The organism is Curtobacterium sp. VKM Ac-2922 (assembly GCF_022815645.1).
GTDB lineage: Bacteria > Actinomycetota > Actinomycetes > Actinomycetales > Microbacteriaceae > Curtobacterium.
Genome location: NZ_JALGRO010000012.1, coordinates 1 through 57,671, shown reverse-complemented (window position 1 = coordinate 57,671; position 57,671 = coordinate 1). Strand labels below are relative to the sequence as shown.

At 70.7% G+C, this 57,671-nt stretch carries 49 protein-coding genes; 43 read left to right on the top strand and 6 right to left on the bottom strand.

The window, feature by feature from the left end:
• Positions 1-11 precede the first annotated feature (11 nt).
• From MT346_RS14215 to MT346_RS14195, 5 genes are all read left to right on the top strand, one after another.
• Complete coding sequence (locus MT346_RS14215; protein ID WP_279397085.1) at positions 12-1,046, top strand: iron chelate uptake ABC transporter family permease subunit; 1,035 nt, start codon at positions 12-14, stop codon at positions 1,044-1,046.
• Positions 1,043-2,035 (top strand): iron chelate uptake ABC transporter family permease subunit, encoded by a 993-nt coding sequence (locus MT346_RS14210; RefSeq protein ID WP_243563741.1) that lies wholly within the window; start codon positions 1,043-1,045, stop codon positions 2,033-2,035. The genes MT346_RS14215 and MT346_RS14210 overlap by 4 nt, the downstream gene beginning before the upstream one ends.
• Before the next feature lie 463 nt (positions 2,036-2,498).
• On the top strand, positions 2,499-2,978 hold the full coding sequence (locus MT346_RS14205; protein ID WP_243563740.1) for an FHA domain-containing protein: 480 nt from the start codon (positions 2,499-2,501) through the stop codon (positions 2,976-2,978).
• The gene (locus MT346_RS14200; protein WP_243563739.1) at positions 2,978-3,682 is read left to right on the top strand and encodes a MerR family transcriptional regulator; all 705 of its coding nucleotides are present in this window, start codon (positions 2,978-2,980) and stop codon (positions 3,680-3,682) included. The genes MT346_RS14205 and MT346_RS14200 overlap by 1 nt, the downstream gene beginning before the upstream one ends.
• 219 nt (positions 3,683-3,901) lie before the next feature.
• Positions 3,902-4,462, top strand: a complete 561-nt coding sequence (locus tag MT346_RS14195; protein ID WP_243563738.1) for a MerR family transcriptional regulator — start codon at positions 3,902-3,904, stop codon at positions 4,460-4,462.
• Between the two features lie 479 nt (positions 4,463-4,941).
• Here MT346_RS14195 and MT346_RS14190 read toward each other — a convergent pair whose 3' ends face one another.
• A complete protein-coding gene (locus tag MT346_RS14190) occupies positions 4,942-5,754 on the bottom strand; it encodes a ParA family protein (protein ID WP_243563737.1) in 813 nt (270 codons plus the stop codon).
• A gap of 60 nt (positions 5,755-5,814) precedes the next feature.
• On the opposite strand from MT346_RS14190, the gene MT346_RS14185 reads away from it, so the two are divergent.
• The 3 genes from MT346_RS14185 (at position 5,815) to MT346_RS18165 (ending at position 9,994) form a co-directional block, all read left to right on the top strand.
• Positions 5,815-9,225, top strand: coding sequence for a pyruvate carboxylase (locus tag MT346_RS14185; protein ID WP_243563736.1), 3,411 nt, complete (start codon positions 5,815-5,817; stop codon positions 9,223-9,225).
• Between the two features lies 1 nt (position 9,226).
• Positions 9,227-9,730 (top strand): peptide deformylase, encoded by a 504-nt coding sequence (locus MT346_RS14180; protein WP_243563735.1) that lies wholly within the window; start codon positions 9,227-9,229, stop codon positions 9,728-9,730.
• Between the two features lie 129 nt (positions 9,731-9,859).
• On the top strand, positions 9,860-9,994 hold the full coding sequence (locus MT346_RS18165; protein WP_279397084.1) for a hypothetical protein: 135 nt from the start codon (positions 9,860-9,862) through the stop codon (positions 9,992-9,994).
• A gap of 95 nt (positions 9,995-10,089) precedes the next feature.
• On the opposite strand, the gene MT346_RS14175 is transcribed toward MT346_RS18165, so the two are convergent.
• Positions 10,090-11,991: a long-chain fatty acid--CoA ligase gene (locus MT346_RS14175; RefSeq protein ID WP_243563734.1), complete on the bottom strand. Its 1,902-nt coding sequence runs from the start codon at positions 11,989-11,991 to the stop codon at positions 10,090-10,092.
• Positions 11,992-12,113: 122 nt separating this feature from the next.
• Here MT346_RS14175 and MT346_RS14170 point away from each other — a divergent pair, with 122 nt between their 5' ends.
• The 3 genes from MT346_RS14170 to MT346_RS14160 all read left to right on the top strand — a co-directional run bounded on the left by MT346_RS14170 (position 12,114) and on the right by MT346_RS14160 (position 15,275).
• Positions 12,114-13,067: an ROK family glucokinase gene (locus tag MT346_RS14170; RefSeq protein WP_243563733.1), complete on the top strand. Its 954-nt coding sequence runs from the start codon at positions 12,114-12,116 to the stop codon at positions 13,065-13,067.
• 35 nt (positions 13,068-13,102) lie between these two features.
• Positions 13,103-13,828, top strand: coding sequence for a 1-acyl-sn-glycerol-3-phosphate acyltransferase (locus tag MT346_RS14165; protein WP_243563732.1), 726 nt, complete (start codon positions 13,103-13,105; stop codon positions 13,826-13,828).
• Positions 13,829-13,889: 61 nt separating this feature from the next.
• Positions 13,890-15,275, top strand: coding sequence for a class II 3-deoxy-7-phosphoheptulonate synthase (locus tag MT346_RS14160; protein WP_243563731.1), 1,386 nt, complete (start codon positions 13,890-13,892; stop codon positions 15,273-15,275).
• Between the two features lie 73 nt (positions 15,276-15,348).
• On the opposite strand, the gene pknB is transcribed toward MT346_RS14160, so the two are convergent.
• Positions 15,349-17,367 carry a Stk1 family PASTA domain-containing Ser/Thr kinase gene (pknB, locus tag MT346_RS14155; protein WP_243563730.1) on the bottom strand — a complete coding sequence of 673 codons (2,019 nt, stop codon included), beginning with the start codon at positions 17,365-17,367 and terminating at the stop codon, positions 15,349-15,351.
• Between the two features lie 147 nt (positions 17,368-17,514).
• Positions 17,515-18,762, bottom strand: a complete 1,248-nt coding sequence (locus MT346_RS14150; RefSeq protein WP_243563729.1) for a LysM peptidoglycan-binding domain-containing protein — start codon at positions 18,760-18,762, stop codon at positions 17,515-17,517.
• A gap of 174 nt (positions 18,763-18,936) precedes the next feature.
• Between MT346_RS14150 and MT346_RS14145 the strand changes: the two genes are divergently transcribed.
• Entirely contained in the window at positions 18,937-19,293 is a 357-nt protein-coding gene (locus tag MT346_RS14145) for an Rv2175c family DNA-binding protein (protein WP_243563728.1), read from the top strand.
• A gap of 193 nt (positions 19,294-19,486) precedes the next feature.
• On the opposite strand, the gene MT346_RS14140 is transcribed toward MT346_RS14145, so the two are convergent.
• Positions 19,487-20,605 (bottom strand): polyprenyl synthetase family protein, encoded by a 1,119-nt coding sequence (locus tag MT346_RS14140; protein ID WP_374202531.1) that lies wholly within the window; start codon positions 20,603-20,605, stop codon positions 19,487-19,489.
• An 83-nt stretch (positions 20,606-20,688) separates the two neighbouring features.
• Between MT346_RS14140 and MT346_RS14135 the strand changes: the two genes are divergently transcribed.
• The 25 genes from MT346_RS14135 to MT346_RS14015 all read left to right on the top strand — a co-directional run bounded on the left by MT346_RS14135 (position 20,689) and on the right by MT346_RS14015 (position 49,550).
• Positions 20,689-21,075: a DUF3040 domain-containing protein gene (locus tag MT346_RS14135; RefSeq protein ID WP_243563725.1), complete on the top strand. Its 387-nt coding sequence runs from the start codon at positions 20,689-20,691 to the stop codon at positions 21,073-21,075.
• 410 nt (positions 21,076-21,485) lie between these two features.
• Positions 21,486-21,917 (top strand): division/cell wall cluster transcriptional repressor MraZ, encoded by a 432-nt coding sequence (gene mraZ / locus MT346_RS14130; protein WP_056125468.1) that lies wholly within the window; start codon positions 21,486-21,488, stop codon positions 21,915-21,917.
• 105 nt (positions 21,918-22,022) lie between these two features.
• Entirely contained in the window at positions 22,023-22,994 is a 972-nt protein-coding gene (rsmH, locus tag MT346_RS14125) for a 16S rRNA (cytosine(1402)-N(4))-methyltransferase RsmH (RefSeq protein ID WP_243563724.1), read from the top strand.
• A gap of 1 nt (position 22,995) precedes the next feature.
• Positions 22,996-23,706, top strand: coding sequence for a hypothetical protein (locus tag MT346_RS14120; protein WP_243563723.1), 711 nt, complete (start codon positions 22,996-22,998; stop codon positions 23,704-23,706).
• A gap of 60 nt (positions 23,707-23,766) precedes the next feature.
• The gene (locus tag MT346_RS14115) at positions 23,767-25,536 is read left to right on the top strand and encodes a penicillin-binding protein 2 (RefSeq protein WP_243563722.1); all 1,770 of its coding nucleotides are present in this window, start codon (positions 23,767-23,769) and stop codon (positions 25,534-25,536) included.
• 35 nt (positions 25,537-25,571) lie between these two features.
• Positions 25,572-27,203, top strand: a complete 1,632-nt coding sequence (locus MT346_RS14110) for a Mur ligase family protein (RefSeq protein WP_243563721.1) — start codon at positions 25,572-25,574, stop codon at positions 27,201-27,203.
• Positions 27,200-28,708, top strand: coding sequence for a UDP-N-acetylmuramoyl-tripeptide--D-alanyl-D-alanine ligase (murF, locus tag MT346_RS14105; RefSeq protein ID WP_243563720.1), 1,509 nt, complete (start codon positions 27,200-27,202; stop codon positions 28,706-28,708). The genes MT346_RS14110 and murF overlap by 4 nt, the downstream gene beginning before the upstream one ends.
• Positions 28,705-29,808, top strand: coding sequence for a phospho-N-acetylmuramoyl-pentapeptide-transferase (gene mraY, locus MT346_RS14100; RefSeq protein WP_243563719.1), 1,104 nt, complete (start codon positions 28,705-28,707; stop codon positions 29,806-29,808). Before murF ends, mraY begins: the two co-directional genes overlap by 4 nt.
• Entirely contained in the window at positions 29,801-31,345 is a 1,545-nt protein-coding gene (gene murD / locus MT346_RS14095) for a UDP-N-acetylmuramoyl-L-alanine--D-glutamate ligase (RefSeq protein ID WP_243563717.1), read from the top strand. The genes mraY and murD overlap by 8 nt, the downstream gene beginning before the upstream one ends.
• The gene (gene ftsW / locus MT346_RS14090; protein ID WP_243563716.1) at positions 31,311-32,627 is read left to right on the top strand and encodes a putative lipid II flippase FtsW; all 1,317 of its coding nucleotides are present in this window, start codon (positions 31,311-31,313) and stop codon (positions 32,625-32,627) included. The genes murD and ftsW overlap by 35 nt, the downstream gene beginning before the upstream one ends.
• Entirely contained in the window at positions 32,624-33,757 is a 1,134-nt protein-coding gene (locus tag MT346_RS14085; protein ID WP_243563715.1) for a glycosyltransferase, read from the top strand. Before ftsW ends, MT346_RS14085 begins: the two co-directional genes overlap by 4 nt.
• Positions 33,754-35,193, top strand: coding sequence for a UDP-N-acetylmuramate--L-alanine ligase (gene murC, locus MT346_RS14080; protein ID WP_243563714.1), 1,440 nt, complete (start codon positions 33,754-33,756; stop codon positions 35,191-35,193). Before MT346_RS14085 ends, murC begins: the two co-directional genes overlap by 4 nt.
• Positions 35,190-36,434, top strand: coding sequence for an FtsQ-type POTRA domain-containing protein (locus MT346_RS18460; RefSeq protein ID WP_243563713.1), 1,245 nt, complete (start codon positions 35,190-35,192; stop codon positions 36,432-36,434). The genes murC and MT346_RS18460 overlap by 4 nt, the downstream gene beginning before the upstream one ends.
• 340 nt (positions 36,435-36,774) lie before the next feature.
• Entirely contained in the window at positions 36,775-37,938 is a 1,164-nt protein-coding gene (gene ftsZ / locus MT346_RS14070) for a cell division protein FtsZ (protein ID WP_243563712.1), read from the top strand.
• A gap of 13 nt (positions 37,939-37,951) precedes the next feature.
• Positions 37,952-38,677: a YggS family pyridoxal phosphate-dependent enzyme gene (locus MT346_RS14065; protein ID WP_243563711.1), complete on the top strand. Its 726-nt coding sequence runs from the start codon at positions 37,952-37,954 to the stop codon at positions 38,675-38,677.
• A 61-nt stretch (positions 38,678-38,738) separates the two neighbouring features.
• Positions 38,739-39,305, top strand: coding sequence for a cell division protein SepF (locus MT346_RS14060; protein WP_243563710.1), 567 nt, complete (start codon positions 38,739-38,741; stop codon positions 39,303-39,305).
• 107 nt (positions 39,306-39,412) lie between these two features.
• The gene (locus MT346_RS14055; protein WP_243563709.1) at positions 39,413-39,709 is read left to right on the top strand and encodes a YggT family protein; all 297 of its coding nucleotides are present in this window, start codon (positions 39,413-39,415) and stop codon (positions 39,707-39,709) included.
• Positions 39,710-39,907: 198 nt separating this feature from the next.
• Positions 39,908-40,600 carry a DivIVA domain-containing protein gene (locus tag MT346_RS14050; RefSeq protein WP_243563708.1) on the top strand — a complete coding sequence of 231 codons (693 nt, stop codon included), beginning with the start codon at positions 39,908-39,910 and terminating at the stop codon, positions 40,598-40,600.
• A 1-nt stretch (position 40,601) separates the two neighbouring features.
• Positions 40,602-41,297: a signal peptidase II gene (gene lspA, locus MT346_RS14045; RefSeq protein ID WP_243563707.1), complete on the top strand. Its 696-nt coding sequence runs from the start codon at positions 40,602-40,604 to the stop codon at positions 41,295-41,297.
• Entirely contained in the window at positions 41,294-42,223 is a 930-nt protein-coding gene (locus MT346_RS14040) for an RluA family pseudouridine synthase (protein WP_243563706.1), read from the top strand. The genes lspA and MT346_RS14040 overlap by 4 nt, the downstream gene beginning before the upstream one ends.
• A gap of 144 nt (positions 42,224-42,367) precedes the next feature.
• A complete protein-coding gene (gene dnaE, locus MT346_RS14035; RefSeq protein WP_243563841.1) occupies positions 42,368-45,850 on the top strand; it encodes a DNA polymerase III subunit alpha in 3,483 nt (1,160 codons plus the stop codon).
• Between the two features lie 3 nt (positions 45,851-45,853).
• The gene (locus MT346_RS14030) at positions 45,854-46,672 is read left to right on the top strand and encodes a hypothetical protein (RefSeq protein WP_243563705.1); all 819 of its coding nucleotides are present in this window, start codon (positions 45,854-45,856) and stop codon (positions 46,670-46,672) included.
• Entirely contained in the window at positions 46,669-47,976 is a 1,308-nt protein-coding gene (hisD, locus tag MT346_RS14025) for a histidinol dehydrogenase (protein ID WP_243563704.1), read from the top strand. Before MT346_RS14030 ends, hisD begins: the two co-directional genes overlap by 4 nt.
• 12 nt (positions 47,977-47,988) lie before the next feature.
• Positions 47,989-48,477, top strand: coding sequence for a transcriptional regulator NrdR (nrdR, locus tag MT346_RS14020; protein ID WP_243563703.1), 489 nt, complete (start codon positions 47,989-47,991; stop codon positions 48,475-48,477).
• Complete coding sequence (locus tag MT346_RS14015) at positions 48,474-49,550, top strand: quinone-dependent dihydroorotate dehydrogenase (RefSeq protein WP_308221906.1); 1,077 nt, start codon at positions 48,474-48,476, stop codon at positions 49,548-49,550. The genes nrdR and MT346_RS14015 overlap by 4 nt, the downstream gene beginning before the upstream one ends.
• A gap of 499 nt (positions 49,551-50,049) precedes the next feature.
• On the opposite strand, the gene MT346_RS14010 is transcribed toward MT346_RS14015, so the two are convergent.
• The gene (locus MT346_RS14010) at positions 50,050-50,625 is read right to left on the bottom strand and encodes a DUF3043 domain-containing protein (protein WP_243563702.1); all 576 of its coding nucleotides are present in this window, start codon (positions 50,623-50,625) and stop codon (positions 50,050-50,052) included.
• Positions 50,626-50,697: 72 nt separating this feature from the next.
• Here MT346_RS14010 and MT346_RS14005 point away from each other — a divergent pair, with 72 nt between their 5' ends.
• The 6 genes from MT346_RS14005 (at position 50,698) to MT346_RS13980 (ending at position 57,613) form a co-directional block, all read left to right on the top strand.
• Positions 50,698-52,158 carry a dipeptidase gene (locus MT346_RS14005; RefSeq protein ID WP_243563701.1) on the top strand — a complete coding sequence of 487 codons (1,461 nt, stop codon included), beginning with the start codon at positions 50,698-50,700 and terminating at the stop codon, positions 52,156-52,158.
• Positions 52,159-52,330: 172 nt separating this feature from the next.
• On the top strand, positions 52,331-52,726 hold the full coding sequence (erpA, locus tag MT346_RS14000) for an iron-sulfur cluster insertion protein ErpA (protein ID WP_243563700.1): 396 nt from the start codon (positions 52,331-52,333) through the stop codon (positions 52,724-52,726).
• A 300-nt stretch (positions 52,727-53,026) separates the two neighbouring features.
• Positions 53,027-53,926 carry a cytochrome c oxidase subunit II gene (coxB, locus tag MT346_RS13995; RefSeq protein ID WP_243563699.1) on the top strand — a complete coding sequence of 300 codons (900 nt, stop codon included), beginning with the start codon at positions 53,027-53,029 and terminating at the stop codon, positions 53,924-53,926.
• Between the two features lie 11 nt (positions 53,927-53,937).
• Entirely contained in the window at positions 53,938-55,674 is a 1,737-nt protein-coding gene (ctaD, locus tag MT346_RS13990; RefSeq protein WP_243563698.1) for a cytochrome c oxidase subunit I, read from the top strand.
• A gap of 4 nt (positions 55,675-55,678) precedes the next feature.
• Positions 55,679-56,095: a cytochrome c oxidase subunit 4 gene (locus tag MT346_RS13985; RefSeq protein WP_243563697.1), complete on the top strand. Its 417-nt coding sequence runs from the start codon at positions 55,679-55,681 to the stop codon at positions 56,093-56,095.
• Positions 56,096-56,239: 144 nt separating this feature from the next.
• Positions 56,240-57,613: a glucose-6-phosphate dehydrogenase gene (locus MT346_RS13980; protein WP_243563696.1), complete on the top strand. Its 1,374-nt coding sequence runs from the start codon at positions 56,240-56,242 to the stop codon at positions 57,611-57,613.
• Positions 57,614-57,671: the final 58 nt, after the last annotated feature.

The window sequence follows — 57,671 nt, the reverse complement described above, 5'->3', positions numbered from 1 at the left end:
CCTCACCCCTCATGCGTTCCCCGTCGCCTGCGCCACCGGCGCCCAGTTCCGTGCCACGACTCGTCGGCGCGACCGTCCTCGCGGTCGTCGTCCTCGGGGTCGCGGTGGCGTTGAGCATCGCGTTCGGGTCACGGCCGATCCCGCTCGGCACGGTGTTCGACGCAGTCCTGCACCCCGGCCGGAACGACGAGGTCGGGCTCATCGTCATCGGCAACCGCATCCCGCGCACCGTCGTCGGGTTGCTCGCCGGGGCGGCCCTCGGCGTCGCCGGAGCCGTCATGCAGGGCGTGACGCGGAACCCGCTCGCCGACCCGAGCATCCTCGGCATCAACTCGGGCGCAGCCCTGGCCGTGGTCACCGGCATCGCGGTGTTCGGCATCAGCGGGACCGCCGCCTACCTGCCCTTCGCGTTCGCCGGCGCCGGGCTGGCGGCGCTGCTGGTCTACGGCATCGCTGCCGTCGCCCGGCGCGGGCTCACCCCCGTCGGGCTCGCCCTGTCCGGAGCGGTCGTCGCCGCGGCCCTGGCCTCGGTCACGACCGCGGTCCTCGTGACGAGCCAGAGCCTGCTCGACCAGCTGCGCTTCTGGCAGGTCGGCGCGCTGGCGGGCGGTGACCTGGGCACCGCCGGCGTCGTCACCGTCCCGGTGCTCGTCGGGCTCGTCCTGGCGATCGCACTCGGTCGCTCGCTCAACACGCTGGCACTCGGGGACGAGCTCGCGGCCTCGCTCGGGCAGCGGGTCGTGCTGGTCCGCGCCGTCGGGGGACTCGTCACCGTGCTGCTCGCCGGGTCGGCCGTCGCCGCTGCGGGGCCCATCGCCTTCATCGGCCTGGCGGTGCCCCATGCCGTCCGTCGCCTGAGCGGCCCCGACAACCGCTGGACGATCCTGCTGTCGGCGGTCGTCGCACCGGCGCTGCTGCTCGTCGCCGACGTCATCGGCCGGGTCGTGGCGTACCCGGGGGAGCTGCAGGTCGGCATCGTGACCGCGCTCCTCGGCGCGCCGGTGTTCATCGCGCTCGTGCGGTCCAAGGCGGTGCGCGGACTGTGAGGACGCGCACGGTCGGCGTCCGGCGAGAACTCGTGGTGCTCGGAGCGCTGCTCGTGGTGCTCGTCGCGCTGGTCCTGGTCGGACTGGGCGTCGGCGAGATCCCGCTCGCGCCCACCCAGGTCGTCGCGGCGCTGGTGGGACACGGCGACACGGTGTCGGACTTCGTGATCGGCCAGCTCCGCGGTCCCCGGACCCTGGCGGCACTGCTGGTCGGTGCGTGCCTGGGCGTCGCGGGGGCGATCGTGCAGAGCGTGGTCCGCAACCCGATCGCGAGCCCGGACGTCATCGGCATCACCTCGGGCGCCAGCGCGTCCGGACTGACGGCCATCGTGCTGTTCGGGGCGTCCGGCACCAGCCTGTTCGCGACCGTCGTCGTCGGTGCGCTCGTGGTCTCGGCCGTGATCGCCGCACTCGCCTGGCGTCGCGGCATCACCGGCAACCGGGTCGTCCTGGTCGGCATCGGTGTCGCGGCGATGTGCCTCAGCGTGACGGGGTGGCTGCTGACGAGCGGTTCCGTGCAACAGGCCGGCACCGCGTTGCTCTGGCTGTCCGGCAGCCTGAACGCCGTGGACCGCGGGGTCGTCGGACTGCTCGGCATCGCGTTCGTGGTGCTCGTCGCGGCGGCGCTGCTGCAGTCACCCCGTCTGGGCATCCTGACGCTCGGGGACGAGGTCGCGGCCTCGCTCGGGCTCCGGCCGGACCGCGCCAAGGTCCTGCTCCTGCTGACCGCGGTGTGCCTGACGGCCGGCGCGGTCGCCACCGCCGGACCGGTGTCGTTCGTCGCGCTGATGGCCGCCCCGATCGCGCGGCGGCTGGTGGGCGGTGGCCGCGTCGCGCTGGCGCCCGCAGCGGTGGTCGGTGCCGTGGTCGTCCTGGCGAGCGACCTGATCGGCCAGTTCGCGATCCCGGGCACCGCGCTGCCGGTGGGCGTCGTGACCGGTGTCGTGGGCGCGCCGTACCTGCTCTGGCTGCTGGCCCGGGGCCGCTGACCGGACCTGGCGCCGGGCCGGGGCCTGCGGTGCGGGCCGGCACCGGGCCTCCCGTCCGAAGGCCGGGGCCTGCGGTGCGGGCCGGCACAGAACCTGTCGCCCGAAGGCCGGCGCTTGCGGTGCGGGCCGGCACCGAGCACGTCGCCCGACCGGTCACGACACCCCGAGCGCACCAGGTCGACCGGTCGGTTCCTGTCGCTCGCCGGACCGTCGGCCGACGATCCGTGACCATTCGGCGGTCATGAGCGGGGTGTCGTGACCGGTCGTGAGGGGTGGGGCGACGCGACGCATCACGGACGGGCACCCTCGCTGGGCGGTGGTGCACCGAGCGAGCGTGCTGTCCGCCATGCGGAGGACACGGCGTGTCCGCTCGTCGCGGACAGGTCGTGTCACCCGTCCACGGGGCTCTCGACGCGCCCCGCGTTTCCGATACGCTTGGACGCCAAGAGGAGGAGGTCCACCGATGCCAGATCCAGTGGTCCCGCAGCCCGAGGGACAGAACACCCCGGAGCAGCGGCTGGTCGACACGACGCTGACCTTCAGCATGGAACTCGGAGCGGCCCTGACGCCCGAGTCCGGTGTCTCGCCCGAAGAACGCGACGCGATCAACGCGCTGCCGTCCGGTTCTGCACTGCTCGTCGTGCGCCGTGGCCCCAACGTCGGGGCCCGGTTCCTGCTCGACTCCGACGTCACGACAGCCGGTCGGCACCCCGACGCCGACATCTTCCTCGATGACGTCACGGTGTCGCGCAAGCACGCCCAGTTCCTGCGGCAGGGCACGACGTTCACCGTCAAGGACAACGGCTCACTCAACGGCACCTACTTCGACGGGGAGCGCATCGACGAAGCGGTGCTCGCCGACGGGTCCGAGGTGCAGGTCGGCAAGTTCCGCCTGACCTTCTACGCCTCCCGCGTCGACCTGGCGCGCCTGGCGAACGCGTAGTGGCTGCGCGCTCGGCCGCAGTACGGTCGGGTTCGCCAGCCGCGGACCTGCTGACGATCGGACAGGTCCTCGCCCGTCTCAAGCCCGAGTTCCCCGAGCTGTCCAACTCGAAGCTCCGGTTCCTCGAGGAGCGCGAGCTCGTCACGCCGGTCCGCACCGCCAGCGGCTACCGCAAGTTCTCGCCGGCCGATGTCGAGCGCCTGCGGGTCGTCCTCGGGTTGCAGCGCGACCACTACCTGCCACTCAAGGTCATCAAGGAGTACCTCGCCGACCTCGACGCCGGTCGTGAGCCCGTGCTGCCCGGCGGCGGAGACGGCCCCAGGCCCTCGATCCTGGGTGGCGAGAAGCGGTACACACGCGACGACCTGGTCCGTGCGGCGGGCGCGTCGCCGATGCTGCTGGCCGATGCCGTCTCGGCGTCCCTGCTGCCGGCGTCCGACACCTTCGGCGAAGACGCCGTCGTCGTGCTCAAGGCCCTCGTCGAACTGCAGCGCACCGGCATCGAGCCGCGTCACCTGCGCACGTTCCGCACCACTGCGGAACGCGAGGTCGGGCTCATCGAGTCGGCGCTCATGCCCGTCTCGCGCCGTGGCGACGCCACCTCGAAGGCCAAGGCGCTCGAAGCTGCGCGCGAGATCGCCGGGCACCTCGAGGTGATCCGGTCCAACCTGATCCGGGCCGCCATCGGTCGGATGGACGGATGAGTCGCGGCATCGCGTGCGCCCGGGCCGGTCGTCCCGGGGCTGGCTCACTGTCCCCGGCTGGGCGTATCCTCGACACGCCGGACGCGCCGAGTCGGATGTCCCGCGCCGGAGCCGTCCGAGTCGCTACCGTGGACCTCGGCACAACTCTCAACCCGTCGTTGAAGCTTCGGGTGAGGGCTCGATCGTCCTGGAAGGCAGTCCAATGAGTGGGGTAGTTCTATGAGCGACAGTGGCACCCCCGGTACCCCGTCGGACATGACGCGGTACGACCTCGGTCTGCTCTTCACCGACGGCCTGCCGGAACACGACGAACAGAACGGCTACCGCGGCACCGTCGCCGCCAAGGCCGCCGGCATCAGCTACCGCCAGCTCGACTACTGGGCTCGCACCGAGCTCGTCGAGCCCACGATCCGCGGCGCTGCGGGCTCCGGCTCGCAGCGGCTCTACGGATTCCGCGACATCCTCGTGCTCAAGCTCGTGAAGCGCCTGCTCGACACCGGCATCTCGCTGCAGCAGATCCGCACCGCGGTGAACCAGCTGCGCGAGTCGGGCGTGTCGGACCTTGCACAGACCACGCTGATGTCGGACGGCGCGTCCGTGTACCTCTGCACCTCGGACGACGAGGTCATCGACCTGGTCTCCCGCGGGCAGGGCGTGTTCGGCATCGCCGTGGGCAAGGTCCTGCGCGAGGTCGAGTCCTCGTTGGTCGAGCTCGACGCCACGCCGGCGGCCGACCCCGCCGACGAGCTCGCAGCGCGCCGCGCCACACGCGCTTCCTGATCCCACGCGGGCGATCCGGCACGTTCCGTGTGCGCGGTGCCGTCGTGTCGTGCGTCGAGGCTCCAGCACTGCTGCATCTGGAGCGTCCGGAGCCGGCGTCGGTGCGGCCGCCGCAGAACTGAACGGCGCGTGTTGCACCGTCGAGGTGCGATCGCGTGCGCGGGAGTCGTGCTGACCAAGTCGGAGCAATGTCGACGCGTGCGCATGGGTGCTGCGCCGGACCGAGTGGTCACGACACCCCGGGTGCGCGGCGTCGAGTGGTCGGAGTTCGTCGCTGATCCGGCCGCCAGCCGACGCTCTGTGACCAGTCGGCGGACGTGAGCGGGGTGTCGTGACCGGTCGGGGACGGCGGGTCTGGCGGGCGTGCCGATCTGCCGGGTCAGGCGGGGGTGCCGTCCGCGCCGTGTGCGGGCGTGCCGATCTGCCGGGTCTGGCGGGCGTGCCGTCGGCGCCGTGTGGGTGCGTGCCGATCTGTCGGGTCAGGCGGGGGTGCCGTCCGCGTACGGGCCGATCTTGCCCGTACGCATGACGCGCTCGAGCAGCTGGTCGAAGTTGCGCGCCATCTCCTGCGCGGACTCGCCGGGCCACACGTGCAGGGGCTTGGCGGCGCCCTGGGCCTGCTGCAGCGAGGTGCGCTCCGGCAGCTGCGGCGAGAGCACGAGCGGGCCGAACATGTCGCGGAGTTCCTTGATCCGGAACTGGTGTTCGAGGGACTGCACGCGCGCCCGGTTGACGATGATGCCGAGGGGCTGCAGGCGGGGGGAGAGTCCGCGACGGATCTCCTCGATCGCGCGCAGGGCACGGTCGGCGGCCGCGACGGAGAACAGTCCCGGTTCGGTGACGACGGTCACGCGGTCGGAGGCTGCCCAGGCGGTGCGGGTGAGCGCGTTCAGCGACGGCGCACAGTCGATCAGGACGAGTTCGTAGTCCTGCTCGACGTTGGCGAGTGCCTCTTCGAGCTTCCAGATGTCGCGGATGGAGGGGTGCGGTCCGTCGAAGTTGATCGCGGAGGGCGAGCCGACCAGGACGTCGATCTTGCCCTGGGAGCCCTTGGTCCAGCCGGAGGGCGCGATGGCCTGCCGGACGATCTTCTCCTTCGGGTTCTCGAGCACGTCGGCCACGTTGAGGTGACCGGCGATGTTGATGTCGAGGCCGGTGGAGACGTCGGACTGGGGGTCGAGATCGACGACCAGCGTTCGCAGGCCCTTGGCGAACGCGGCCGAGGTCAGACCGAGTGTGACCGTCGTCTTGCCGACACCGCCCTTGAGAGAGCTCACGCTGAGTACATGCACGTTGAGCAACGTTACCGCCACTAAGGTTGTCCCACCTGACCCAGCGCTGAAAGGGCCCGCGTGTTCCGCAAGATCCTGGTCGCCAACCGTGGCGAGATCGCGATCCGTGCCTTCCGCGCGGCGGTCGAACTCGGCGCTCGCACCGTCGCCGTCTACCCCTACGAAGACCGGAACTCCCTGCACCGCCTCAAGGCGGACGAGGCCTACCTGATCGGCGAGCGCGGGCACCCGGTGCGCGCGTACCTCGACGTCGCCGAGATCGTCCGCGTGGCGCGCGAGTCCGGCGCGGACGCGATCTACCCGGGCTACGGCTTCCTGTCCGAGAACCCGGACCTGGCCGCGGCAGCCGAAGCAGCCGGCATCACCTTCATCGGCCCCGGGCAGCACGTGCTCGAGATGGCGGGCAACAAGGTCACGGCGAAGCAGCACGCTGTCGCGGCGGGGGTCCCGGTGCTGGCGAGCACCCCGGCCAGTCGCGACGTCGACGAACTCATCGCGGGCGCGGACGCCGTCGGGTTCCCGGTGTTCGCGAAGGCGGTCGCGGGCGGTGGCGGTCGTGGCATGCGCCGGGTCGAGACGGCGGACGAGCTCCGTCCCGCGCTCGAAGCAGCGATGCGCGAGGCCGACAGTGCCTTCGGCGACCCGACGATGTTCCTCGAACAGGCGGTGTTGCGTCCCCGGCACATCGAGGTGCAGATCCTGGCCGACGCCACGGGTGACGACGCCGGCACCATCCACCTGTTCGAGCGTGACTGCTCGGTCCAGCGCCGCAACCAGAAGGTCGTGGAGATCGCGCCGGCGCCGAACCTGGACCCCGCGGTCGCTGCCGCCCTGCACCGCGACGCCGTCGCGTTCGCGCGGTCGATCGGCTACGTGAACGCCGGTACCGTCGAGTTCCTGCTCGACACGGTCGGCGAGCGTGCCGGCCAGCACGTGTTCATCGAGATGAACCCCCGCATCCAGGTCGAGCACACCGTCACCGAAGAGGTGACCGACGTCGACCTGGTGCAGTCACAGATGCGCATCGCCGCGGGGGAGACCCTGGGTGACCTGGGGCTGACGCAGGACCGCGTCGCCGTGCACGGTGCCGCACTGCAGACCCGCATCACGACCGAGGACCCGACGCAGGGGTTCCGACCGGACACCGGTCGCATCACGACCTACCGCAGCCCGGGTGGCGCGGGCGTCCGGCTCGACGGCGGCACGGTCGCCACGGGCGCGCAGATCAGCCCGCACTTCGACTCGATGCTGGCGAAGATGACGTGCCGCGGCCGTGACTTCACGACCGCGGTCGGTCGGGCCAAGCGGGCCCTGGCGGAGTTCCGGATCCGCGGGGTCAGCACGAACATCCCGTTCCTGCAGGCCGTGCTCGAGGACCCGGACTTCGCCCGCGGCGACGTGTCGACGGCGTTCATCGAGGAACGCCCGCAGCTGTTCAGCGGGCACGTGTCCAAGGACCGCGGCACCAAGGTCGTCAACTGGCTGGCGGACGTCACGGTGAACAAGCCGAACGGCGAGCGTGGGGCGCAGATCGTCGACCCCGCGCTGAAGCTCCCGCACGTCGACCTGGGAACGCCGCCGCCCGCCGGGCAGCGGCAGCGGCTGCTCGAGCTCGGCCCGACGGCGTGGGCAGCGGCCCTCCGTGCGCAGACTCCGCTCGCCGTCACCGAGACCACCATGCGCGACGCGCACCAGTCGCTCCTGGCCACGCGGGTCCGCAGCAAGGACCTGATCGCCGTCGCGCCGCACGTCGCCCGCCTGACCCCCGAGCTGCTCAGCATGGAGGCCTGGGGCGGTGCGACCTACGACGTCGCCCTCCGGTTCCTGGGCGAGGACCCCTGGGAGCGTCTGGTCTCGCTGCGCGAAGCGATGCCGAACATCCCGATCCAGATGCTGCTGCGCGGCCGGAACACCGTCGGGTACACGCCGTACCCGACCGAGGTGACGGACGCCTTCGTGGCAGAAGCAGCGGCGACCGGTGTGGACGTGTTCCGGGTGTTCGACGCCCTGAACGACGTCAGCCAGCTGCGCCCTGCGCTCGAGGCCGTGCTCGCGACGGGCACCGCCGTCGCCGAGGCCGCGCTCTGCTACTCCGGCGACCTGCTCGACCCCGCCGAGGACCTCTACACGCTCGACTACTACCTGCGCCTGGCCGAGCAGATGGTGGAGGCGGGGGCCCACGTCATCGGCATCAAGGACATGGCGGGGCTGCTGCGTGCCGGAGCGGCCGAGCGGCTCGTCGCCGCCCTGCGGGAGCGCTTCGACCAGCCCGTCCACGTGCACACGCACGACACCGCCGGCGGCCAGCTCGCGACGCTGCTGGCCGCCGCCCGGGCGGGTGCGGACGCGGTCGACGTGGCCGCCGCGCCGATGGCCGGCACGACGAGTCAGCCGAGCATGTCGGCCCTGGTCGCGGCGCTCGCCCACACCGAGCGCGACACCGGTCTGTCCCTGGCGGCCGTCGGCGACCTCGAGCCCTACTGGGAAGCCGTGCGTCGGGCGTACGCGCCGTTCGAGTCCGGTCTCGGCGGCCCGACCGGTCGTGTCTACAAACACGAGATCCCGGGCGGGCAGCTGTCGAACCTCCGGCAGCAGGCGATCGCACTCGGGCTCGGCGACCGCTTCGAGCAGGTCGAGGACTGGTACGCCGAGGCGAACCGGATCCTCGGGCGTCCGACCAAGGTCACCCCGTCCTCGAAGGTCGTCGGCGACCTCGCGCTGCAGCTGGCCGCGGTCGACGCCGACCCCGTGGACTTCGAGCAGAACCCGCAGAAGTACGACATCCCGGACTCGGTGATCGGCTTCATGGCGGGTGAACTCGGCGAACTCCCCGGCGGCTGGCCCGAGCCGTTCCGTTCGAAGGTCCTGGCCGGGCGCGACGTCACGCCGACGATCACGCCCGTGCCGGAGCACGAGCGGGCACACCTCACCGCGTCCGGGCCCGAGCGACGGCAGGCCCTGAACCGGCTGCTGTTCCCGGGGCCGACCGAGGCGTTCCAACGGGTCCGCGACGAGTACGGCGACCTGTCCCCGGTCCCGACCACCGACTACCTCTACGGCCTGCGCGCCGGTGAAGAGCACGTCGTGTCGCTCGGCAAGGGCGTGGACCTGTTCGTGGGGCTCGAGGCGATCGGAGAGGCCGACGGCCGCGGCATCCGCACCGTGATGGCGACCCTGAACGGGCAGCTCCGGCCGGTGGCCGTCCGCGACCGCTCGATCCACGTCGAGACGAAGGCCGCCGAGAAGGCGGACCGCTCCGACCCGAACCAGGTCGCGGCACCGTTCTCCGGTGTGGTGACGCTCAAGGTCGCCGTCGGTGACACCGTCGTGGCCGGGCAGGCCGTGGCGAGCATCGAGGCGATGAAGATGGAAGCGGCCATCACGGCTCCCGTTGCGGGGACCGTCGGCCGACTCGCGACCCCGGTGACCCAGCAGGTGGATGCCGGAGACCTCCTGGTGGTGCTGCAGTAACGTGACCGTCCGTCCCATCCGCCTGTTCGGCGACCCCGTCCTCCGTTCTCCCGCGGACCCGATCGCACCCGCTGCCCTCGGGTCACCCGGCATCCGCGACCTGGTGCAGGACCTCATCGACACCGTGCGCGAGCCCGGCCGCGCCGGTGTGGCCGCGCCGCAGATCGGTGTCGGGCTGCGCGCGTTCTCGTACAACGTCGACGGCGAGGTCGGCTACGTGCTGAACCCCGAGGTCGTCGAGGTCGGCGGTGAGCCCGAGTTGATGGACGAGGGCTGCCTGTCCGTCCCCGGTCTTGCCTACCCGACCAGCCGTCACCCGTACGCCAAGGTGCGTGGCGTGGACGTCGACGGCAACCCGGTCGAGGTCGAGGGCACCGGGCTGATGGCCGAGGCGCTGCAGCACGAGGTCGACCACCTCGACGGCACGGTCTACGTCATGACGCTCGCGCCGGAGACCCGCCGTCAGGCGCTCCGCGACATCCGCGAGCAGGACTGGTTCCACTGACCGTTCCGCTGCGGTTCACCGCACGATCGTGACACCCGGACGTGGGATTGTCGACATGTCCTGACGAAGCGGTACCGTATCCGGGTCGGACTCCCTGCCGACACGGTCACCCACACCCCAGGATTCACGATGGCCCCTCAGAACGACGAGCTCAGCTCGCACCGCACCCGTACCAACCGGCGCCCCGAGCCGGCCCCCGCGACGACGGCCGCGACGGCCGTCCTCGAGCCGACGGACGTGCCGGACCAGGCCGCAGCCGTCTGACGCAACCGACAGGAGGCCCGGCCCCGGTCCCGTGGACCGGCACCGGGCCACCAGTCAGGTGCGCGGCGGGCCGTGGCGGGCGCCGGCCCGCCCGCTCACCGCCGGCGTCGTCCCTGGACCACCGGCGTCGCGGTCGTCTGCACCTTCGACCCCGAGTAGATGTGCTCGACGTCAGCCGCGAAGTCGCGCATCACGACCGAGCGCTTGATCGTCAGCTTCGGGGTGAGGTGCCCGGACGCCTCGGTCAGGTCCGTGTCGAGGATCGTGAACGACCGCACGGACTCGGCGCGTGAGACCCGGCTGTTGGCGGTGTCGATCGCCTCTTGGACGGCAGCGTGCACGCGTTCGTCGTAGGCGGCCTCACGCGGGGAGAGCGCCGGGCTGATCCCGCGGGACGCGCACCAGCCGGGCAGCATGTCGCGGTCGAGGGTGACGAGCGCGGCGACGAACGGCTTGGCCTCGCCGACGACGACGACCTGGCCGATGAGCGGGTGCTCGCGGATGCCGTCCTCGAGCGGCGCGGGCGCGACGTTCTTGCCGCTCGCCGTGACGATCAGTTCCTTCGCGCGACCCGTGACGGCGAGGACCCCGTCGCCGTCGAGCCGGCCGAGGTCACCGGTCCGGAACCAGCCGTCGGCGAACGCGGTGTCGGTCGCCTCGGGGTTGTTCCAGTAGCGGTCGAACACGTCGACGCCGCGGATCAGGATCTCGTCGTCCTCGGCGATGCGCACCTCGACGCCCGGCAGTGCCCGCCCGACCGAGCCGATGCGCAGCTCGCCGGCGCGGTTCACGGTGGCGGGCGCGGTGGTCTCGGTCAGGCCGTAGCCCTCGAGGATCAGCACACCGATGGACCGGAAGAAGTGGGACAGGCGCGGGGACAGCGGTGCGGAGCCACTGATCGCGTACTGCACACGCCCACCGAGCGCGTCACGCAGCTTGCTGTAGACGAGCTTGTCGAACACCCGGAACCGCAGGCGCAGTGCGAGGGGGACCCGTCCGGTCGCCAGGGCCTCGGAGTGGGCGACGGCCGTGGCGGCGGCGGCGCGGAAGACCTTGCCCCGTCCACCCAGGTCGGCCTTCTGCTCGGCCGAGTTGTAGATCTTCTCGAACACGCGGGGGACCGCCAGCAGGAACGACGGCCGGAACGTGGACACCGCCTGCATCAGGTCCTTGGTGTCCGGCTCGTGGCCGACCAGCACGCCGGTGGAGATGCTCATCACGGCGATGAACCGCGCGAACACATGGGCGAGCGGGATGAACAGCAGGGTGGACGAGCCGTCGGCAACCACTTCGGGCATCGCCTCGGTCGCGCCCTCGACGGTCGCGGTGAAGTTGTCGTGCCGCAGGACACACCCCTTCGGGCGCCCCATCGTGCCCGAGGTGTAGATGATCGTGGCGTCGTCATGGCCGTGCACGGTGGCCGTCCGGGCGTCGAGTTCGTCGTCGGTGACGTCCTCGCCCAGGCGGGTCAGGTCGTCCAGCCCGCCGCCGTCGATGGTCCAGTGCTGGCCGAGGTGCGGCAGGTCGGGCGCGATCCCGGCGACCCGGCGTGCGTGCTCCTCTTGTTCGACGACGATCGCCACCGACTCGGAGTCCCCGAGGATCCACCGGACCTGGTCGGGCGAACTGGTCTCGTACACGGGGACCGACACCAGCCCGGCCGTCCACACGGCGAAGTCGACGAGCGTCCACTCCAGGCGGGTGCGGGACAGGATCGCCACGTGGGCGCCCGGCTCGAGCCCGGCGGCGACGAAGCCCTTCGCGATGCCGCGCACGCGGCGCTCGACCTCGGCGGCGGTGATCGTGGTCCAGGTGTCTCCGTGGCGTTCGGCCAGGATCGGCCGGTCGGGCGTCGCGCGGGCCCGGTCCGTCAGCAGTCGTGCTGCCGAGCCGTGGTCGGGGGCGACCGGCGCCGGGGCGGACGTCTGCGCCGTTGCCTTCGTCTTCGCCTCCGCCGAGGGTGACACGCTGGTGGGGACGGGTCGGTGATCGTTCACGGCAACTCCCTTGTCGACCGGTTCGATGACGAGTCCGCCTCAGATCGGCGGCTCTGATCCCAGCATAGGGGCGGATGTCGCACGTTCGATGAGGACGCAGCGAACCGGTAGGCTCGGTGCTCGTGCACGCCATCGGAATCGACATCGGGGGCACCAAGATCGCGGGAGCGGTCGTCACGGAACTGGGCGAGATCGTCGCCGAGGACCGCGTCGCCACGAACGCTGCGGACCCGGACGCCATGCTGGACGACGTCGTCGCGATGGTCTCGCGACTGCGCGACGCGAACGACGTCGGCGCGGTCGGTGTCGCCGCCCCGGGCTTCATCGACGCCTCGCAGTCGATCGTCTACTACACGCCGAACATCCGCTGGCGCAACGAGCCCCTGCGCCAGAAGCTGCAGCAGCGCCTCGGCGACCTGCACATCACGGTCGACAACGACGCGAACGCCGCCGGGTGGGCCGAGTTCCGCTTCGGCGCTGGTCGCCTGGTGTCGGACATGACCATGCTGACGATCGGCACCGGTGTCGGCGGCGCCATCGTGACCGAGGACCGCCTGTTCCGCGGCGGCTTCGGCACCGGCGGCGAGATCGGCCACCTGCGCATCGTCCCGAACGGCCTGCCGTGCGGCTGCGGTGCCCGCGGCTGCATCGAGCAGTACGGCTCCGGTCGTGCCCTGCAGCGCATGGCGAACGACGTCGCCGACGCGGGGGGCATCGGCGTCGCGCTGGCCCAGGCCCGCGACGACAACGGCGGCCAGCTCGACGGTGCGATCGTCGGCGAGCTGATCCTGGCCGACGACCCGGGTGCCCTGTCGGCGCTGCGGCGGCTCGGACGGCACCTCGGCGAGGCCTGCGCGTCGCTCTCCGCCGTGCTCGACCCGCAGCTCTTCGTGTTCGGCGGCGGCGTCGCGAGCGCGGGGGAACGCCTGCTCGAACCGATCCGCCAGGCGTACCTCAACAACCTGCCGGCCCGTGGGTACCACCCCGAGCCGGACTTCGTGATCGCCGAGCTCGTCAACGACGCCGGTGTCGTCGGCGCGGCCGACCTCGCACGGATCCACGCCCGGACCGCCTGACCCCCGGCGCCCGCCCACCCGCAACGGAGTCGACGATGCTCTACTGGCTGCTCAAGAACTTCCTGCTCGGCCCGCTCATCCTCACGCTGTTCCGGCCGTGGGTGGTGGGTCGTGAGCACGTGCCGACGTCCGGGCCGGTCATCTTCGCGTCGAACCACGTCTCGTTCATCGACTCGGTGATCCTGCCCGCGGTGCTCGACCGCCGGATGTCCTTCCTGGCCAAGAGCGACTACTTCACCGGCCGTGGGCTCAAGGGCTGGGCGACCAAGACCTTCTTCAACGCCATCGGCCAGCTGCCGATCGACCGCTCCGGTGGCAAGGCCTCCGAGGCATCGCTGCGCACCGGACTGCAGGTGCTGGCGCGCGGCGAGCAGCTCGGCATCTACCCCGAGGGCACCCGCAGCCCCGACGGCAAGCTCTACCGCGGTCGGACCGGCATCGCCCGGATGATCCTCGAGGGCCGGGTCGTCGTGGTCCCCGTCGCGATGGTCGGCACGCGTGAGGTCCAGCAGATCGGGCAGCGCTTCCCGAAGTTCAAACGTGTCGGCGTCGTCTTCGGCAAGCCGCTCGACTTCTCGCGCTTCCAGGGCTTCGAGACCGACCGCTTCATCCTGCGGAGCGTCACGGACGAGATCATGCACGAGCTCGCCGGTCTGAGCCGCCAGGAGTACGAGGACGTCTACGCGACGAGTGTCAAGGAGCGCGCCAGCACGGCCCGCGAGCAGGTCATGCGAGAGCGCCGCAGCACCCCTGCACGGTAGGGTGGGACGGCTCCGGCACCCTGCCGGGCCACCGCCAGCGAGAGAACACCGAGGTACCGCCTTGTCCGAGTCGACCGACTTCGTCGCCCTGCAGGAACCGGACGCGATCGACGGTCTCGACTACTGGCGCACGCTCCCCATCAAGCAGCAGCCGACGTGGCCGGACCAGGCAGCGGCCGAAGCCGCCTCGGCCGAGCTCGCCACGCTGCCGCCGCTCGTCTTCGCGGGCGAGGTCGACCAGCTGCGCGACCGGCTCGCCGCCGCGGCCCAGGGCAAGGCCTTCCTGCTGCAGGGCGGTGACTGCGCCGAGACCTTCGCGGGCGCCACGGCCGACTCCATCCGCGACCGCGTCAAGACGATCCTGCAGATGGCCGTCGTGCTGACGTACGGCGCGTCGATGCCCGTCATCAAGATGGGCCGCATGGCCGGGCAGTTCGCCAAGCCGCGCTCGAGCGACTTCGAGACCCGCGGCGACGTCACGCTGCCGGCGTACCGCGGCGACATCGTGAACGGGTACGACTTCACGCCGGAGAGCCGCCAGGCCGACCCCCGCCGGCTCGTGCAGGGCTACCACACGGCCGCGTCGACGCTCAACCTGGTCCGTGCCTTCACGCAGGGCGGGTTCGCCGACCTGCGGCAGGTGCACTCGTGGAACAAGGGCTTCGCGTCGAACCCGGCCAACGCCCGGTACGAGCACCTCGCCCAGGAGATCGACCGCGCGATCCGGTTCATGGGTGCGTGCGGCGCCGACTTCGACCAGCTCAAGCACGTCGAGTTCTTCGCCTCGCACGAGGGACTGCTGATGGACTACGAGCGCCCGATGACCCGCATCGACTCGCGCTCCGGTCTGGCCTACGACACCTCCGGGCACTTCATCTGGATCGGGGAGCGCACCCGCGACCTCGACGGCGCGCACGTCGACTTCCTGTCGCGGGTCCGCAACCCCATCGGCGTCAAGCTCGGCCCGACCACCACGGTCGCCGACATGGAAGCCCTGATCGAGAAGCTCGACCCGAACCGCGAGCCGGGTCGTCTGACGTTCATCACCCGCATGGGTGCCGGACGGATCCGCGACGAGCTCCCCAAGCTGCTGCAGGCCATCAAGGGCATGGAGGCCAACCCGCTGTGGGTGACCGACCCCATGCACGGCAACGGCCTGACCACCCCGACGGGCTACAAGACGCGCCGCTTCGACGACGTCGTGGACGAGGTCCTCGGCTTCTTCGAGGTCCACCGCGAGGCCGGCACCTACCCGGGCGGCATCCACGTCGAGCTCACGGGCGACGACGTCACCGAGTGCCTGGGCGGCTCGGAGCAGATCGACGAGGCCACCCTCGCCACCCGCTACGAGTCCCTGTGCGACCCGCGGCTCAACCACATGCAGTCGCTGGAACTCGCGTTCCTCGTGGCAGAGGAACTGGGCGCGCACCCGTACCCCGCGCGCTGACGCACGCATCCTGCGGACAAGAGGCCCGGTGCCAGCTGGCACCGGGCCTCCTGTCTGCTTCGTCGTCGCGTTCCTACTGGTCGTAGGACAGGCGGACCGTGTCGCCCTTGTGCACCGTGGCGTTCGCGCCCGGGTCGGTCCCGGTGACGGGCAGCGTGGACTTCCAGTCGTAGAAGCCGCACAGCACGTTCTTGCAGTCCGGGTACGACACCTTGAGGCCCAGTGCCTCGAGTGTGGACGCCGCCTGGTTGATCGTCTGCTTGGTGACGTCGGGCAGGGTGATCGGCGCCGGGCCCTTCGACACGACCAGGTCGATCGCCGTGCCCTTGACGACGGGGTCGGCCTCGGCCTTCGCGGAGATGACCTGGCCGGACGGGACGTCCTCGTCGAACTGGTCGGTCTGCGTGCCGACGGTCAGGTCGACGTCCTGCAGCGCGGCCCGCGCATCGTCGACGGACTTGCCGGTGACGTCGGGGACGGCCCCGAGCGACACCGTGAGCGTGATGGGCCCGCGTTCGCCGTACTCCTGCACGGTGGTCAGGTCGACCGTGGTGCCGTCGGTGTCGCGGCCGGTCGCGGCGATCACGGTGTCCTTCGGCACGTCGGCGGAGAACTGGTACTGCGGGTCCTGCAGGTCGAAGTCGTCGTCGAGCGCGGCCTGGGCAGTGGTCGCCGACTGCCCGACGATCGCCGGCAGGGTGATCATCTTCGGCCCGTTCGACACCAGGATCTGCACCGAGGTGCCCTTGCGGACCTCGTGCCGTGCCGCCGGAGCGGTGGCGGAGACCTCGCCCTTCGCCACGACGGCGTCGAACCGCGCACGGGTCCGGTCAGCGGCGCGGAGTCCCTCGGCCTCGAGCATCTGTCGCGCCTGGGACACCGACTTGCCGGCGACCTCGGGGATCCGGACGTTGCCACCGGGGCCCGGTCCGAACCACCAGCCGAGGCCGGCGCCGACGATGACGATCACCACGAAGACCACGAGCGCGATCCACCCACGCTTCCGGCGCTTCGCCGTCTTGTCGGCGAGTCGCTGGCTGGCGGGGGACAGGACGCCCGGTGCCTGGCCCGTCCGGCGCGGACCCGGTGCGTTCCGGCCGCGGCCGGCGGGGCCGGTGGGGCCCGTTCCGGACCCGCCCTGTGGCGGGATGACGGTGGTGGCGTCGGTCGCGTCCGGACCGGGGGCACCGGCCGGGAGGATCGCGGTCGCGTTCTCGGGGCGCAGCACGGCCGTGCGGTACTGCCCGGTCGCACGCTGCTGGTTGCCGTTGATGTGCTCGAGCATCTCGCGGGCGTCGCGGGGCCGGTCGTCGGGCTCGCGCGCGGTGGACCAGGCGACCAGGTCGTCGAGCTCGGAGGGCACGCCCGGCACGACCAGGCTCGGAGCGGGCACGGTGTCGTGGGCGTGCTGGTACGCGATCTGCATCGGCTGCTCGCCCTTGTAGGGCTGCTCGCCGGTGAGCATCTCGTACAGCATGATGCCGACGGCGTAGATGTCGCTGCGGGAGTCGGCAGCGCCGCGGGTGACGAGTTCGGGGGAGAGGTACGCGATCGTGCCGAGGAGCGCCGCTCCCGTGGCGGTGTTCTGCGTCGAGGCGCGCGCGAGCCCGAAGTCGCCGAGCTTGATCCGGCCGTCGTCGGCGAGCAGGACGTTCTCGGGCTTGAGGTCGCGGTGCACGATCCCCGCCCGGTGCGCCGATGCCAGACCGGCGAGCACGGCGCGCAGGATGTCGGTCGTCTGCTCGGGCGTCAACGCGCGGTGCTCCTGCAGCAGGTCCCGCAGCGTGATGCCCGGGATGTACTCCATGACGATGTACGCGGTGTCGTCCTCGGCGCCCTGGTCGTAGACCCCGACCAGGTTGGGGTGGGACAGCCGAGCCGCCGAACGGGCCTCTTGGATGAAGCGCTCGCGGAACGCCGCGTCGTCGGCCAGGTGGCCGTGCATGATCTTGATCGCGACCCGGCGCTCGAGTCGGACGTCGGTCGCCAGGTACACGGTCGCCATGCCTCCGCGCGCGATGCGGGATCGGACGCGGTACCGCTGATCGATCATGCGACCGATCATCGGGTCCGTGGCGGCGTTCGTGGTCATCGGCGGCATTCTACGAAGCGAGGATGCGGACCGGCGCATCGGCGCACCGGTCGTGATGCAATCTCGATCTCAGGGATGAGGTGTGGGCCGCCCCCGGAGCGGTCCCGGGTCACGTGCGGCGCCGGACGGCCCCGCGCCCGAGCGGTGTCAGAGCGTCGCCAGCCAAGCGGTCGCGGACCGCTCCCACTGGGCGTACGCCTTCGGGTAGGCCGACATCTGCACCGCCTGGGCGGCGTCGGTCACGCTCTTGGACGACCAGCCGGGGACGTCGAGCAGCCCACGTGTGGTGCCGGCGTTCGGGTTGGAGCGCCCGCCGAAGAATAGCTTCGTCGCGTAGGCCGTGTCCTGCAGCTGGCTGGCGGTGCCCCAGCCCTGGCTCGGGCGCTGCTGGAACAGACCGACCGAGTCGCGGTCCCCGTGGGGCAGGTTGCGCAGGCTCGACTCCTGCATGGCGGCGGAGAGCGCGATGACCAGGCCGCGCTGCGGTACGCCGAGCGACCGGCCGACGCGGACGATCGTCTCGGCGTTCGCGCGCTGCTCGGCCGTCAGTGCGGTGCCGGAGGCCGCGGTCGGGCCGGCAGCGGGCAGGACGAGGGTCTTGCCGGCGTAGATCGTGCTCGTGTACGTCAGGCCGTTGGCGGAGAGCAGCGCCGACACCGAGACGTGGTGGGCGGCGGCGATCGTGGCGATCGTCTGACCGGCCGTGATGGTGACCGAACCGGCGGTCGCCGTCGACGCCGCGGGTGCCGACGAGGTGGCGGGGGCCGACGTGGTGCGGGCCGGTGCGACGGGCGCGGCGCCGGCCTTCGGCACGGTCAGGCTCTGCCCGGGGTAGATCACGCTGCTGAGGGTCAGGTTGTTCGCGCCGAGCAGTGCCGAGGTCGACACGCCGGTCCGGGCCGCGATGCCCGAGATCGTGTCGCCGGACTTGACGTGGTACTTGGTCGAGGTCGCCGGAGCGGAGCGCACCGTGGTGACCACCGGGGTCGAAGCCAGGTGGAGCACCTGCCCGGGGTGGATGATCGTGTTCCAGCCCAGGCCGTTGCGCACCAGGACCTCTTGTGCCGACAGGCCGTGGCGAGCCGCGATCGCCGAGACGGTGTCGCCCTGCTGCACCGTGTACGTCGTCGGCGCGCTCGACACCGACGCGACGGTGGTGGCGACGGTCTGCGCGGGACGGGCGACGGCCGTGGTGAACACGGAGCGGTGGCCGACGTTGCCGTCCTGGTCGACGTGCCGCTTGTTGGAGCCGTCGTCGTCGTGCCGCGGCTCGGCGTGGGCGACGGGCCCGGTCAGCCCCGCGGTGACGGCGATGGTGCCCGCCAGGACGATCGGCATGGTGGCGAAGCGGGCGGATCGTAGGCGTCGAACGTGGTCGTCTGCTGCGGTGTCCACGGGGTGCTCCTGTCTCGGGGTGAGCCGTGCGCGCACGCGAGAGCGCATTCACAGGCGACTCCACGCTGGCATGTCGTGAATCGCAAGTCAACCAGAGAGCTTGATGTGGTGCACGTGACGAATGTGACTTGTGTTGTGGTTCGCAGTCGGGCGGCACTCTGGCACCATGAACGTGTGAGTGCCACACGTGGGGATGACCTGACCCTTTCCGAACGCTGGTTGACGGTCCCCGACCTCGTCGACCTGCTCGGCGTGAGCCCCGGCCGCGTCCACCGGCTCTTCGAGCAGCACACGCTGCTGCCGGCGCGCGTCGGCGGTGTGCTGCGCGTCCCGACCGAGTTCCTCGACGGGGCCGAGCCGCTGCCCGAGCTGCGCGGCACGCTCATCGTGCTGTCGGACAACGGCTTCTCGGACGACGAGGCCGTGCGCTGGATGCTCAGCGTCGACGACGTGCTCGGTACCTCGCCGATCGCCGCGTTGCGCGCCGGCCGCAAGGCCGAGGTGCGCCGCGTCGCGCAGTCGCTGCTGTAGGCGACGCCCCGCCACGCGGCCCCCGCCGGACCGCCCCCGCCGCGCTGAGTCTCGGCTCCGCGGACACCCTGCGGCCTGCCGACGGCGCACGATGTCCGCCGGGCCGAGTCTCGGCGAGCGGCCAGCGGCCAGCGGCGAGCGACGAGCGGCCAGCGGCGGGCCGGCCGGGCCGGACGTGGCGCGCCGGTGCCGCCTACGCCTGCCGGCGGCTGACCGTGTCCGCCAGCGACGCGAGCTGCTCGCGCGCTGACGGTGTGAGCGGCGATGCGTCGAGGGCCGCCTTCGCCCGCTGGACGTGCCGGTCGATCGAGCGCTCCACCGCGGCGACCGCGCCCGAGTCGGTCAGGGTCGCGCGGAGCATCTGCACCTGGTCCTCGTCGAGGTCGGGGTCGCCGAGCAGCTCGTCGAGCAACGACCGTGAGCCCTGCGGCAGCGCCTTGCGCGCCGTCGCGATGAGGACCGTGCGCTTGCCCTCGCGCAGGTCGTCGCCCGCGGGCTTGCCGGTGAGCTCGGGGTCGCCGAACACACCGAGCATGTCGTCCCGCAGCTGGTAGGCCACGCCGAGGGGCAGACCGAACGACCGCAGTCCCTCGAGCTGGGACTCCGAGGCCCCGGCGACCAGGGCGCCGATGACGAGCGGCGCCTCGACCGAGTACTTGGCGGACTTGAACACGACGACGCGCTGCGCACGGAGCAGGTGCTCGCTCTCGTCGACCGTCGGCCAGGCGGTCTCCTCGTGGATGTCGAGGTACTGCCCGGCGGTCACGTCGAGCCGCATCGCGTGGAACTCCTGGCGGACGATCCGTGCCCGCGCCGGGTCGAGCAAGGCCAGTCCCTCGTCGAACACGGCGTCGCTCAGGGACAGCAGCAGGTCGCCGAGCAGCAGGGCCGCGTTCGTGCCGTACAGCCCGCGGTCACCGACCCACCCGGCGTCGGCGTGCCGCGACTCGAACCGTCGGTGCGCTGCCGGACGCCCGCGGCGGGTGTCCGAGCGGTCCATGATGTCGTCGTGCACCAGGGCGGCCGCGTGGAAGACCTCGAGCGCAGCAGCGACCGTGACGACCGCCTCGGCCGTGGTCTGGCGCGAGCCTTCCGCCAAGGGGTCGAACGACCCGGAACGTCCCGCCACGGACTGCCACCCCCAGTAGCAGAACAGGGCCCGGAAGCGCTTGCCTCCGGACAACAGGTCTCGGGCGAACTCGTCGAACGGAGCCAGGTCCGGACTGATCGCGGCGAGTCGATCGCGCTGCTCGTCGAGCGCCCGATCGATCCGCGCCGAGACGAGGTCCACTAATCGCGTACTCTCAGCCACAGTGCCTACCCTAGTGGAGTGGTCGAGACATAGAATCGGCCAACCAACAACGCGTTGATCCCAGGGACAAAGAGGGAATCAAGATGCCACTCTCGGAGCAAGAGCAGCGACTTCTCGAAGAGATGGAGCGCAGCCTCTACCAGAACGACTCCGACTTCGTGGCGCGCGTCACCCGGCGACAAGGGCGGCCGACGTACACGTCGATCACGCTCGGGGTTCTGGGCGCGCTCGCTGGAGTCGCAGTCGTCATCCTCGGGCTGGCCATGCGCCAGCCCCTGATCGGAGTCCTCGGCTTCGTCGTGATGCTCGCCGGGGTGCTCTTCGCGCTCCGCCCGGGCATGCGCGCGCCGAAGTCCTCCTCCAAGGCACCGCGGACGCCGTCGTCCGGTGGGGCACGGGGGAGTTCCTCCGGCGGGTCCTTCATGGACCGGATGAACGATCGATGGGACAAGCGCAACGATCCCAGTTGAGACGATGAACTGACTTCCCGGAACGGGGTCGGCCCACTCGGGCCGGCCCCGTTCCGTGCGTCCGGGGCCGTTCCGCGCGCGGTCCGACTTGCCCTGATGCGCGGGTGACGCGGGTGAGGTGACCAACAGACGGACGGGAGGCCCGTGGCGACGCCGCCACGGGCCTCCCGTCCGTCGTGTCGGCCCGTCCACCGCGCCGCGATGGCTGCGAAAGTCCTCCACTTCGCTCCACCGCAGCTGCTGCCGCCCACTGGCCCGGGATTCCGGGCCTCTGTGCTGCCCGGCGGCCTTCGCCGCCGCCCCAGAAGGGGGCACAGCGACGATTCGGGGAGCACTTTTGCCCCGTGGTGGAGGGAAGTGGAGTACCGTGGGGTCCATCGAAGACCGGTGGAGCTGAGGGGAGGCCCCGAGTGCTGCTCGGTACGCATGCCCCGAAGCTCGACGAGAAGGGTCGCGTGATCCTCCCCGCCAAGTTCCGCGACGAACTGTCCGGGGGGCTCGTGATGACCCGCGGTCAAGAGCGGTGCGTGGTGGTCTTCAGCGCTCGGACGTTCGAGGAGATCCACGAACGCATCCGTCAGGCGCCGATGACGTCGAAGCGCACCAGGGACTACATGCGCCTGTTCCTCTCGGGGGCCAGCGCAGAACAGCCCGACAAGCAGAACCGCGTGACGATCCCGCAGAACCTCCGTGAGTACGCGGGGCTCGAGCGGGACCTCACGGTCATCGGCTCCGGTGACCGTGCCGAGATCTGGTCGACCACCGCGTGGGAGACCTACTACGCCGAAGCCGAAGAGGCCTTCGCAGAGAACGACGAGGAGGTGATCCCGGGCATCTTCTGATCCGCGGACCGGGACTCCCAGCCGTCTGCCCTGATGCACCTTCCCCGGTGTCAGGTCGGTATGGATGGGGATCCGGGTCAGCGGCCCAGGAGATCAGGGCTGCACATGACAGACCACACCAACGGCGACACCCCCCAGCGGTTCCCGCACACACCGGTGATGCTCGAGCGCATCGTCGACCTCTTCACCCCGACGCTCGAGGGCCCCGGCAAGGTCGTCGTCGACGCCACGCTCGGCATGGGCGGCCACTCCGAGGGCCTGCTCGAGCGGTTCCCCGAGCTCACGCTCATCGGGCTCGACCGCGACACCGACGCGCTCGGCATCGCGGGCGACCGTCTGGCCCGCTTCGGCGACCGGGTGCGCCTGGTCCACACCGTGTACGACGAGATCCTCGACGCGATCCGGGGCGAAGGGTTCGACCAGGTCGACGGCGTGCTGTTCGACCTCGGTGTGTCCTCGCTGCAGCTGGACCGGGCCGAGCGCGGCTTCGCGTACAGCCAGGACGCGCCGCTCGACATGCGGATGGACCGCACGCAGGGCATCACCGCGGCCGAGGTGCTGGCCGACTACGACGAGGGCGAACTCCGCCGGATCTTCCAGCGCTACGGCGAGGAGAAGCTCGCCGGCCGCTACGCCAAGGCCATCGTCGAGCGTCGGGCCGAGCAGCCCTTCACGATGTCCGGTGACCTGGTCCAGGTGCTGCACGACGCCACCCCGGTCGCAATCCAGCGGCAGGGACACCCGGCGAAGCGCGTGTTCCAGGCGCTGCGCATCGAGGTCAACACCGAGCTGAGCGTGCTCGAGCGGGCGATCCCGGCGGCACTCGACGCCATCGCGGTCGGCGGCCGGATCGTCGTCGAGTCCTACCAGTCGCTCGAGGACCGCATCGTCAAGCGGGCCCTCGTCGCACGGACCACGTCGAGCGCCCCGGCCGACCTGCCGGTGGAGCTCCCCGAGCACGCCCCCAACTTCTCCTTGGTCGTCAAGGGCGCGGAGCTGGCCGACGAGGCCGAACGCGCAGCCAACCCCCGAGCAACACCCGTGCGACTCCGCGCGGCCGAGCGGATCCGGAAGTGACATGAGCACGAACCTCGCACTCGTCGACCCTGCCGTCGTCCCGTCGCGCGCGCCGCGTCCCACGGCAGACCGACACCGTCCGGAGCTCGTCGAGGTCACGTCGACCCGGGCCCAGCGCCGCGCTCGCCCGAAGATCGCCTACGCGATCGTCGCGGTGGGCGCCCTCGGGACCCTGCTGCTCGCGCAGCTCGGCATCAGCATGGTGCTCAGTCAGGGGGCGTACGAGCTCGATGCGCTGAACGCCCAGCAGACCTCGCTCAGCCGCACGCAGCAGTCGCTGTCCGAGAACCTGCGGGTGCTCGACTCGCCGCAGAACCTGGCACGCAACGCCCAGTCGCTCGGCATGATCGCGAACTCGACACCGGTGTACCTCGACCCGAAGACCGGTCGGGTGTACGGCACGCCGACGCCCGCGACCCCGGCCGAGGCGACGGGCAACACCGCGAACCAGGTGCCGAACTCCCTGCTGGACGACGTCCCCCTGGTGGCGAAGCCGGGCGACACGGCGACCAGCAAGGAGAACGGCGCGGGGACCTCCGCGACGGGCTCCACCGCCGACGCCGGGACCTCCGGCACGGCGGACGCTACGAAGAGCGGCGCTGAGAAGACCGGCGCTGAGAAGACCGGCGGCGCCAGCGCGTCGGCCGGGGGTTCGTCGCCGTCCTCCGTAGAGTCCGACCCGAACCAGCTCCAGGCACCGTCCACCCGGTGACCTGCGGGTCAGCCAGGTGACCTGCGGGTCAGCAGAACCAGCCGGGAAGGACCGCACCGCGTGACGAAGACGATCCGCAACCGCCGACTCCGATACAGCGTCGTCATCGTCGCCGTGATCGCCCTGGTGGCGGTCTTCGTGATCCGGTTGGTCGACATCCAGGTCGTGCAGGCGGCAGAGCTCAACAAGGCCTCGAGCGCCAAGCGCAGCATCCCGGTGACGCTCTACGGCACGCGTGGCTCGATCGTCGACCGCAACGGCACCGAACTGGCCGACAGCGTGACCCGGTACAACATCACGACGGCCCCGCGGCTGGTCAAGGACTTCCAGGGCAAGCTCGGCGGCACGCGCGTCAAGGACGTCAGTGTCACCGATGCCCTGAAGGCCGTGGCGAGCGCGTCCGGCGGGGACGCCACGGCGATGCAGAAGGCGATCGACGCCCAGCCGAACTCGGACTTCGCGTACCTGGTCAAGGGCCTGGACGTCAGCCACTACGAGGCCGTGCGTGCGCTCGACGTGCCCTGGCTGTACCCGCAGCAGCAGTCGGCCCGGACGTACCCGACGGGCGCCACCACGGGCAACATCACCGGCTTCATGGGCACCGACGGTGCGCAGGCCGGCCTGGAGTACGCCTACGACCAGTGCCTGGCGGGCACGAACGGTTCGCAGACGTACGAGCGCGGCGAGGACGGCGTGCAGCTGCCCGGCAGCACCGTGACGACCAAGCAGGCCAAGGACGGCGGCACGCTGCAGACGACGATCGACAGCGACCTGCAGTACATGGCGTCGCAGGACATCGCCGACGCCGCGCAGCAGCTGCAGGCGGTATCCGCGACCGCCACGGTCACCAAGGTGAAGACGGGCGAGGTCCTGGCGGTGGCGGACTACCCGACGGTGGACCCGAACGACGTCGACGCCACCCAGGACAAGGGTGCGTACGGCTCCCGTGCACTCACCGACACGTACGAGCCCGGCTCGACGATCAAGGCGGCCATCGCGGCGGCGCTGATCGACCAGGGCAAGGCCACCCCGACCACCGGCGTCAGCGTGCCGTACTCGCGGACGTTCCCCTGGGGCGGCACGATCCACGACGCCGAGTTCCACCCGACCGAGAACCTGACGCTGACCGGCATCCTGCGGGACTCGTCCAACGTCGGCATCACCGAGCTCGGCACGCGCCTGACCGAGCAACAGCGGTACGACGTCATGAAGAAGTTCGGCCTGTTCCAGCCCGAGTCGGCGATCGACTACCCGGGGCAGCCCGGCATGCAGTACGGCGCGAGCCCGGACTGGGACCAGCAGACGAACATCAACTCGATGTTCGGCCAGGGCATCTCGACGACGGCCATGCAGGTCGCGAGCATCTACCAGACCATCGCCAACGACGGCGTGCGCATCCCGCTGCACTTCGTCAAGGGCTGCACCACGGCCGACGGCACGACCATCGACGCGCCCGACGTGCAGAGCGAGCGCGTCGTGTCCGCCAACGCGGCGACGCAGGTGACCGACATGCTGCAGAGCGTCGTCACGGGCGGCACCCTGGTGGGGATGAAGCCGATCTCGGGCTACAACATCGCCGCCAAGACGGGCACCGCCGAGGTGGCCGAGGGCGGCAAGGGGTACGGCGCTCAGCGCATCATCTCGGTGGCCGGAATGGCACCCGCCGAGGACCCCCAGTATGTTGTCACGGTGACGTTCACGAAGCCGCAGACGAGCAAGTTCTCATCCGGAGCGGCTCCGGCGTTCCGCACACTCATGTCCCAGGTGCTCGAGAAGTACCGCGTCGCCCCCTCCACGACCCAGGCGCAGACCTACCCCTCGACGTGGTAGGCCGACCCGCCCAGGTGGAGAGGAAGAAGGAGCACGTGTCCGCACGGATCCCCCCGGTCCTCCGTCCCGAACACCCGACCCCGAGGGCCGTGGCCGAGCTGGCCAACGGCTTCGGGCTGCGGGTCGTCGGGTCGCTCGACGCCGTCGAGACGACCGGCGTCACGCTGAGTGCCGCCGAGGTGCAGCCGGGTGACCTGTTCGTCGGCGTGCACGGTGCGAACCGCCACGGTGCCCAGTTCGCACCCGAGGCCGCCGAGCGCGGTGCCGTCGCGGTGCTGACCGACACCGACGGTGTCGGGGCCGCCCAGGCCTCCGGGCTCCCCGTGCTCGTCGTCGACGACCCCCGCGCCGCCCTCGGCGACGTGTCCGCGTGGGTCTACCGCACCCACCCGGACGAGGCCACCGACCTGCCGCAGCTGTTCGCCGTCACCGGCACGAACGGCAAGACCAGCACGTCGTACATCCTCGAGGGGATCCTCAAGCAGCTCGGCCTGGTCACGGGCCTCAGCTCCACCGCCGAGCGCCACATCGGCTCGCTCAGCGTCACGAGCCGCCTGACCACGCCCGAGGCCAGCGAGATGCACGCGCTGCTGGCGCGGATGCGCGAGAGCGAGGTGCGTGCGGTCGCCGTCGAGGTGAGCGCGCAGGCCCTCAGCCGGCACCGGGTCGACGGCATCGTGTTCGACGTCGTCGCCTTCACGAACCTCAGCCACGACCACCTCGACGACTACGCCGACATGGAGGAGTACTACCAGGCGAAGCTCCCGCTGTTCCAGCCCGAGCACGGGCGCCGCGGCGTCGTGTCGCTGGACTCCGAGTGGGGCCAGCGCGTCGTGCAGGACTCCCGCATCCCGGTCACCACCATCACGGTGCACCCCGACGTCGAGGCCGAGTGGCACGTCGACGTGGTCGAGGCACACGCGGCGTACACCGAGTTCCGTCTGACGGGTCCCGAGGGCCGCGAGCTGACCACCCGGGTTCCGCTCATCGGCTGGCACATGGCCGCGAACGCCGCCCTGGCGATCGTCATGCTGGTCGAGGGCGGCTTCGAGCTCGGTGCCATCGCGCACGCGCTCGAGAGCAACCACCGCCACTACGAGGACGCTGCCGACGGCGACGACCAGCCCGTCAGCGCGATCGAGTGCTACCTGCCGGGCCGGACCGAACGCGTCTCCGGTGACCGCGGTCCGAGTGTCTACGTCGACTTCGGGCACAGCCCCGACGCCTTCCTCAACACCCTGGCAGCGGTCCGCCAGTTCACCCCGGGCAAGGTCGTCATGCTCTTCGGTGCCGACGGCGACCGCGACACCACCAAGCGCGCCGACATGGCCCGGGTCGCCGCCGAGGGCTCCGACATCCTGGTCGTGACGGACCACCACCCCCGGTTCGAGGACGCCGCGTCCATCCGCAAGACCCTGGTGGACGCCGCTCGTGCCGCGTACCCCGAGCACGAGATCCACGAGGTGAGCCCACCCGAGGCGGCCATCCGGACCGCGGTCGGTCTGGTCGGCGAGGGTGACTCGATCCTGTGGGCCGGCCCCGGTCACCAGGACTACCGCGACATCGCGGGGGAGCGGACGCCGTACTCGGCCCGCGACGAAGCCCGAGCGGCGCTGCGCGAGGCCGGCTGGGAACCGAACTCCGGCCCGGTGGAGGAAGCGCGATGATCGCCCTGTCCCTCGCCGAGGTCGCCGCCGCGATCGACGGCGAGCTGCTTCGTGGTGCCCCCGACACCGTCACCGACGGCCAGGTGGAGACCGACTCCCGCCTGGTCGGCCCCGGCAGCGTGTTCTTCGCGCTGCTGGGCGAGGAGACCGACGGGCACCGCTTCGTGCCCGCCGCGGCCCAGGCCGGTGCGGCCCTGGTCGTCACCGAACGCCACGTCGACCTGCCCGCGGACGCCACGACCGCGCAGATCGTCGTCGCCGACGGGTACGCCGCCCTGGCCGCGCTCGCGCACGAGGTCGTCGCGCGCGTCCGCACGGCGAGTGCCGACCGCGTGGACACGGACGGCACCCCGGCACCGCTGCGCGTCGTCGGCATCACCGGCTCGAACGGCAAGACCAGCACGAAGAACATGCTGCGCACGATCCTGTCCACGCACGGCGAGACCGTCGCACCCGAGGGCTCGTTCAACAACCACGTGGGAGCGCCGATCTCGATGCTCCGCATCACCCACGACACCCGGTACCTGGTGGTCGAGATGGGCGCGAGCGGCACAGGCCACATCGCCAAGCTCGTCCGCATCGCCGAGCCGGACACCGGCGTGGTCCTCAAGGTGGGGCTCGCGCACGCCGGCGAGTTCGGCGGCATCGAGGCGACCCAGCGCGCCAAGTCCGAGATGGTCACCGACCTGCCGTCGACGGCCACCGCGCTGCTCAACGTCGACGACGACCGTGTCGCGTCGATGCGTGCCGTGACCGCGGCCGACGTCGTCGGCTTCGGCACGTCCGCCCAGGCCGACTACCGCCTGTCCGGTGTGTCCACGGACCGCGACGGCACCCGCTTCACGCTCACCGCGCCTCCCGTCGGTCCGAGCGGTGACGGCACGTCGGAGGGCAGCCTGCCTGGAGGCCCGGTGCCGGTCCCCGAGACCGTCGACGTCCGCCTCGCCATCCTGGGTGAGCACCACGCGATGAACGCGACGGCCGCCCTGGCCGTCGCCCACCGCTGGGGCGTCCCGCTGGCCGACGGCGCCGCGGCGCTCGCGTCGATGACGCGCGCCGAGCGCTGGCGCATGGAGCTGCTGCAGGACGGACCCGAGGGCGTCACGGTCATCAACGACGCCTACAACGCATCGCCGGACTCGATGGCCGCCGCACTCCGCACGCTGGCGCAGGTCGTGCGCCCGGGGGAGCGGACCATCGCCGTGCTCGGCGAGATGGCCGAACTCGGCGAGTTCTCGGTCGAGGAGCACGACCGCATCGGTCGACTCGTCGTCCGGCTCGGCATCGGCCAGCTCGTGGTCGTCGGCCGCGGCGCCATGCCCATCCACCAGGCCGCCACCCTCGAGGGATCGTGGGACGGCGAGTCCGTGTTCATCGAGGACGTCGACGACGCCGTCCACACCCTGCAGGAGATGGTCCGCCCCGGCGACGTCGTCCTCGTCAAGTCCTCGAAGTCGGCCGGGCTGCGTCACCTGGGCGACCGCCTCGGAGGTGTGTCCGCATGATCGCCCTCTTGATCGCCGGCGGCGTGTCGCTGGTGTTCACCCTGCTGCTCACGCCGCTGTTCATCAAGCTGTTCCACCGTCTGGGCTGGGGACAGTTCATCCGCGACGACGGTCCGCAGTCGCACCACACCAAGCGCGGCACCGCGACCATGGGTGGCATCGTCCTGATCCTCGGTACGGTGATCGGCTACTTCGTCGGACACCTGGCCGGGCGCGACTCGGTGACGCTGTCCGGCATGCTCGTGCTGTTCCTGATGGTCGGGCTCGGGTTCGTCGGCTTCGTCGACGACTTCCTCAAGGTCCGACGGCAGCGCAGTCTCGGGCTCGGCGGCTGGGCCAAGGTGCTCGGCCAGGTCATCGTCGGCGTGATCTTCGCGACCGTCGCGCTGGTCGTCCCGAGCTCGACCGGCAAGCCGCCCGCGTCCACGATGATCTCCGCCATCCGGGACATCCCGTGGCTCGACTTCATGGCGCTCGGCACGGTCATCGGCACGATCCTGTTCCTGGCGTGGATCGTCCTGCTCACGGTGTCCACGTCGAACGGCGTCAACGTCGCCGACGGTCTGGACGGCCTGGCGACGGGCTCGAGCATCCTGGCGATCGGCTCGTACGTCATCATCGGGTTCTGGCAGTCGAACCAGATCTGCGGCGGTGCCCGGCTCGACGCCAGCACCGAGCACGCCTGCTACACCGTGACGAACCCGCTCGACCTGGCCGTGGTGGCCGCCGCGGTCTGCGGTGGCCTGATCGGGTTCCTCTGGTACAACACCTCGCCCGCACAGATCTTCCTGGGCGACACCGGGTCGCTCGGCCTGGGCGGCGCGCTGGCCGGACTCGCCATCCTCAGCCGCACCGAGCTCCTGCTCATCCTGATCGGCGGCCTGTTCTTCATCGTCACCGGGTCGGTCATCCTGCAGCGGGCGTACTTCAAGATCACCCACGGCAAGCGGATCTTCCGGATGAGCCCTCTGCACCACCACTTCGAGCTCAAGGGCTGGGCCGAGGTCACGGTCGTCGTGCGGTTCTGGATCATCGCCGGACTCTGCGTCGCCGCGGGTGTCGGCCTCTTCTACCTCGAATGGATCGCGCGCGTTGGTTGACCACGGCTCCTCGGAGCGGCTGCAGGGACTCGACAGCTGGTACGCCGAGGGCTGGAAGGGCCTCGACGTGGCGGTGCTCGGTCTCGGTGCGACCGGGTTCTCGGTCGCCGACACCCTGGTCGAGCTGGGCAGCACGGTGACGGTCTACTCGACGGACGCACCGGCGGACAGCGTCGAGCTGCTCGACGTGATCGGTGCACGGTTCGTGCAGACCTCGCTCGACGTCGTGCCCGCAGCGCTGGTCGACCAGGCTCCCGACGTCGTCGTGGTGTCGCCCGGGCTGCCCCCGCACAACGCGAGCGTGCAGTGGTCCGTCGCCAACAGCACCGTCTGGGGCGACATCGAGCTCGCCTGGCGCGTCCGCGACAAGGTCGTGCGCGGGCCGGTCGCCGCGCCGTGGGTGACCATCACGGGCACCAACGGCAAGACCACGACCACCCAGCTCACCACCGCCATGTTTAAAGCCGAGGGGCTGCGCGCCGTCGCGTGCGGCAACATCGGCGTGCCGGTGCTCGACGTCGTGCGCGACCCGGACGGGTTCGACGTGCTGGTCGTCGAGCTGTCCAGCCACCAGCTGCACTACATGGCCGACGCCGGCGACGGCGCGGTCCTGCCGCTCGCGTCGACCTGCCTGAACATCGCCGACGACCACCTGGAGTGGCACGGGTCCGCCGACGCCTACCGCGCCGCCAAGGCGAAGGTCTACGAGCGCACCGTGCTGGCGTGCGTCTACAACGTCACGGACGAGGCGACCCGGCGCATGGTCGAGGACGCCGACGTGGTCGAGGGCTGCCGGGCCGTCGGGTTCACACCGGGCATCCCGGGCCCGAGCGAGGTCGGCATCGTGGACGACGTGCTGTGCGACCGGGCCTTCACCGAGGACCGGCGGAACAGCGCGCTCGAACTCGCCACCCACGCCGACCTGGTGCAGGCCGGTCTGGCCAGCCCGCACATGACGATGAACGTGCTCGCCGCCGCGGCGCTGGCCCGGGCCGGTGCCGTCCGCCCGAGTTCGATCCAGCGCGCCGTGCAGGCCTTCCGCGCCGACCACCACCGCACCGAGCTCGTCGCCACCGGCCCGGACGGCATCGCCTGGGTCGACGACTCCAAGGCCACGAACCCGCACGCCGCCACCGCCTCGTTGTCGTCGTTCGAGACCGTCGTGTGGATCCTCGGCGGGCAGTTCAAGGGCGTGGACATCGACGGGCTCGTCGCGCGCTTCGGTCCGACCGCGCGTGGTGTCGTCGTGATCGGCGCCGATCGGGGACCCGTGCTCGAGGCATTCGCGCGACACGCGCCCGCGGTGCCGGTCCTGCAGGTCGAAGCACCGGACACTGATCAGGTCATGCCCGAGGCGGTCCGACATGCCGCATCGGTCGCGAGACCGGGCGACACGGTCCTCCTCGCCCCGGCGGCTGCGTCGTTCGACCAGTTCGTCTCGTACGCGGACCGGGGCGAGCGATTCGCTGCGGCGGTCCACGATCACCTGGGAGGAAACACCGATGGCGACACCGGACATCCCGGCGGGGACGCGTAGCCCGCGCACGACCGGCTCGACGACCACGACCACGACCCCGCAGCGCGCCGGCGGTCGGCGGCCGAACGGCGCCGTCGTCGCGGTGAAGAACGTCTTCGTCGCCGAGTCGAGCACGTTCTACTCGATCCTCGGCGTCACCCTGTTCCTGGTGGTGTTCGGCGTCGTCATGGTGCTGTCGTCCTCGAGCGTCGAGCAGTACGCCAAGACCCACGACTTCTTCGGCGCCTTCACCCGGCAGGGGCTGTACGCGATCATCGGCGTGCCCCTGATGCTCGTCGCGAGCCGCATCCCGACCGGGGTCTGGCGCAAGTACTCGCGCTGGGTGATCGTGCTCGGCCTGATCGTGCAGGCCGCGGTCGTCCTGACGCCGCTCGGCTACTCGATCCAGGGCAACCGGAACTGGATCAAGCTCGGCGGCTTCACCGCGCAGCCGTCCGAGATCCTCAAGCTCGCGCTGGTGCTCGGCATCGGCACGATCATCTACCAGAAGCGCAACAAGCTCGACCAGTGGAAGCAGATCCTGCCGCCCATCGGCCTGGTCACCGCCGGGTCGATCGGCCTGGTCCTGTTCGGCGGTGACCAGGGGACCGCGATGGTCATGATGATCCTGGTCTTCGGCGCGATGTTCGTCGGCGGGGTCCGGCTGCGGCACCTCGGCATCGGCGTCGGCGCGATCCTCGTGCTCCTGCCGTTCATCACCATGGCGTCGAGTTCGCGGTCGTCCCGCATCAGCGCGTGGCTGTCGGGCTGCACGGACACCAGCCAGTACCAGGACCTGTGCTGGCAGCCCGTCCACGGCATGTGGGCGCTGGCCTCCGGTGGCGTGTTCGGCGTCGGCCTCGGCAACTCCAAGGCGAAGTGGTCCTGGCTGCCCGAGGCGGACAACGACTACATCTTCGCGATCATCGGTGAAGAGCTCGGCCTGATCGGCGCGGTCGTCGTCCTGGCGCTCTTCGTCGTGCTCGCCGTCAGCATGGTCCGCATCATCCGGCTCTCCGACGACCCGTTCGTCCGGACGGTCACCGGTGGTGTGCTCGCCTGGATCATCGGCCAGGCGCTCGTCAACATCGGCGTCGTCCTGGGCCTGCTGCCCGTGCTCGGCGTGCCGCTCCCACTCATCTCGGCCGGTGGTTCGGCGCTCATCATGACCCTGGTGGCCATCGGCGTCGTGCTGTCCTTCGCCCGCGACCTGCCGAGCCGACACACGCTGGCGGCCGGCGGGACCGCGCGGCGCCTTCCCGACGCGCACCGCGGGCCGCTCGTCGACGGGCGACTCCGATGAACACCTACCTGTTCGCCGGCGGCGGCACCGCCGGGCACGTGAACCCCCTGCTCGCGGTCGCCGACCGGTTGACCGAGCGATCGCCCGACGACCGGGTCATCGTGCTCGGCACGGCCGAGGGGCTCGAGTCCCGCCTGGTCCCGATGCGCGGGTACGAGCTCCTGACGATCCCGCGTCTGCCGTTCCCCCGGAAGCCGAACGCTGCGGCACTCCGGTTCCCCGCGGCGTTCTGGCGTGCCGTCAAGCAGACCGAGGCGATCATCCGCGACCGGGGTGTCGACGTGGTGCTCGGTGTCGGGGGCTACGCGTCCGCGCCGGCCTACATCGCCGCCAAGCGCACCGGCACCCCGATCGTCGTGCACGAGCAGAACGCCAAGCCGGGTCTGGCGAACCGGCTGGCCGCGTTCCTGACCACGCACGTCGGGGTCACGTTCTCCAACACCCGCCTGCGCCATGCGCGCGTGGTCGGCATGCCGCTGCGACGCGAGGTCGAGCGCCTCGACCGGCGAGCCAGCCGCACCGAGGGGCTGGCGGAGTTCGGGCTCGACCCCGCGCGGCCGGTCCTGCTGGTCACGGGCGGGTCCTCGGGTGCCCGGAGCATCAACCGGACCGTCAACCGGTCGGCCGCCAGCATCGTGGGCGCCGGCTGGCAGGTGCTGCACGTGGTGGGCGCCGCGAGCGACATCGGCCCGAGCGACCTGGACGGCTACACGGTGCTGCCGTACTGCGACCGGATGGACCTGGCGTACGCCGCCTCCGACTTCGTCGTCTCGCGCTCGGGTGCGGGCATGGTGTGCGAGCTCACCGCGGTCGGGCTGCCGAGCGTGCTGGTGCCGTACCCTGTCGGCAACGGCGAGCAGCGGCACAACGCCCGCGACGTCGTGCAGGCGGGTGGAGCGGTGCTCGTGGACGACCAGGAGTTCGACCAGGACTGGGTGACGTTCCACCTGCTGGACGTCCTGCAGGACCGTGCCCGCATCGCGGACATGGCGGTCCGGTCCGGCAGTGTCGGACACCGCGACGGCGCCGACCGGATGACCGAGCTCGCGCTCGACGCCGCGCGGACCGCCACCAGCAAGCGCACCGGCAGCACCGAGCGCACCGGCAGCACCACGGAGGAACGACCATGACCATCAAGCCGGACCTGACCCAGCCGATCCCGGACGACCTCGGCACGGTCCACTTCGTCGGCATCGGCGGCTCCGGCATGAGTGGCATCGCCCGGCTGTTCCTGGCCGCCGGGCACACCGTCACCGGCAGTGACTCCCGCGAGACCGCCACCACCGGCCGCATGCGCGAGCTCGGCGCCCAGGTGCACATCGGGCACGACGCCGCGAACGTCGGCGACGCGGACTCGATCGTCGTCACGAGCGCCCTGTGGCCGGACAACCCCGAGCTGCTCGAGGCCCAGCGCCGCGGTCTGCCCGTGCTGCACCGCTCCCAGGCCCTGGCCGCGCTCATCGCCGAGCACCGCCTGGTCGCCGTCGCGGGTGCGCACGGCAAGACCACGTCGACCGGCATGATCGTCACCGCGATGGTCGAGCTGGGCCTCGACCCGAGCTTCGTCAACGGCGGTGTGATCCAGTCGCTCGGCACCAGCTCGGCGTCGGGCTCGAGCGACCTGTTCGTGGTCGAGGCCGACGAGTCCGACGGCTCGTTCCTGCTGTACGACGTCGCCGTCGCGCTGATCACCAACGTCGACGCCGACCACCTGGACCACTACGGCACCGAGGACGCGTTCATCGAGGCCTTCGTCGAGTTCGCGGGCAAGGCCAGCGAGCGGGTCGTCGTGTCGAGCGACGACGCCGGGGCGAAGCGCGTCACCGAGGGCGTCCGTGCCCGGCCGGACGCACCGGAGATCCTGACCTTCGGCGAGGCCGCGGACGCCGACGTCCGCATCGAGCGCATCGTCGAGTCCGCCGGGGTCGAGGTCGACTTCCGTGCGGACGGGCGCTCGCACCACCTGACCCTGCGGGTACCGGGGCGCCACAACGCGATCAACGCCGTCGGTGCCTTCGCGGTGCTGGTCGGCCTGGGCGTCGCACCCGAGGACGCGATCCGTGGGCTGGAGGCCTTCGGCGGTACCGAGCGGCGCTTCGAGCTGCACGGTGTCGAGCGCGGCGTGTCGGTGTACGACGACTACGCCCACCACCCGACCGAGGTCGCGGCCGCGCTCAAGGCCGCGCGGAACGTCGTCGGCGACGGCCGGATCATCGCGATCCACCAGCCGCACCTGTACTCGCGCACGCAGATGATGGCGGGCGACTTCGCGAAGGTCTACGAGGACCTCGCCGACCACACCGTCGTGCTCGACGTCTACGGCGCGCGCGAGGACCCGGTCCCCGGTGTCACGGGCGCCCTGGTGCAGGAGCGCTTCGTCGACCAGTCGCGCGTCGAGTACCTGCCCGACTGGGCCGACGCCTCGGCCCGTGCGGCCGAGGTCGCGCGTGACGGCGACATCATCATGACCCTCAGCTGCGGCGACGTGTACCGGATCATCCCGCAGGTGCTCAGCGCGCTGCAGGACGACAGCACGCTCCGGGTCGAGGGAGCACCCACCCGGTGAAGCGTCCCGAGGGCTTCGACGACCGTCCGGCGGCCCCGGACGCGTCGGCAGCGAGCGAGCGCGCGCCGCGTGAGCGTCGGGTCCCGCGCATGCCGCGGCTGTCCGTCCGTCGCGGTGCGGGCCACGCCCAGGAGGCCCGGCCCGACACCGACACGCCGGCTGCGGCCGACGAGACGGTCGCCTCGGACGCCCCCACCACCTCCGGCCTGCGAGCGTCGCACCCCGTCGCGGACGTCGCGCCCGCGCAGGACGGGGCGCGACGTGCATCCGGGGGTGCGACGGGGTCCGACCACGCGACAGGCTCTGAGCGTGCGACGGGGTCCGAGCGTGCGACGGCGGACGAGGGTGACCACGTCGCCGGCGTGACCGACGTGATCGACCTGCACCGGGCCTCCAGTCCCGAGCACGCGGACGCAGCCGACGTGCCGGACGCGCCCATCGGCACGAAGGTCCGCGCGGCGGAGACCGCCCGCGAGGCGCGGGCCGCCCGCAAGCGGCGACGGCTGCTCGAGCGCGCCGAGGTCCGACGGTTCACCCGGCGCTCGCGGCACCGCCGAGCGATCGGCATCACCGCCGCCAGCGTCGTGCTCGTGCTGGGCGTGTCGATCCTGGTCGCCGTGTTCTCGCCCCTGATGGCCCTCCGCACGATCGAGATCAAGGGGACCAGCCGCGTCGACGACACGCAGCTGCGCCAGGCGCTGTCCGGCCAGATCGGGACCCCGCTCGCCCGGCTCGACTTCGGCGCGATCAAGCGGGACATCGCCGGGTTCCCGCTCATCGAGAGCTACGTCACCGAAGAGGAACCGCCGCACACGCTCGTGGTGACCGTGACCGAGCGGACCCCGGTCGTCGCCGTCAAGAGCGGTGATGCGTTCCAGCTCGTCGACCCCGCGGGGATCGTCGTGCAGTCGTCGCCGAAGCAGCCTGAGTCGATGCCCGTCGCGGACATCGGTCGCGCGAAGCTCGGGTCAAGCGTGTTCCGCACGATGACCGAGGTCGTGCTCGCGCTGCCGTCGACCGTGCGCGCCCAGGTGGCCGGTGTGGCGGCCTCGACCGCCGACGACGTCACCCTGACCATGCAGGACGGCTCACGCGTGGTGTGGGGGAGTCCCGACGACTCGGACGCCAAGGCCGCGCTGCTCGACGCCCTGGTCAAGGACCACGCCAGCCGCGACCCCGGCACGGCGGTGGAGTACGACGTGTCTGCACCGGACAACGGCATCATCCGCAACCAGTCCTGACGCCCGCCTGCGTGCCTGCGTGCCTGCACGCCTGCCACCCGTCGCGTCCGCGCGCCGAGTCTCGCCGCTGCGGACAGATCGTGCGCTCCGGACGCCGCGAACTGTCCGCGGGGCCGAGACTCGGCGCGGCCGGTCGGCGCGGCCGGTCGCCGCCGAGCGCGGCCGGCTCGCGCCTGGCGGCACGAGCGGACAGAATTGCGGGACCACATCGCCGACACGCGGCGTGGCGGGACGACACCGTGGCGAGCGCCCCCGTAGCGTCGTCGCAAGCACCACACCTAGCAGCAAAGACCCTGAACTTCAAGTAAAGGTTGAGGGTTCAAACGGAGGCCGGACTCACGTGACCACGAACCACAACTACCTCGCCGTGATCAAGGTCGTCGGTGTCGGCGGCGGCGGCGTCAACGCCGTCAACCGCATGATCGAGCTGGGCCTCCGTGGGGTCGAGTTCATCGCGATCAACACCGATGCCCAGGCGCTGCTGCTCAGCGACGCCGACGTCAAGCTCGACGTCGGCCGCGAGATCACCCGCGGCCTCGGTGCCGGCGCGGACCCCGAGGTCGGCCGTCGTGCCGCCGAGGACCACGCCGAGGAGATCGAAGAGGCCCTCGCCGGAGCGGACATGGTCTTCGTCACCGCCGGTGAGGGCGGTGGGACCGGCACGGGTGGTGCTCCCGTGGTCGCCCGCATCGCGAAGTCGATCGGCGCGCTCACCATCGGCGTCGTCACGAAGCCGTTCAGCTTCGAGGGCAAGCGTCGTCAGTCGCAGGCCGAGAACGGTGTCGCCGGGCTCAAGGACGAGGTCGACACGCTCATCGTCGTGCCGAACGACCGGCTGCTCGAGATCTCCGACCGCGGCATCTCGATGGTCGAGGCCTTCGCGACCGCGGACCAGGTGCTGCTCGCCGGTGTGCAGGGCATCACCGACCTGATCACGACCCCGGGTCTGATCAACCTCGACTTCGCCGACGTCAAGAGCGTCATGCAGGGTGCGGGTTCCGCGCTGATGGGCATCGGGTCCTCGCGGGGCGCCGACCGCGCCATCAAGGCCGCCGAGCTCGCCGTCGCGTCACCGCTGCTCGAGGCCTCGATCGACGGTGCGCACGGCGTGCTGCTCTCGATCCAGGGTGGCTCGAACCTCGGCATCTTCGAGATCAACGACGCTGCGCGCCTGGTGCAGGAAGCCGTCCACCCCGAGGCGAACATCATCTTCGGTGCGGTCATCGACGACACCCTCGGCGACGAGGTCCGCGTGACCGTCATCGCCGCCGGCTTCGACGGTGGCGAGCCCTCGTCGCAGGTCAAGGAACGTCGCGCCAGCTGGGTCGACCCCGAGTCGAACGCCACGGCACCCGTAGGCGGCGGTTCGCACGCCATCGAGGACTCGACCAACGCCAGCCCGTCGTGGGCGTCGTCCGAGCACGAGCCGCCGACGCAGCGTGCCGCCGACCCGGCCTTCGACGGTGACGACGACGAGCTCGACGTCCCCGACTTCCTGAAGTGACCCGTCCGCGCGCGTGAGCGACGCCGACCAGCGTGAGCCGAGCCTCCCGTCCGACACCGGACTGGAGGCTCGGCTCGCGTCCGTCAGACAGGGCATCGCCGACGCGGCGCAGGCCGCAGGGCGGTCCGCCGACGAGCTCACGCTGGTCGTCGTGACCAAGTACCACCCGGCGTCGCTCGTGCGCCAGCTGGCCGCGCTGGGCGTCACCGACGTGGGGGAGAACCGCCACCAGGAGGCCCAGGCCAAGGCCGCTGAACTCGCCGACCTGGGTCTGACGTGGCACTTCGTCGGACAGCTGCAGTCGAAGAAGGCCCGCCAGGCGCGCCGCTACGCCCACGTCGTGCAGTCGCTCGACCGTGACTCGGTGGTCGACGCCTTCGCGCCGACCGAGGCCGAGCCGGCACCACCCGTGATCGACGGGTTCGTCCAGGTCAACCTGACCGACGACCCCGGCCGGGGCGGCGTGCAGCCGGACGCCGTCGACGCGATGGCCGAGCGTGTCCTGGCCACGGGGACCATCCGTCTGCGCGGTGTGATGGCGGTCGCGCCGCTCGACCAGGACCCGCGTCCGGCGTTCGCCCGGCTGCGCGGCATCTCCGACCGTGTCCGACTGCTCGAGCCCGGTGCGACCGACATCTCGGCCGGCATGAGCGGCGACTACGCCGAAGCCATCGCCGAAGGTGCGACACACCTGCGGATCGGGACGGCAATCACGGGAAACCGGCCGCCCGCACCCTAGCCTCGACACAGTACATCCCGAGCAGCGGGGCACGACGTGCACGCACACCCCTGGAGGAACCATGGCCGGTCCGTTGAAGAAGACGATGGTCTACCTCGGCCTCGCCGACGAGGAACTCGAGTACGAGGACGAGCAGCCGACGCAGCACCAGCAGCGCGCGCAGCAGGCCTCGGCACCCGCGGCGACGCACCACGAGGCCCCGGCGGCAGCAGCCCCCGCGGCAGCACCGGCAGCGGCCCCCGTCGAGTCGAAGGCCCCGCACACCCAGCACCAGCGCGGCGCGCAGGTCACCCCGCTCCGCCGCTCGCACACGACCGCACAGAAGGCGACCCCGGTCCAGGAAATGAACGAGATCCTCACCGTCCACCCGCGCGAGTACAAGGACGCCCAGTCCATCGCCGAGAGCTTCCGCGACGGCATCCCCGTCATCATCAACCTCTCGCAGATGACCGAGTCGGACGCCCGCCGGATGATCGACTTCGCCAGCGGCCTGTCGCTCGGGCTCTACGGCAAGATCGAGCGCGTCACGAACAAGGTCTTCCTGCTCTCTCCCGCCCACGTCGCAGTCAGCGGTGAGGCGCCCGAGGTAGAGTCCGACATCGAGGCGTCCTTCTTCGCCCAGTCCTGAGTCGTCACGTCCCGGGGTCCCCGTGACCCCGTGACGCCGCCCAGGCCCACCCGCCCCGTGCACGGTGCCCGACAGGGCCCGCGCACCCGAGACGAGCGAGCCGCACCGTGTCCGTGATCTTCACGATCCTGTACTTCCTGCTCCTGCTGTACTTCTTCGTGCTGTGGGGGCGGTTCGCGCTGGACATGGTGCAGGCGTTCAACCGCTCGTGGCGTCCCCGCGGCGGCATGCTCGTCGTCGCCGAGGTCGTCTACACGACCACCGACCCGCCGATCCGCTCGGTGCGTCGGGTCCTCCCGCCGCTCCGCATGGGCGCGGTCGCGCTCGACTTCGGCTGGTCCATCGTGATGCTCGTCACGATCATCCTGATGAGCATCGTGCGGGTCGTCTCGGTCACGGTCTGACCCGCCCCCGCGGATCCGGCTGGCCGCGACACGCGCCACGCCCGGTCCACGATCACGGTTCCGGTCGGTCGTCGGTGTACGGTTGACGGGATCGATGTCCGCGCAGGTGGACATCCGCACCGTGAGTTCAGCGCCTGGTACGTTCGGGCGCAACGTTTCGGTTCCACACGTTCAGCAGTTCTATTGAGGTGACGGCAAATGGCTTTGACGCCGGAAGACGTAGTCAACAAGCGGTTCCAGCCGACCAAGTTCCGCGAGGGCTACGACCAAGACGAGGTCGATGACTTCCTGGACGAGGTCGTCGTCGAGCTGCGCCGTCTGACCCAGGAGAACGAGGAGCTGCGGCAGCGCCTGCAGGCCGCCGAGTCGGCGCCGAAGCCGGCTGCCGCCGCCGAGGCCGCTCCTGCTCCGACCCCCGAGCCCGAGCCGGAGCCGGCCCCCGTCGCCGCCGCTCCCGAGCCGGCTCCGGTCGCCGCCGCCGCACCGACCACCACGGTCAACCCGGACGACGACACCGAGGGCACCACCAACCTGCTCACGCTCGCTCGTCGCCTGCACGAGGAGCACGTCCGCGAGGGCGTCGAGAAGCGCGACGCGCTCATCGCCGAGGGCCAGGCCCAGGCAGCGCGTCTCGTCTCCGAAGCCGAGAACAAGCAGCGCCAGATCATCGCCGACACCGAGAACACCAACCGCCAGCGCGTGCAGGTGCTCGAGGGCGAGCAGCGTCAGCTCGAGGGCAAGATCGACGAGCTGCGCACCTTCGAGCGCGACTACCGCGCCCAGCTCAAGAGCTACATCCAGGGCCAGCTGAACGAGCTCGACACCTCGTCGGGCACCGAGCAGTCGGGCCTCACCCCCGCGCCGGCGTCGGCGCAGGGCTTCGGCAACTGAGTTGACCCAGCAGCAAGACCAACGAGCGAAGGTCAGTGTCCGCGCGATCGCGGCACTGGCCTTCGCCGCTGTCGTGGTGGTGGCGTTCGACCAGATCGCCAAGGCGCTGGTCGTCGCGAACCTGCCGTACGGGCAGGTCGTCCCGGTGCTCGGCGGCGCCCTGCAGTTCCTGTACGTCCGCAACCCCGGTGCCGCGTTCTCGTTCGCGGTGAACATGACGTGGGTGTTCTCGATCGTGTCGGCGGCCGTGGTCGTCGCGATCATCGTGTTCGCCCGGCGCATCCGGTCGATGTGGTGGGCGATCGTGCTCGGCATGCTGCTCGGCGGGGCGCTCGGCAACCTGCTCGACCGACTCTTCCGCGAGCCCGGCTTCGGCCGCGGGCACGTCGTCGACTTCATCTCGACGCCGTGGATGATGCCCGCGATCTACAACGTCGCCGACTCGTTCATCTGCATCAGCATGGTGGTCTTCGTGCTGCTGGTCGTCTTCGGGGTGAACCTCGACGGCACCAGGACGGTCTCGGACAAGAGCAAGAGCAAGAGCAAGAACACGAACACGACGCTGGCCGGCGCCGGCCGGGAGGACCGTGCCGGGTCCGCCACGGACGCCGCGGTCCCCGAGTCGGGAACCGCCACCGACGTGGTCGACACGACCCGGGCCTCCCGTCCTGACCCGCTGGGACACGACGCGACGTGAGCGAGTCCCGCCAACTCCCCGTGCCGGACGGGCTCGCCGGTGAGCGCGTGGACGCCGCCATCGCGAAGCTCCTGGGCTTCAGCCGGTCGTTCGCGGCCGAGGTCGTCGCCGCGGGTGGCGTGCGGGTCGACGGAGCCGTCGTCGACAAGTCCGACCGCCTGCACACCGATTCGTGGCTCGAGGTCGAGTGGACCCCGAAGGAAGCACCGCGCATCGTGCCTGCCGTCGTGCCGGGGATGACGATCGTGCACGACGACCAGGACATCGTCGTCGTCGACAAGCCCGTCGGCGTGGCCGCGCACCCGTCGCCCGGGTGGGACGGCCCGACCGTGCCGGGCGGGCTCGCCGCTGCGGGGTTCACGATCGCGACCTCGGGTGCCGCCGAGCGTGCGGGCATCGTGCACCGGCTGGACGTCGGCACGTCCGGGCTGATGGTGGTCGCGAAGACCGAGCTGGCGTACACGCACCTGAAGCGCGCCTTCAAGGAGCGCACGGTCGACAAGGTCTACCACGCCCTGGCGCAGGGGCACCCGGACCCGACCTCGGGCACGATCGACGCGCCCATCGGCCGGCACCCCTCGAGCGACTGGAAGTTCGCGGTCACCTCGGACGGCAAGCCGAGCGTGACGCACTACGCCACGCTCGAGGCGTTCCGGTCGGCGTCGCTGCTCGAGGTGCACCTGGAGACCGGTCGCACGCACCAGATCCGCGTGCACCTGGCCGCGACCCGGCATCCGCTGGTCGGGGACACGATGTACGGCGCCGACCCGGTGCTCGCCGCCGAGCTCGGGCTGACGCGCCAGTGGCTCGACGCGGTCCGGCTCGGGTTCCACCACCCGCGCACGGGCGACTGGGTGGAGTTCCAGGCGTCGTACCCCGACGACCTGCGGTCGGCGCTCGACCAGATCCGCGCCGCGTCGGTCTGACACGCGGACGGTCCAGACGACACGCCCGTGGGTGTCACCGCCCGCGGTTAGGCTGTCCGAGTCCCACACGCAGTTCGTTCGACCGGAGGCCCCGTGGCGAGTTCCGACTCCTTCGTCCACCTGCACGTGCACAGCGAGTACTCGATGCTCGACGGCGCCGCGCGACTGAACGACCTGGTCGCCGAGACGGCTGCCCAGGGCATGCCGGCGGTGGCGGTGACCGACCACGGCAACATGTTCGGCGCGTTCGAGTTCTGGAAGGCCGCCAAGGCCGGTGGCGTCAAGCCGATCATCGGGACCGAGGCCTACATCACCCCGGGCACGCACCGCTCCGACAAGACCCGTGTGCGCTGGGGCGACGGCGGCGGCGACGACGTGTCGGGTGCGGGCTCGTACACGCACATGACGATGTTCGCCGAGAACACCACGGGCATGCACAACCTGTTCCGGCTGTCGTCGAAGGCCTCGCTCGAGGGCTACTACTTCAAGCCGCGCATGGACCGCGAACTCCTCAGCGAGCACCACGAGGGCATCATCGCGACGACGGGCTGCCCGTCGGGCGAGGTCCAGACCCGCCTGCGTCTGGGGCAGTACGACGAGGCGATCAAGGCCGCGGCGGACTTCCGCGACATCTTCGGCAAGGAGAACTACTTCGCCGAGATCATGGACCACGGGCTCGAGATCGAACGCCGGATCATGAGCGACCTGATCCGGCTGGCGAAGGACCTGGGCCTGCCGCTGGTCGGCACGAACGACCTGCACTACACGCACGCGCACGACGCCAAGTCGCACGCGGCACTGCTGTGCGTGCAGTCCGGCTCGACGCTCAACGACCCCAACCGGTTCAAGTTCGACGCCGACGAGTTCTACCTGAAGACCCCGCAGCAGATGCGGCACCTGTTCCGCGACAACATCGAGGCCTGCGACAACACGCTGCTCATCGCCGAGCGCTGCGACGTCGAGTTCGACACCGCGGCGAACTACATGCCGAAGTTCCCGGTGCCCGAGGGCGAGACCGAGCACAGCTGGTTCGAGAAAGAGGTGGCGAAGGGGCTGCAGTACCGCTATCCCGGCGGCATCTCGGACGAGGTCCAGGCGCGCGCCGACTACGAGGTCGGCATCATCAACCAGATGAACTTCCCCGGCTACTTCCTGGTGGTCGCCGACTTCATCAACTGGTCCAAGGACAACGGCATCCGCGTCGGTCCCGGCCGTGGTTCCGGGGCGGGCTCGATGGTGGCGTACGCGATGCGCATCACCGACCTCGACCCGATCCGGCACGGGTTGATCTTCGAGCGGTTCCTCAACCCGGACCGCGTCTCGATGCCCGACTTCGACGTCGACTTCGACGACCGGCGCCGCGGCGAGGCCATCAAGTACGTCACCGAGAAGTACGGGTCCGAACGCGTCGCGCAGATCGTGACCTACGGCACCATCAAGGCCAAGCAGGCGCTCAAGGACTCGTCGCGCGTGCTGGGCTTCCCGTTCGGCATGGGTGAGAAGCTCACCAAGGCGATGCCGCCGCCCGTGATGGGCAAGGACATCCCGCTCACCGGGATCTTCGACAAGGAGCACCCCCGCTACAAGGAGGCCGTCGACGTCCGCACCGTCGTCGAGACCGATCCCGAGGCCCGCACGGTGTTCGACACCGCGCTGGGGCTCGAGGGCCTGAAGCGGCAGTGGGGCGTGCACGCCGCCGGCGTCATCATGTCGAGCGACCCGCTGATCGACATCATCCCGATCATGAAGCGGGAGCAGGACGGCCAGATCGTCACGCAGTTCGACTACCCGGCGTCCGAGTCCCTCGGGCTCATCAAGATGGACTTCCTGGGGCTGCGGAACCTGACGATCATCAGTGACGCGCTCGACAACATCAAGAGCAACCGGGGGACCGACCTCGACCTCGAGACCATGGGGCTCGAGGACCCCGAGGCGTACGCCCTGCTGCAGCGCGGTGACACCCTCGGCGTGTTCCAGCTCGACGGCGGCCCGATGCGCGGACTGCTGCGCCTGATGAAGCCCGACAACTTCGAGGACATCTCCGCGCTCATCGCCCTGTACCGCCCGGGGCCCATGGGGGCGAACTCGCACACGAACTACGCGCTCCGCAAGAACGGCGAGCAGGCGATCACGCCGATCCACCCCGAGCTCGAAGAGCCGCTCAAGGACATCATCGGCACGACCTACGGTCTGATCATCTACCAGGAGCAGGTCATGGCCATCGCGCAGAAGGTCGCCGGGTTCTCGCTCGGTCAGGCCGACATCCTGCGCCGCGCGATGGGCAAGAAGAAGAAGTCCGAGCTGGACAAGCAGTACGCCGGCTTCGAGAAGGGCATGCTCGACAACGGCTACTCCGCCGCGGCGATCAAGACGCTGTGGGACATCCTGCTGCCGTTCTCGGACTACGCGTTCAACAAGGCGCACTCGGCGGCGTACGGCGTGGTGTCGTTCTGGACGGCGTACCTCAAGGCGCACTACCCGGCCGAGTACATGGCCGCGCTGCTCACCAGCGTCGGCGACGCCCGCGACAAGCTCGCGCTGTACCTGAACGAGTGCCGCCGCATGGGCATCCGGGTGATGCCCCCGGACGTCAACGAGTCCATCGGCTTCTTCGCGGCCGTCGGCAACGACATCCGCTTCGGCATGGGCGCGATCCGCAACGTCGGCTTCAACGTCGTCGACGACATCGTCAAGGCCCGCACCGAGAAGGGGACGTTCGAGTCGTTCCACGACTTCCTGCGCAAGATCCCGATCTCGTCCGCCAACAAGCGGACCGTCGAGTCGCTCATCAAGGCCGGTGCGTTCGACGAGTTCGGGGACAGCCGCCGCGCGCTGGTCGAGATCCACGAGGGTGCGGTCGAAGCCGCCGTCAAGGTCAAGCGCGACGAGGTCCACGGCAACGTCGGGTTCGACTTCGACTCGCTGTTCGCCGAGGTCGCCGAAGAGCAACCCGCCATGGCCGCGGTGTCGCAGGTGCCCGAACGGCCCGAGTGGTCCAAGCGCGACAAACTCGCGTTCGAGCGCGACATGCTCGGGCTGTACGTCTCCGACCACCCGCTGGCCGGGCTCGAGATCGAGCTCGCGAAGCACCAGTCGATCACCATCGCCGACCTGCTCGGCGCCGACGACTCGGTCGAGGGCGAGACCGTCACAGTGGCCGGACTGCTGACGAGCGTGCAGCACCGCGTGGCGAAGACGAGCGGCAACCCGTACGGCATCGTCCAGATCGAGGACTTCGGCGGCGAGATCGGCGTGATGTTCCTCGGCAAGACGTACCAGGAGTTCGGGCCGTCGCTCGTGGCCGACTCCATCGTGGTGCTGCGCGGTCGCGTCAACGTCCGCGACGACGGCAAGGCCCTGCACGCGGTGAGCATGTTCCAGCCGAACCTGGGCGACGTGATGGGCTCCGGCCCGCTCACGCTCACCCTGCCCGAGCGCCAGGCGACCACCACGACGGTCACCGAGCTCGCCGCGGTGCTCGGCCGGCACACCGGCGACACCGAGGTCCGGCTCCGGCTGCTCAAGGACGACGTCGCCCGGACGTTCGAGCTGCCGTTCCCGGTCAACCTGACGCCCGACCTGTTCGGCGAGCTGAAGAGCCTGCTCGGGCCGCGCTGCCTGGTCTAGGCGATGACCGAGCTCACGGCACCGCGTCCGTCGGACGCGGTGCCGTGTGCGTTCGGCGTGGCCGGGGCGCCGCTCGAGCGGCTGCTGGGTGGCCAGGGGCAGACGCGGCGCGCGGGCGACGTCGTGTTCCGGCCGCACGGTGACGCGACGGAGGCCCAGTGGCGGTCCGACACGCTGGCGCGCCTTCCGCACACGGCCGCGTTCCGGACGCCACGCCCGGTGCCCACGACGGGCGGTGGCTGGCTCGCCGGCGGGTACGAGGCCTGGGAGTGGCTCGACGGCACGACCGACCCGACCCGCGTGGACGACGTCATCGCGGCGGGGGCGGCGTTCCACCGGGCTGTGGCGGGGCTGCCGCGTCCGGCGTTCCTCGACCGGCTCGACGGCCCCTGGGCGACGGCCGACCGCCTGGTGTGGGACGCTCCGCTGCCGACCGACCCGATGCTCGACCGGCTCGCCGCGGTCTTCCGGCCGGTGGCGTCGCCGTCGCAGCTGATCCACGGCGACCTGCTCGGCAACGTGCTGTTCGCCGACGGGCAGCCGCCGGCCGTGTTCGACTGGGCACCGTACTGGCGACCCGCCGGGCTCGGTGCTGCGATCGCCGCCGTGGACGCGGTGTGCTGGCACGGCGTGCCGCTCGACCGGCTCCGGGCGCTCGGGACCGGCGTGCCGGAGTGGTCGCAGCTGCTCGTCCGCGCACTGGCCTTCCGCATCGTCACGCTGCACGAGCTGGGGGCGTGGGACCACGGCCAGGCCGACCACCACCGGCCGGTCGTCGACGCGCTCGTGCAGGGTGCCGCCGGTACGCTGGTCGTCTCATGATGCAGCGAATCGACCTCCGTGGCGGCCTGCCCGCCCGCGCCGAACTCCTCCGTCTCATGCCGCGTGCTGCGGGCGACATCGGGGCAGCCGTCGACGCGGCACGGGCACTGGTCGACGACGTCCGCGAGCGTGGTGCCACGGCGCTCCGCGAGCAGGCCGACCGGTTCGACGGCGGCGCCCCCGCGCACGTCCGCGTCCCCGCTGCCGACATCGCCGCCGCGGTCGCCGGCCTGAGCGCCGAACTCCGCAGCGCCCTCGACGAGGCCATCCGCCGTGTCCGTGCCGCCAGCGCGGCCCAGGTCCCCGCCCCGTCCGTGACCACCCTCGCCGACGGCGCCGAGGTCCACCAGCGCTGGCAGCCGATGCGCCGCGTCGGGCTGTACGTTCCCGGCGGCAAGGCCGTCTACCCGTCCAGCGTCGTCATGAACGTCGTCGCCGCGCAGGTCGCCGGCGTCCGTTCGATCGCCCTGGTGTCCCCGCCGCAGCGCCACCACGGCGGCGCGGTGCACCCGACGATCCTGGCCGCGGCCGGGCTGCTCGGCGTCGACGAGGTCTACGCGATGGGCGGTGCCGGCGCGGTCGGCGCGCTGGCGTACGGCGTGTCCGAGATCGGCCTCGAACCCGTCGACCTGGTCACCGGTCCGGGCAACAACTACGTCGCCGCGGCCAAGCGCCTGGTGCGTGGTGTCGTGGGCATCGACTCCGAGGCCGGGGCCACCGAGATCCTGGTGATCGCGGACGACACCGCCGACCCGGGCTTCGTCGCCGCCGACCTCGTCAGCCAGGCCGAGCACGACGAGCAGGCCGGCAGCGTCCTGGTGACCACGTCGGCGGCGTTCGCCGATGCGGTGGAAGCCGCCATCCCCGAACGGACAGCCGTGCTGGGGACGGCTGCGCGCCTCCAGACCGCACTCGACGGACCGCAGTCCGCCGTCGTGCTGGTGGACTCGCTCGCCGACGCCGCCACTGTCAGCAACGCCTACGGACCGGAGCACCTCGAGATCCAGACCGCGGACGACGACGCCGTGCTCGCCGACATCGACGCGGCCGGTGCCGTGTTCGTCGGTCCGAGCACACCGGTCAGCCTGGGGGACTACCTGGCCGGGTCGAACCACGTGCTGCCGACCGGCGGCCAGGCGCGCTTCGGGTCCGGGCTGTCGGCGTCGACGTTCCTGCGCCCGCAGCAGGTCGTCCGGTACACCGCGGCCGCCCTCGGACAGGTCGCCCCGCACATCGTCGCCCTGGCGACCGAGGAGCAGCTGCCCGCGCACGCCGCCGCCGTGACGGAGCGCGTGAACCGATAGCCTGGGGTTGCCATGTTCTGCCCCTTCTGCCGCCACCCCGACTCCCGCGTCGTCGACTCCCGAACCAGCGACGACGGCACGTCGATCCGACGCCGACGTCAGTGTCCGAACTGCGGTCGACGGTTCTCGACGACCGAGACCGCGTCGTTGAACGTCGTCAAGCGCAACGGTGTGCTCGAGCCGTTCTCGCGCGAGAAGATCATCTCCGGTGTCCGCAAGGCCTGCCAGGGACGTCCGGTCACCGACTCGGACCTGGCCGTGCTGGCGCAGCGCGTCGAGGAGATCGTGCGCTCGTCGGGCGCCAGCCAGATCGACGCGAACGACATCGGCCTGGCGATCCTCGATCCGCTCCGTGAGCTCGACGAGGTCGCCTACCTGCGCTACGCCAGTGTCTACCAGGCGTTCGACTCGCTCGAGGACTTCGAGTCCGCGATCGGCCAGCTGCGCGTCGACCACCACGGCGCTGCCGGCGGTCGCTCGGCGGCCGGGGCCGACGCGTGAGCGGGGTCGGGGAACGACTCGTCCGCAACGGCTACCGGGTCGTGTTCCGGTCCGTGTTCGCGAACATGGACCCGGAACGCGCGCACCACATCGCCTTCGCCGTCATCCGGTGGTTGCCGCACGTGCCGTTCCTGGCCGGCACGGTCGAGCGGTACTCCCGCCCGGCGGCCGCCGACGGCGTCACGACGATGGGCATCCACTTCCCCTCGCGCTTCGGGCTGGCAGCGGGCTTCGACAAGGACGCCCGCGGCATCGTCGGCCTCGGGCTGCTCGGCTTCGGGCACGTCGAGGTCGGCACGATCACCGCGAAGCCGCAGCCGGGCAACGAGAAGCCGCGGCTGTTCCGGCTCATCGGCGACCGCGCGCTGATCAACCGGATGGGCTTCAACAACCGTGGTGCGGCCGCTGCCGCACGCCGGCTCGAACGTGCCCGCCGGCACCCGGGGCGCCCCGTCATCGGCGTGAACATCGGCAAGAGCCGGGTCGTCGACGTCGCGGACGCCCTCGACGACTACCTCGAGTCGACCCGGTTGCTCGCACCGTTCGCGGACTACCTCGCGGTGAACGTCAGCTCCCCGAACACGCCCGGCCTTCGCGGTCTGCAGGAACTCGACCAGCTCCGCCCGCTGCTGTCCGGCGTCAAGGACGCTGCCGGTCGGGTGCCCGTGCTCGTGAAGATCGCGCCGGACCTGACCGACGAGCAGATCGCGGCGATCGCCGGTCTGGCGGTCGAGCTCGGACTCGCCGGCGTGATCGCGAACAACACCACGATCGACCGGTCCGGGCTGACCGCCTCGGCCGCGTCCGTCGACGCCATGGGTGCCGGCGGGCTGTCCGGGGCGCCGATCGCCGCGCGGTCGCTCGACGTGCTGCGGCGCGTGCGGGCTGCCGTGCCGGACGACTTCTGCGTCATCGCCGTCGGGGGAGTGACCTCCGAAGCTGACGTGCAGGCGCGGCTCGATGCCGGAGCCACCCTGGTGCAGGGCTACACCGCGTTCCTCTACGAGGGGCCGACCTGGGCGACGCGGATCAACCGGCTGCGCCGGCGGCGGTTGCGGCGCGCTGCGCGCTGAGGCGCGTGCTGCGCCCGCAGGCGCGTGCCGCGCGTGCCGCACGCCCGCCTGTCGGGCTGCACGCCCGCCGGGCCGCTCGCCCGCTTGCCCGAGTGGTCACGACACCCCGCTCACGTCCGCCGAGGGGTCACGATTCGTCGGTCGCGGGCGTCGGGGGCGACGAATCGTGACCGCTCGCCGGAGGGCCGCCGGGGTGTAGTGACCACTCGACGGACAGGAGGCGCCCGGCGGGCCCGCCACGAGCCTCCTGTCCGGTGTGGGGGCGTCCCGCCCGCTCGCCACGCCCGCCACGATGGGTCACGACACCCCGCTCACGTCCGCCGAGGGGTCACGAATCGTCGGTTGCAGGCGTCGAGCGCGACGAATCGTGACCGCTCGGCGGAACGCCGCCGGGGTGTTGTGACCACTCGACGGACGGACGGCCCCCGCCGCCCCGACCTCGGGCCGCACGCACGACGAAGCGCCGCCGGCCAGGCCGACGGCGCTTCCGGAACACGACTCAGAGCGCGGGGTGCTGCCCGCGCTTGACCTGCGGCTTCGGCAGGCGCAGGAAACGCAGCTGCCACGTGCGCGTCAGGATGTAGAGGTACGTGCCCTTCTGCATGGAGCCGAACTTCGCGGTGAGCTTCTTGCGCAGGATGGCCCACAGGATCACGCAGTCCAGCAGGAACAGCGCCACGAAGGCCCAGACGAGCAGGAGTGCGTACGAGGCTGCCGCCGTCTGCGCCGCCACGAAGCCGACGATCAGGAACACGACCAGCACGGGCATCAAGACCTCGCCCACGTTCCAGCGGGAGTCGATGGTGTCGCGGACGAAGCGACGCTGCTCGCCGCGGTCCTTGGCGGGAAGGTAGCGCTCTTCGCCGTTGGCCATGCCGACGCGGGCCTTCTCGCGCTCGGAGTTCAGTCGAGCACGGGCGGCCTTCTTGTCCACCGGGGTGTTGCCCACGAGCGGACGGCGGTTGGCGGCTTCACGCTCGCGACGGGACGGCGTCGGACGGCCCTTGCCCGCTTCGAGCAGTTCCTCTTCCGAGGGCTCTGCTGTCGTGTTGGTCTTGGGTGCTGCCTTGGCCACGGTGATTCCTGCTGTCGGTGAGCGGTGCGCCGAGGGGAGCCCCGGTGCGTGTCGTCCTCTAGATTACCGGGCATGACCGACACCCAACAGTCCGCACCCGCGACCGACCCCGAGCTCCTCGACGCCCTCCGCGAACAGGTGCACGGCGACCTGCCCCGGACGATCGCGGACCTGTCCGCCCTGGTGCGGATCCCGTCGGTGTCGTGGTCCGCGTTCGATCCCGCGCACGTGCGCCGGAACGCCGAGGCCGTCGCGGAACTCGCGCGCGGCACGGGCGTGTTCGACGAGGTCCGCATCGTCCGGAGCGCGGTCGAGGGCGAGACCCCGTCCGGTGCATCCGACGCGACCGGCATCGAGCACCAGGGCGTCGAGCTCGGACAGCCCGCTGTCCTGGCCGTCCGACCGGCGCGGAACGGCCGACCGACGGTGATGCTCTACGCCCACCACGACGTGCAGCCGCAGGGCGACGACGCTCTGTGGGAGACGCCGCCGTTCGAGCCCACGCTCCGCGGCGACCGCCTGTACGGCCGCGGCGCCTCGGACGACAAGGCCGGCGTGATGACGCACATCGCCTCGCTCCGCGCACTGCACGCCCGCTTCGGCGACGACCTCGACCTGGGCATCGTCCTGTTCGTCGAGGGGGAAGAGGAGTTCGGCTCCCGGTCGTTCCGGACCTTCCTGCGCGAGCAGAAGGCGCACCTGGCGGCCGACGTCATCGTCGTGGCGGACAGCGACAACTGGTCCACCGAGGTCCCGGCGATCACGGTCTCGCTGCGCGGCAACGTGACGTTCAAGCTGACCCTGACGACCCTCGAGCACGCCAGCCACAGCGGCATGTTCGGGGGGGCGGCGCCGGACGCGATGCTGCCGATGGTGCGCCTGCTCGCCTCGTTGCACGACGACCAGGGCTCGGTCGCCGTCGAGGGCCTGACGGCGTACGACGCGCCCGTGCCCGAGCGGTCCGAGGACGAACTCGCGAAGGACGCCGCGCTGGTCGAGGGTGTCCGCCCGGTCGGCACCGGCGACGTGCTGTCTCGCATGTGGTTCCAGCCGTCGATCACGGTGACGGGCATGGACGTGCCGAGCGTCGCGAACGCCTCGAACACGCTGCTGCCCACCGTCGCCGCGCGGGTGTCGGTGCGGGTGGCTCCGGGACAGTCGGCGCGCCAGGCCGCGGCCGCCGTCGAACGCCACATCCACGCGCACACGCCGTTCGGAGCGCGCGTCGAGATCAGCGAGCCGGACGCCGGCGACGGGTTCCTGGTCGACACGAGCGGCTGGGCCGTGCGCGAGGCGCGGACCGCCATGGCCGAGGGCTGGGGCGCCGCGCCGGTCGAGCAGGGCATCGGTGGTTCGATCCCGTTCGTGTCCGACCTGGCGGCCGAGTTCCCGGACGCGCAGATCCTGGTCACCGGCGTCGAGGACCCCGACACGCGGGCGCACAGCCCGAACGAGTCGCAGCACCTCGGGGTGCTGCACCGCGCGATCGCCAGCGAGACGATCCTGTTGGCCCGGTTGGCGACGCGCGCCTGACGGCCCGATCACCGGACAGGAGGCCCGGCGCGTCCCCGCCCGAAGCCTCCTGTCCGCCCGTGGTGCGGTCCCGGTTCTCCACAGGCAGCCGCCGGATGGTGCGGACCGTCGGGGGCGGTGCTTACAATCGAGACGACGGCGGTGATCTGCACCGCCCGGAGGGAGACGCGCGATGAGCGACACCATCACGAGCGAAGCCACCGCGACGAACGCGATCGCGACGGACACCACCACGAGCGCGACGCACGCCGTGCAGCTCAGTGACGCCGCCGCGGGCAAGGTCGCCAGCCTCCTCGAGCAGGAAGGCCGCGACGACCTGCGTCTGCGCCTGGCCGTCCAGCCCGGTGGCTGCTCGGGCCTGATCTACCAGCTCTACTTCGACGAGCGCCTGCTCGACGGTGACACCACCGCCGAGTTCGACGGGGTCGAGGTCGTCGTCGACAAGATGAGCGTGCCGTACCTCGACGGCGCCACGATCGACTTCGAGGACACGATCCAGAAGCAGGGCTTCACGATCGACAACCCGAACGCCCAGGGCAGCTGTGCCTGCGGTGACAGCTTCCACTGATCCGGACCGACTTCCGGCTCATGCGCGGACGGGGAGTGACCGACACGGTCACTCCCCGTCCGCGTTCTGCGTCGGGAACATCCGGTGACCGCATCGAGCCCGCGGTGACCAGGGAAAACGCGTGCTGCGACCGCGCGGAACCGGGCCCCAGGCGTGTCGGGTGTGCACTGAGTGTCACCAGCTGCGAGTAAGCTAGGAGTGTCCCAACCAAGCTGGGAGCCAGCCATGGATCGCCTCGGTGATCCGCCGTCGGTCTCCGACGGGCTGAGCCCACGGCTTCAGTTCTTCCGAGAGGTAACAGTGCGTTCGAATCGCCGTATACGTTGGGCGGCCGTCCCGGTGGCCGTCGGTCTGGTCATCGCACTGGCGGGCTGCTCGCAGCAGCAGCTCAACGGATGGCTCCCGGGCACCGAGGAGACGAAGGACGTCACCAACCACACCAGCCGCGTCGTCGGCCTGTGGACCACGAGCTGGATCGTCCTGCTGGCCGTCGGTCTCATCGTCTGGGGCCTGATCATCTGGGCAGCGATCGTGTACCGCCGCCGGAAGGGCCAGACCGGCCTGCCCGTGCAGATGCGCTACAACATGCCGCTCGAGATCTTCTACACGATCGTGCCGCTGATCCTGGTGCTCGGCTTCTTCGCCTTCACCGCCAAGGACCAGGCCGCCATCGAGAAGCCGTTCGCGCAGCCCGACACCACGGTGCACGTGTACGGCAAGCGCTGGGCGTGGGACTTCAACTACATCGACCAGAACGACCCCTCGAAGAGCGTCTACTACCAGGGCATCCAGGCCCAGGAAGAAGAGAACGGCAACGGCTCGATCGACGAGTCGCAGCTGCCGACGCTCTACCTGCCGGTCGGCAAGAAGGTCAAGATCGAGCTCGACTCCCGCGACGTGGACCACTCCTTCTGGGTCATCGACTTCCTCTACAAGAAGGACATGCTCCCCGGCAAGACGAACTACGAGTACTTCATCCCCCAGAAGGAAGGCACGTACCAGGGCAAGTGCGCCGAGCTCTGCGGCGAGTACCACTCCCTGATGCTCTTCCAGGTGAAGGTCGTGTCGCCCGCCAAGTACCAGGACTACCTCGACACGCTCAAGGACCAGGGCAAGGTCGGACTGCTCGGCAACGAGTACAACACCAACACGAACCAGCCTGACAACAAGGCGCCCGTCACGGCGTCGGACGACAAGTAGGGGCTCGCCAGATGACCACGTCATTCGTCGGCCAACCGACAGCGACCGCGACGCCGGACTTCCAGGCGTCCAAGGTCGGTCGGAAGGGCAACATCATCGTCCGGTGGATCACCTCCACGGACCACAAGACCATCGGGTACATGTACCTGATCACGTCGTTCCTGTACTTCCTGCTCGCGGGCGTAATGGCGCTCGTGATCCGCGCGCAGCTCTTCGAGCCCGGCCTGCAGGTCGTCGCTACGAAGGAGCAGTACAACCAGCTGTTCACGATGCACGGCACGATCATGCTGCTGCTCTTCGCGACGCCGCTGTTCTCGGGCTTCGCGAACGCGATCATGCCGCTGCAGATCGGTGCGCCCGACGTGGCGTTCCCGCGCCTCAACGGCTTCGCGTTCTGGCTCTACTTCTTCGGCGCGCTCGTCGCCGTCGGTGGCTTCCTCACCCCGCAGGGCGCGGCGTCGTTCGGGTGGTTCGCCTACGCGCCACTGAGTGACACGACGTTCACACCAGGGCTCGGCGGCACGTTGTGGGTGTTCGGGCTCGGCCTGACGGGCTTCTCGACGATCCTCGGCGCGGTGAACTTCATCACGACGATCATCACGATGCGTGCCCCCGGCATGACCATGTTCCGCATGTCGATCTTCACGTGGAACACCCTCGTGACGTCGCTGCTCGTGCTGATGGCCTTCCCGGTGCTGGCTGCTGCGCTGTTCGGCCTGGGACTCGACCGCGTGTTCGACGCCCAGATCTTCAACCCGGCCAACGGCGGGGCCCTGCTCTGGCAGCACCTCTTCTGGTTCTTCGGCCACCCAGAGGTCTACATCATCGCGCTGCCGTTCTTCGGCATCGTCTCCGAGGTCTTCCCGGTGTTCAGCCGCAAGCCGATCTTCGGGTACAAGACGCTGGTCTACGCGACCATCTCCATCGCGGCCCTGTCGGTCACGGTGTGGGCGCACCACATGTACGTCACCGGTTCGGTGCTGCTGCCGTGGTTCTCGCTCATGACGATGCTCATCGCGGTCCCGACCGGCGTGAAGATCTTCAACTGGGTCGGCACCATGTGGCGCGGTTCGGTGACGTTCGAGACCCCGATCCTCTGGGCGATCGGCTTCCTGATCACGTTCACGTTCGGTGGTCTGACGGGTGTCATCCTGGCGTCGCCGCCGCTCGACTTCCACGTGTCCGACTCGTACTTCGTCGTGGCGCACTTCCACTACGTGGTGTTCGGCACCGTCGTGTTCGCGATGTTCTCCGGGTTCTACTTCTGGTGGCCGAAGTGGACCGGGCGGATGCTCAACGAGCGTCTCGGCAAGATCCACTTCTGGCTGCTGTTCATCGGCTTCCACACCACGTTCCTGATCCAGCACTGGCTGGGCGTCATCGGCATGCCGCGTCGCTACGCGACCTACCTGCCGAACGACGGGTTCACGTGGATGAACCAGCTGTCGACCATCGGCGCGATGATCCTGGGCATCTCGTTCCTGCCCTTCATCTTCAACGTCTACGTCACCGCGCGGAACGCTCCCAAGGTGGCCGTCAACGACCCGTGGGGCTACGGCCGCTCGCTCGAGTGGGCCACGTCCTGCCCGCCGCCGCGGCACAACTTCACGTCGATCCCGCGCATCCGCTCGGAGTCCCCGGCGTTCGACCTGAACCACCCCGAGGCCGGTGTGCCGATCGGTGTGGGCCCGGCGAAGGACGCTCCTGATGCCCCGACCTACGACGCCGCGAAGGGCGAGGTGAAGTAAGGCGATGCGCGCCAACGTCAACCTGTTCTGGATCCTCTTCGGGTTCTTCGTCGTCGCGGATGCCGCGTACACGATCTGGTTCTACATCAACTACGGAAAGTGGGAGCCGGTCGGCACCGTCGGCATCGGGCTCGTCGGTCTGATGTCCGCGTTCATCGCGTTCTACCTCGGCCGGGTGCTCTCCGCCCAGGGCGGCGACCTGCCGGAAGACCGTCAGGACGCCAACATCGAGGACGGCGACGCCGAACTCGGGCACTTCAGCCCCTGGTCCTGGTGGCCGATCCTGCTCGCCGGTGCCACCGCGATCACCTTCCTCGGTGTCGCAGCCGGTCTGTGGATCGTGCCCTTCGGGCTCGCCTTCGTGGCGATCACCCTGGTCGGCTGGGTCTTCGAGTACTACCGCGGCAACTTCGGACACTGATCCGCATCTGACGCGCTTCGGGCGGCACCACCTCGGTGCCGCCCGAACTGCGTCCGGAGCACTTCCCCCGAGGGGGAATCAACCGGTCCACGTGCGGCTTGAGCCACACGGACCCCCACAACCTCGCGAAAGGAGTCACCTCAGGTGACCGACAAGCGCACCCTCATCATCTTCGGCGCGACGGGCGACCTCGCCTCCCGCCTGCTCCTGCCGGGCCTCGGCACGTTCCTGCAGAGCGGTCGAGCCGTGCCCGTGCAGCTGATCGGGACGGGCCGCAGCGAGCGATCCCCCGAGCAGTGGAAGGACATCGTCACGAAGTCCTTCGCGTCGCAGGACGTCAAGGGACCCGAGGTCGACGCGACCCTCGAGTCGACCTCGTTCATCCAGGGCGACCCGACGGACCCGAAGCACCTGAAGGCGTTGCTCGACGCGGCCGACAACGAGCCGATCCTGTACTTCGCGCTGCCGCCGCAGATCGCGTCCGACATCTGCGAGGCGCTGCAAGAGGTGGAGCTCCCCGAGGGCACGACCCTGGCGTTCGAGAAGCCCTTCGGCACCGACGTCGCCAGTGCGAAGGCGCTCAACGAGACCGTCCTGAAGATCGTCCCCGAAGAGCGTGTCCACCGCACCGACCACTTCCTCGGCCGCACCACGGTGCTCAACATCATCGGTCTGCGCTTCGCCAACCGCCTGTTCGAGCCCATCTGGAACGCGGACAACATCGAGAAGGTCGACATCTTCTACGACGAGACCCTGGGCCTCGAGAACCGCGCCCAGTACTACGACGAGGCCGGCGCGATGGTCGACATGATCCAGTCGCACCTGCTGCAGATCCTGGGCATCGTGACGATGGACGCTCCGGCAGACATCGACGCCGTCGAGTTCCGCTCGTCCCTGGCCCGTGCGCTCCGTTCGACGCAGCTCAAGGGGAACGACCCCAAGGTCGCCTCCCGCCGGGCCGTCTACACGGCGGGCACCATCGACGGCAAGGAACTGCCGTCCTACCAGGACGAGGACGGCGTCGACAAGTCGCGCGAGACCGAGACGCTCGCCGAGATCTCGGTCGAGGTCGACACCGCGCGGTGGAAGGGCGTCCCCTTCACCCTGCGTTCCGGCAAGGCCCTCGGCGCCAGCCGGAAAGAGGTCCTGATCACCTTCAAGCCCGTCACGCGTCTGCCCTCGGGCCTGAGCGGTCGGCCGAAGGCGGACACGCTGCGCATCGTCCTGAACCCGGACGAGATCGAGCTGACCGTGTCGGCGAACGGCGGCGGCAACCCGTTCGAGATGGGGCAGGTCACCCTGTCGTCGTCGTTCAGCGACGGCGAGCTGACCCCCTACGGCGAGGTCCTCAACGGCATCTTCCACGACGACCCGCTGCTGTCGATCCGCGGCGACGTCGCGGAGCGCTGCTGGGAGATCGTCGAGCCGGTCGTCGCGGCATGGAAGGCCGACGAGGTCCCGCTCGAGGAGTACCGCGCGGGGTCGCGCGGTCCGGCGGACTGGGAGTCGTCGTCCTGACGGACTGACCACCTGACGAACGGGAGGCCCGGTGCCAGCTGGCACCGGGCCACCCCGC

Coding starts and splice junctions, on each gene's coding strand:
- ctaD (WP_243563698.1), top strand. CDS start 53,938: ATGACCACGTCATTCGTCGGCCAACCGACAGCGACCGCGACGCCGGAC.
- MT346_RS14060 (WP_243563710.1), top strand. CDS start 38,739: ATGGCCGGTCCGTTGAAGAAGACGATGGTCTACCTCGGCCTCGCCGAC.
- MT346_RS14005 (WP_243563701.1), top strand. CDS start 50,698: ATGACCGACACCCAACAGTCCGCACCCGCGACCGACCCCGAGCTCCTC.
- MT346_RS14135 (WP_243563725.1), top strand. CDS start 20,689: ATGCCACTCTCGGAGCAAGAGCAGCGACTTCTCGAAGAGATGGAGCGC.
- MT346_RS14085 (WP_243563715.1), top strand. CDS start 32,624: ATGAACACCTACCTGTTCGCCGGCGGCGGCACCGCCGGGCACGTGAAC.
- MT346_RS14205 (WP_243563740.1), top strand. CDS start 2,499: ATGCCAGATCCAGTGGTCCCGCAGCCCGAGGGACAGAACACCCCGGAG.
- MT346_RS14050 (WP_243563708.1), top strand. CDS start 39,908: ATGGCTTTGACGCCGGAAGACGTAGTCAACAAGCGGTTCCAGCCGACC.
- hisD (WP_243563704.1), top strand. CDS start 46,669: ATGATGCAGCGAATCGACCTCCGTGGCGGCCTGCCCGCCCGCGCCGAA.
- MT346_RS14195 (WP_243563738.1), top strand. CDS start 3,902: ATGAGCGACAGTGGCACCCCCGGTACCCCGTCGGACATGACGCGGTAC.
- erpA (WP_243563700.1), top strand. CDS start 52,331: ATGAGCGACACCATCACGAGCGAAGCCACCGCGACGAACGCGATCGCG.
- murF (WP_243563720.1), top strand. CDS start 27,200: ATGATCGCCCTGTCCCTCGCCGAGGTCGCCGCCGCGATCGACGGCGAG.
- MT346_RS14215 (WP_279397085.1), top strand. CDS start 12: ATGCGTTCCCCGTCGCCTGCGCCACCGGCGCCCAGTTCCGTGCCACGA.
- ftsW (WP_243563716.1), top strand. CDS start 31,311: ATGGCGACACCGGACATCCCGGCGGGGACGCGTAGCCCGCGCACGACC.
- nrdR (WP_243563703.1), top strand. CDS start 47,989: ATGTTCTGCCCCTTCTGCCGCCACCCCGACTCCCGCGTCGTCGACTCC.
- pknB (WP_243563730.1), bottom strand. CDS start 17,367: ATGACCACGAACGCCGCCACGGACCCGATGATCGGTCGCATGATCGAT.
- rsmH (WP_243563724.1), top strand. CDS start 22,023: ATGACAGACCACACCAACGGCGACACCCCCCAGCGGTTCCCGCACACA.
- dnaE (WP_243563841.1), top strand. CDS start 42,368: ATGCTCGACGGCGCCGCGCGACTGAACGACCTGGTCGCCGAGACGGCT.
- MT346_RS14165 (WP_243563732.1), top strand. CDS start 13,103: ATGCTCTACTGGCTGCTCAAGAACTTCCTGCTCGGCCCGCTCATCCTC.
- mraY (WP_243563719.1), top strand. CDS start 28,705: ATGATCGCCCTCTTGATCGCCGGCGGCGTGTCGCTGGTGTTCACCCTG.
- MT346_RS13985 (WP_243563697.1), top strand. CDS start 55,679: ATGCGCGCCAACGTCAACCTGTTCTGGATCCTCTTCGGGTTCTTCGTC.
- MT346_RS14120 (WP_243563723.1), top strand. CDS start 22,996: ATGAGCACGAACCTCGCACTCGTCGACCCTGCCGTCGTCCCGTCGCGC.
- murC (WP_243563714.1), top strand. CDS start 33,754: ATGACCATCAAGCCGGACCTGACCCAGCCGATCCCGGACGACCTCGGC.
- MT346_RS18165 (WP_279397084.1), top strand. CDS start 9,860: ATGGCCCCTCAGAACGACGAGCTCAGCTCGCACCGCACCCGTACCAAC.
- MT346_RS14030 (WP_243563705.1), top strand. CDS start 45,854: ATGACCGAGCTCACGGCACCGCGTCCGTCGGACGCGGTGCCGTGTGCG.